Annotated in this window: 36 protein-coding genes and 1 pseudogene; 16 read left to right on the top strand and 21 right to left on the bottom strand. The window is 73.7% G+C overall.

What is annotated here, in order from left to right; all coding sequences use genetic code 11:
• Window positions 1–147: 147 nt before the first annotated feature.
• The 4 genes from ABZ923_RS26555 to ABZ923_RS26540 form a co-directional block, all read right to left on the bottom strand.
• Window positions 148–522 (bottom strand): RNA polymerase-binding protein RbpA, encoded by a 375-nt coding sequence (locus ABZ923_RS26555; RefSeq protein ID WP_003977404.1) that lies wholly within the window; start codon window positions 520–522, stop codon window positions 148–150.
• A gap of 278 nt (window positions 523–800) precedes the next feature.
• Entirely contained in the window at window positions 801–2,144 is a 1,344-nt protein-coding gene (locus ABZ923_RS26550) for an MFS transporter (protein ID WP_361476161.1), read from the bottom strand.
• 56 nt (window positions 2,145–2,200) lie between these two features.
• Complete coding sequence (locus tag ABZ923_RS26545) at window positions 2,201–2,977, bottom strand: glycerophosphodiester phosphodiesterase (RefSeq protein ID WP_361476159.1); 777 nt, start codon at window positions 2,975–2,977, stop codon at window positions 2,201–2,203.
• Window positions 2,974–3,699: a hypothetical protein gene (locus ABZ923_RS26540; protein WP_361476158.1), complete on the bottom strand. Its 726-nt coding sequence runs from the start codon at window positions 3,697–3,699 to the stop codon at window positions 2,974–2,976. Before ABZ923_RS26540 ends, ABZ923_RS26545 begins: the two co-directional genes overlap by 4 nt.
• A gap of 64 nt (window positions 3,700–3,763) precedes the next feature.
• Between ABZ923_RS26540 and ABZ923_RS26535 the strand changes: the two genes are divergently transcribed.
• Window positions 3,764–5,272, top strand: a complete 1,509-nt coding sequence (locus tag ABZ923_RS26535; RefSeq protein ID WP_361476156.1) for a PLP-dependent aminotransferase family protein — start codon at window positions 3,764–3,766, stop codon at window positions 5,270–5,272.
• Between the two features lie 471 nt (window positions 5,273–5,743).
• On the opposite strand, the gene ABZ923_RS26530 is transcribed toward ABZ923_RS26535, so the two are convergent.
• Entirely contained in the window at window positions 5,744–7,342 is a 1,599-nt protein-coding gene (locus ABZ923_RS26530) for a hypothetical protein (protein ID WP_361476154.1), read from the bottom strand.
• Between the two features lie 40 nt (window positions 7,343–7,382).
• Window positions 7,383–7,577: a hypothetical protein gene (locus ABZ923_RS26525; protein ID WP_014671463.1), complete on the bottom strand. Its 195-nt coding sequence runs from the start codon at window positions 7,575–7,577 to the stop codon at window positions 7,383–7,385.
• Between the two features lie 283 nt (window positions 7,578–7,860).
• On the opposite strand from ABZ923_RS26525, the gene ABZ923_RS26520 reads away from it, so the two are divergent.
• The 5 genes and pseudogenes from ABZ923_RS26520 to ABZ923_RS26500 all read left to right on the top strand — a co-directional run.
• Window positions 7,861–8,253, top strand: coding sequence for an ankyrin repeat domain-containing protein (locus tag ABZ923_RS26520; protein WP_361476152.1), 393 nt, complete (start codon window positions 7,861–7,863; stop codon window positions 8,251–8,253).
• Window positions 8,254–8,553: 300 nt separating this feature from the next.
• A complete protein-coding gene (locus tag ABZ923_RS26515; protein ID WP_361476150.1) occupies window positions 8,554–9,972 on the top strand; it encodes a HEAT repeat domain-containing protein in 1,419 nt (472 codons plus the stop codon).
• Window positions 9,973–10,171: 199 nt separating this feature from the next.
• Window positions 10,172–11,305, top strand: coding sequence for a glycosyltransferase family 1 protein (locus ABZ923_RS26510; RefSeq protein ID WP_361476148.1), 1,134 nt, complete (start codon window positions 10,172–10,174; stop codon window positions 11,303–11,305).
• A complete protein-coding gene (locus ABZ923_RS26505; RefSeq protein WP_361476146.1) occupies window positions 11,302–12,477 on the top strand; it encodes a glycosyltransferase in 1,176 nt (391 codons plus the stop codon). Before ABZ923_RS26510 ends, ABZ923_RS26505 begins: the two co-directional genes overlap by 4 nt.
• Window positions 12,474–13,325 (top strand): annotated as a pseudogene (locus ABZ923_RS26500) (SGNH/GDSL hydrolase family protein); the annotation flags it as partial. The gene ABZ923_RS26505 and the pseudogene ABZ923_RS26500, both read left to right, overlap by 4 nt.
• Window positions 13,326–13,420: 95 nt before the next feature.
• On the opposite strand, the gene ABZ923_RS26495 reads toward ABZ923_RS26500, so the two are convergent.
• The 5 genes from ABZ923_RS26495 to ABZ923_RS26475 all read right to left on the bottom strand — a co-directional run bounded on the left by ABZ923_RS26495 (window position 13,421) and on the right by ABZ923_RS26475 (window position 17,897).
• A complete protein-coding gene (locus tag ABZ923_RS26495) occupies window positions 13,421–14,290 on the bottom strand; it encodes a biotin-dependent carboxyltransferase family protein (protein WP_361476144.1) in 870 nt (289 codons plus the stop codon).
• Complete coding sequence (locus tag ABZ923_RS26490) at window positions 14,287–14,904, bottom strand: allophanate hydrolase subunit 1 (RefSeq protein ID WP_361476142.1); 618 nt, start codon at window positions 14,902–14,904, stop codon at window positions 14,287–14,289. The genes ABZ923_RS26495 and ABZ923_RS26490 overlap by 4 nt, the downstream gene beginning before the upstream one ends.
• Window positions 14,901–15,668 (bottom strand): 5-oxoprolinase subunit PxpA, encoded by a 768-nt coding sequence (locus ABZ923_RS26485; RefSeq protein WP_361476140.1) that lies wholly within the window; start codon window positions 15,666–15,668, stop codon window positions 14,901–14,903. The genes ABZ923_RS26490 and ABZ923_RS26485 overlap by 4 nt, the downstream gene beginning before the upstream one ends.
• Before the next feature lie 64 nt (window positions 15,669–15,732).
• Window positions 15,733–16,563, bottom strand: a complete 831-nt coding sequence (locus tag ABZ923_RS26480) for a putative hydro-lyase (protein ID WP_361476163.1) — start codon at window positions 16,561–16,563, stop codon at window positions 15,733–15,735.
• A 5-nt stretch (window positions 16,564–16,568) separates the two neighbouring features.
• The gene (locus tag ABZ923_RS26475; protein WP_361476138.1) at window positions 16,569–17,897 is read right to left on the bottom strand and encodes an MFS transporter; all 1,329 of its coding nucleotides are present in this window, start codon (window positions 17,895–17,897) and stop codon (window positions 16,569–16,571) included.
• A 127-nt stretch (window positions 17,898–18,024) separates the two neighbouring features.
• Between ABZ923_RS26475 and ABZ923_RS26470 the strand changes: the two genes are divergently transcribed.
• The 4 genes from ABZ923_RS26470 to ABZ923_RS26455 all read left to right on the top strand — a co-directional run bounded on the left by ABZ923_RS26470 (window position 18,025) and on the right by ABZ923_RS26455 (window position 25,941).
• Window positions 18,025–18,732 carry a GntR family transcriptional regulator gene (locus ABZ923_RS26470; protein WP_361476136.1) on the top strand — a complete coding sequence of 236 codons (708 nt, stop codon included), beginning with the start codon at window positions 18,025–18,027 and terminating at the stop codon, window positions 18,730–18,732.
• Window positions 18,733–18,801: 69 nt separating this feature from the next.
• Window positions 18,802–20,331: a hypothetical protein gene (locus tag ABZ923_RS26465; protein WP_361476134.1), complete on the top strand. Its 1,530-nt coding sequence runs from the start codon at window positions 18,802–18,804 to the stop codon at window positions 20,329–20,331.
• 31 nt (window positions 20,332–20,362) lie between these two features.
• Complete coding sequence (locus ABZ923_RS26460) at window positions 20,363–21,241, top strand: hypothetical protein (RefSeq protein WP_361476132.1); 879 nt, start codon at window positions 20,363–20,365, stop codon at window positions 21,239–21,241.
• 68 nt (window positions 21,242–21,309) lie between these two features.
• On the top strand, window positions 21,310–25,941 hold the full coding sequence (locus ABZ923_RS26455) for a hypothetical protein (RefSeq protein ID WP_361476130.1): 4,632 nt from the start codon (window positions 21,310–21,312) through the stop codon (window positions 25,939–25,941).
• Window positions 25,942–26,016: 75 nt separating this feature from the next.
• Here the strand turns inward: ABZ923_RS26455 and ABZ923_RS26450 are convergent, their stop codons facing one another.
• The 9 genes from ABZ923_RS26450 to ABZ923_RS26410 form a co-directional block, all read right to left on the bottom strand.
• The gene (locus ABZ923_RS26450) at window positions 26,017–27,567 is read right to left on the bottom strand and encodes a GMC family oxidoreductase N-terminal domain-containing protein (RefSeq protein WP_361476128.1); all 1,551 of its coding nucleotides are present in this window, start codon (window positions 27,565–27,567) and stop codon (window positions 26,017–26,019) included.
• Window positions 27,568–27,599: 32 nt separating this feature from the next.
• Entirely contained in the window at window positions 27,600–29,165 is a 1,566-nt protein-coding gene (locus ABZ923_RS26445; RefSeq protein ID WP_361476126.1) for an amino acid permease, read from the bottom strand.
• A 19-nt stretch (window positions 29,166–29,184) separates the two neighbouring features.
• Window positions 29,185–30,651: an aldehyde dehydrogenase family protein gene (locus ABZ923_RS26440; RefSeq protein ID WP_361476124.1), complete on the bottom strand. Its 1,467-nt coding sequence runs from the start codon at window positions 30,649–30,651 to the stop codon at window positions 29,185–29,187.
• Window positions 30,644–31,789, bottom strand: coding sequence for an aromatic ring-hydroxylating dioxygenase subunit alpha (locus tag ABZ923_RS26435; protein WP_361476122.1), 1,146 nt, complete (start codon window positions 31,787–31,789; stop codon window positions 30,644–30,646). Before ABZ923_RS26435 ends, ABZ923_RS26440 begins: the two co-directional genes overlap by 8 nt.
• Window positions 31,790–31,800: 11 nt before the next feature.
• A complete protein-coding gene (solA, locus tag ABZ923_RS26430; protein ID WP_361476120.1) occupies window positions 31,801–32,961 on the bottom strand; it encodes an N-methyl-L-tryptophan oxidase in 1,161 nt (386 codons plus the stop codon).
• 10 nt (window positions 32,962–32,971) lie between these two features.
• The gene (locus tag ABZ923_RS26425; protein WP_361476118.1) at window positions 32,972–35,434 is read right to left on the bottom strand and encodes an FAD-dependent oxidoreductase; all 2,463 of its coding nucleotides are present in this window, start codon (window positions 35,432–35,434) and stop codon (window positions 32,972–32,974) included.
• Between the two features lie 44 nt (window positions 35,435–35,478).
• The gene (locus ABZ923_RS26420; RefSeq protein WP_361476116.1) at window positions 35,479–36,105 is read right to left on the bottom strand and encodes an MBL fold metallo-hydrolase; all 627 of its coding nucleotides are present in this window, start codon (window positions 36,103–36,105) and stop codon (window positions 35,479–35,481) included.
• The gene (locus tag ABZ923_RS26415; RefSeq protein WP_361476115.1) at window positions 36,102–37,187 is read right to left on the bottom strand and encodes an S-(hydroxymethyl)mycothiol dehydrogenase; all 1,086 of its coding nucleotides are present in this window, start codon (window positions 37,185–37,187) and stop codon (window positions 36,102–36,104) included. Before ABZ923_RS26415 ends, ABZ923_RS26420 begins: the two co-directional genes overlap by 4 nt.
• Before the next feature lie 269 nt (window positions 37,188–37,456).
• A complete protein-coding gene (locus ABZ923_RS26410; RefSeq protein ID WP_361476113.1) occupies window positions 37,457–38,293 on the bottom strand; it encodes an IclR family transcriptional regulator in 837 nt (278 codons plus the stop codon).
• Between the two features lie 301 nt (window positions 38,294–38,594).
• On the opposite strand from ABZ923_RS26410, the gene ABZ923_RS26405 reads away from it, so the two are divergent.
• The gene (locus ABZ923_RS26405) at window positions 38,595–38,918 is read left to right on the top strand and encodes a bifunctional 3-phenylpropionate/cinnamic acid dioxygenase ferredoxin subunit (protein ID WP_361476111.1); all 324 of its coding nucleotides are present in this window, start codon (window positions 38,595–38,597) and stop codon (window positions 38,916–38,918) included.
• A gap of 106 nt (window positions 38,919–39,024) precedes the next feature.
• Window positions 39,025–40,230: an FAD-dependent oxidoreductase gene (locus tag ABZ923_RS26400; RefSeq protein ID WP_361476109.1), complete on the top strand. Its 1,206-nt coding sequence runs from the start codon at window positions 39,025–39,027 to the stop codon at window positions 40,228–40,230.
• A gap of 339 nt (window positions 40,231–40,569) precedes the next feature.
• Here the strand turns inward: ABZ923_RS26400 and ABZ923_RS26395 are convergent, their stop codons facing one another.
• Window positions 40,570–41,103: a hypothetical protein gene (locus ABZ923_RS26395; protein ID WP_361476107.1), complete on the bottom strand. Its 534-nt coding sequence runs from the start codon at window positions 41,101–41,103 to the stop codon at window positions 40,570–40,572.
• A 419-nt stretch (window positions 41,104–41,522) separates the two neighbouring features.
• On the opposite strand from ABZ923_RS26395, the gene ABZ923_RS26390 reads away from it, so the two are divergent.
• The 4 genes from ABZ923_RS26390 to ABZ923_RS26375 form a co-directional block, all read left to right on the top strand.
• Window positions 41,523–44,330, top strand: coding sequence for a nitrate- and nitrite sensing domain-containing protein (locus ABZ923_RS26390; RefSeq protein WP_361476105.1), 2,808 nt, complete (start codon window positions 41,523–41,525; stop codon window positions 44,328–44,330).
• The gene (locus ABZ923_RS26385; RefSeq protein ID WP_358647666.1) at window positions 44,327–44,761 is read left to right on the top strand and encodes a roadblock/LC7 domain-containing protein; all 435 of its coding nucleotides are present in this window, start codon (window positions 44,327–44,329) and stop codon (window positions 44,759–44,761) included. The genes ABZ923_RS26390 and ABZ923_RS26385 overlap by 4 nt, the downstream gene beginning before the upstream one ends.
• 9 nt (window positions 44,762–44,770) lie before the next feature.
• A complete protein-coding gene (locus ABZ923_RS26380; protein WP_361476103.1) occupies window positions 44,771–45,166 on the top strand; it encodes a DUF742 domain-containing protein in 396 nt (131 codons plus the stop codon).
• A 24-nt stretch (window positions 45,167–45,190) separates the two neighbouring features.
• Window positions 45,191–48,687, top strand: a 3,497-nt coding sequence (locus tag ABZ923_RS26375) for a hydantoinase B/oxoprolinase family protein (RefSeq protein ID WP_361476101.1), incomplete at its 3' end; no start/stop codon positions are given.

Here is a 48,687-nt window from a genome sequence, read left to right as displayed (position 1 = left end):
GGCCCCCCCCCCGCCCCCCCCCCGCCCGCGGCCCGCGACCCCCCCCCCCCCCCCACCCCCGCGGGGGCGGGGGTTTGTTGCGCCCGCGCCCGCCCCCCCGCGGTCGGTTGCGTTGCGCTGTTCGAAGCAGCCGAGCCCCGGCAGGGACTAGGCGCTCTTGCGGCTGTCCCTGGGGTGGACCGCGATGTTCATCGCCCCCGAACGCAGAACCGCCAGGCGCTCCTCGAGGACCTCTTCGAGCTCCTCACGGGTGCGCCGCTCCATCAGCATGTCCCAATGGGTACGCGCGGGCTTGGCCTTCTTCTCCTCAGGGCCGTCACCGTCCACCAGGAGTGCCTGGGCACCGCAGACCTTGCACTCCCACTCCGGCGGGATCTCCGCCTCGACCGAGAAGGGCATCTCGAAACGGTGCCCCTTCTCACATGCGTACTCCACGGCCTGGCGCGGGGCCAGGTCGATGCCGCGGTCCGTCTCGTAGCTGGTCACCACGAGGCGCGTACCGCGAAGAGCTCGCTCACTCATGAATCGTGCCTCCCGGGCTTGTCGCCCACAGGACAGGTGTCGCTGTCGTCGTCATCCGGTCAACGTCCGGTCGGCGGTAAAGATTCCCGTTCCGGGTCCCGTTCCGGGTCATGCGTCGCCGTCGTAGCCGCCCCTTGTTCTACCCACAGGCGCCCGGTTTGTCACATCTGCTAGCAGATGTCACCCAGCGTTTCGGCATCTTTGACGCGCAGTAACGGTACGCCTGGCAGGCCAAACGCGTACACTACCGCCCTTTCACGCCGAGTGCTAAATCGACGCTAGATCTTTTCCGGAACCGGGTTGCCCGCCTCGCGGATCGCCCGGGGCACCGGTACCCGCGCGAGCAGGACGAAACCGAGGACGAAGAAGGCCACCAGCGAGAAGATCGCGGACCGGTAGCTTCCGGTCAGCTGGTAGGTCATGCCGAACAGCAGCGGTCCGAGCCAGCTCATCCCGCGGTCGCTCAGCTCGTACGCGGAGAAGTACTCCGCCTCCTTGCCCGGCGGCACGAGATGGGAGAACAGCGACCGGGACAGCGCCTGGCTGCCACCGAGGACCAGGCCGATCCCGGCGGCCAGCAGGAAGAACCACACCGGCGCCCGCGCGGGCAGGAACCAGCCGGCCGCCAGCGTGAGCGTCCACGCCACCAGCGAGCCGAGGATCGTGCGCTGCGCGCCGTACGTCCGGGCCAGCCGGCCCATCGCCAGCGCGCCCGCCACGGCCAGCACCTGCACCAGCAGCACGGCCACGATGAGCGTCGACTGGCCGAGCCCCAGCTCCTCCGAGCCGTACACCGAGGCCTGGGTGATCACCGTCTGGATGCCGTCGTTGTAGACGAGGTACGCCAGCAGGAACGCCAGGGTCAGCGGATGCCGGCGCATGTCCCGGACGGTCGCCGCGAGCTGCCGCAGCCCCGGCGCCGTGGTGTGCGCCACGCGCGCGTGCCGGTCGCGCAGCCTGCGCAGCGGGACGAGCGTGAAGGCCCCCCACCACAGCCCGGCCGAGGCCAGGCAGACGCGGACCGCGGCCGTCTCGGACAGGCCGAAGGAGTCGTGCGCCGAGTACAGCACCAGGTTCCCGACGAGCACCAGGGAGCCCGCCGCGTAGCCGAAGGCCCAGCCCCGGGAGGAGACCGCGTCCCGCTGGTCCGGCGGGGCGATCTGCGGCAGATAGGAGTTGTAGAGCATCATCCCGACGGACTGCGCCGCGTTGGCCACCACCAGCAGCACCCCGCCGAGCAGGTACCGGTCGCCGTCCAGGAGGAACATCCCCGTGGTGGCCGCCGCGCCGGTGTAGGCCGCCGCGGCGAGCAGCGGCTTCTTGCGGCCCGTGCGGTCGGCCGCGCTGCCCACCAGCGGCATCAGGACCACCGCCACGATCACGGACAGGGAGACCGAGTAGGCGAAGAAGGAGCCCGCACGGACCGGGATGCCCAGCGGGTGCACATAGCCGTCGCCGTCCGCGGCACGCTCCGCGACCGAGGTGAGGTACGGGCCCAGGAACACCGTGAGGACGCTCGTCGAATAGACCGAGCACGCCCAGTCGTACACGTACCAGCCGCGCTGCTCGCGCCGGCGGGCGGCGGCCTCGTCCTCTGCCGTCCGCACGGTGTCGGTGCTCACCCGTGCCCTCGCTTCCCCGTGCTCCTGCGAAGGCTCGGGCCGGTGCGGCCGGGCGGTCAGACCCAGACGCCGCGGTCCTCCATGACCTTGCGCAACATGTCGATGTGATCGGTCATGATGCCATCGACCCCGAGGTCCAGGAGCCGGTGCATCCGCTCCGGCTGGTTGACGGTCCACACGTGCACCTGCAACCCGCGCGCGTGGGCGGCGCGGACGAAGCGGTGGTCGACCACGGGGACGCCCGACTGGGCCTCGGGCACCTGCGCGGCCACGGCCGACCGGCGCACCGCGGCCGGCAGCCCCCAGGAGCGCAGCCGCAGGCTCAGCACCCCGCGGGTGCCGAACGAGGTGGCCAGCCGCGGCCCGGCCAGCCGCTGGGCGCGCAGCACGCGCGCCTCGGAGAAGGAGCCCGCGCAGACCCGGTCCCAGGCGTTCGTGCGCTCGATCAGCTCCAGCAGGGGCCGCAGCGCGGGCTCCGCCTTGATGTCGACGTTCCAGCGCACCTCGGGGAACGTCTCCAGCAGCTCCTCGAAGAGCGGCACCGGTTCACGGCCGCCCACGCGCGCCTGCCGTATCTCCGCCCAGGGCAGGTCGGCGATCCGGCCCGCGCCGTCGGTGACCCGGTCCAGGGTGGTGTCGTGGAAGGCGACCAGCCGGCCGTCCGCCGTGGCGTGCACATCGGTCTCGATGTACCGGTAGCCCAGTTCCACCGCGCGCCGGAACTGCGCCACGGTGTTCTCCAGGCCGTCGGCCGCCCCGCCCCGGTGGGCGAAGGGGATCGGCCCCGGGTGGTCCAGGTACGGGTGGCGCAGGGGCGGTGTCGCGAGGGTCACGGTCGCAGTATCGCGCGCCCGGGTGTCGTCCCGGCAACGACCGTGCTGCCCGAGGGTGCCGACGGAAGGGCGAACAGCCGCAGGAACGCCTGCGCCAGGGGGCCGATGGACACGGCGTACAGCACGGTGCCCACCCCGATGGTGCCGCCCAGGAGGAATCCGCTGACCACCACCGCCACCTCGACGGCCGTCCGCATCAGCCGGATCGACCGGCCGGTGCGCTGGTGCAGGCCCGTCATCAGTCCGTCGCGCGGCCCCGGTCCGAACCGCGCCGCGATGTACAGGCCGGTCGCCGCGCCGTTCAGCACGATGCCCGCGAGGAGCAGCGGGACGCGCACGGCGAGCGAACGGGCGTCCGGGAGCAGGGCGAGCGTGCCGTCCATCGCCAGGCCGACCACGAAGACGTTGGAGACCGTGCCGAGCCCGGGCCGCTGGCGCAGCGGGATCCACAGGAGCAGCACGGCCGCGCCCACGATGATCGACACCACCCCGATGCTCAGGCCGGTCAGCTCCGCGAGCCCCTGGTGCAGCACGTTCCACGGCTCCAGGCCCAGCCCCGCCGCGACCAGGAGCGCGGAACTCGCGCCGAAGAGCGCGAGCCCGGAGTACAGCTGGACCAGCCGCCGGCCGAGGTGGCGGCCGGGTGCGGCTGTGCCTGATCTGGTGGAGCCGGCTGTGGACACGGGATTACCCCCCTGGGTGGTGGCGGTGGCCTGACGCATGACACTCTGTGGCTCGGGATGGATCGCCATCCATGGCCAATCCGGGGAAGGTGGACTGATCTTCATGGCGCAGTGGACCTCGGCCGTGGGGGCCGCGCAGCTCGCCCGGCTCCTCAACTCCCAGCAGGACCGCCCGGCCGGCCCCGGCACCCGCCGACCGCCCGCCTACCGCGCCCTCGCCGACGGCATCCGGCTGCTCGTGCTGGAGGGCCGCGTGCCGGTGGCCGCGCGGCTGCCCGCGGAACGCGAACTGGCCATGGCCCTCTCCGTCAGCCGCACCACCGTCGCGGCCGCCTACGAGGCGCTGCGCGGGGAGGGCTTCCTGGAGTCCCGGCGCGGGGCCGGCAGCTGGACCGCGGTACCGGCCGGCAACCCCATCCCGGCCCGCGGCCTCGAACCCCTGCCCCCGGAGGCCCTCGGCTCCGTGATCGACCTGGGCTGCGCCTCGCTCCCGGCGCCCGAACCCTGGCTCACCCGGGCCGTGCGGGGCGCCCTGGAGGAACTGCCGCCGTACGCCCACACCCACGGCGACTACCCGGCCGGGCTGCCCGCCCTGCGCTCGATGATCGCCGAGCGCTACACCGCGCGCGGGATCCCCACCATGCCGGAGCAGATCATGGTGACGACGGGCGCGATGGGCGCCATCGACGCGATCTGCCATCTCTTCGCGGGCCGCGGCGAGCGCATCGCCGTGGAGTCGCCGTCGTACGCCAACATCCTCCAGCTGATGCGCGAGACGGGCGCCCGGCTGGTCCCCGTCGCCATGGCCGAGGGCCTGTCCGGCTGGGACATGGACCGCTGGCGGCAGGTCCTGCGCGAGGCGGCGCCGCGGATCGCCTACGTGGTCGCCGACTTCCACAACCCCACCGGGGCGCTCGCCGACGAGGACCAACGGCGCCGGCTGGTGGACGCCGCCCGCTCGGCCGGCACGGTCCTCGTCGCCGACGAGACGATGTCCGAGCTGTGGCTCGACGAGGAGTTCCGGGACGGCGGCATGCCCCGGCCGGTGTGCGGGTTCGATCCGGCGGGCTCCACGGTGATCACGGTCGGCTCGGCCAGCAAGGCCTTCTGGGCGGGGATGCGTATCGGCTGGGTGCGGGCGGCGCCGGACGTCATCCGCAGCCTGGTCGCCGCGCGGGCGTACGCCGACCTGGGGACGCCGGTGCTGGAGCAGCTGGCCGTGAACTGGCTGTTCAGCACCGGTGGCTGGGCGCAGGCGGTCGAGCTGCGCCGGATCCAGGCCCGGGAGAACCGGGACGCCCTGGTGGCGGCGGTGCGCCGGGAACTGCCCGACTGGGAGTTCGAGGTGCCGCGCGGCGGACTGACCCTCTGGGTGCGCGCTGGCGGCCTCTCCGGTTCCCGTCTCGCCGAGGCGGGCGAGCGGACCGGTGTCCGGGTGCCCTCCGGGCCCCGCTTCGGCGTCGACGGCGCCTTCGAGGGGTACGTCCGGCTTCCGTTCACCGTCGGGGGAGCGGTCGCGGAGGAGGCGGCGGTACGGCTCGCCGCCGCGGCGCGGCTGGTGGAATCGGGGGCGTCGGGCGGTACGGAGGCACCGCGCACGTTCGTGGCCTAGACCGGCGGTTCCGGGGCGGGGGCGGCTCGGACACGTGGTCACCCGCGCGGTTCCGCGTGCCCCCTAGGGGCGCCGGGGGCCTCGCCGAGAGCCGGACCGGCGCCGGCCGGGGCACGGACCGGTCCCTGTGCGTGCCGCTGGACGCGGGTATCGCCGGCGCCACCGGCATCGACGGGCGCGTGCACTCTGGCGCGCACGGCTCCGCGGGCCGGATCTGCGGGGCCCGCAAGCACGGGTGGCGGCGGGCAGTGGTGCGGCGGGGCGGCGCCCGCCCGGCAGTGGCCGTCGCGCCCTCCGGGCCGCGGGCCGTCGAGCGGTCGGCGCGCCTCCGCGTCGGCAGCGGCCGGTCGTACCGCGGGCCGTCGTGGGCCGGGCGCGGTGATGCAGCGGGACGCCTGCCAGGGCACGAGGGTGGCACCCGTCCAGCACGGCCGGCGCAAGTCTCACTCGGCCGCGGCTCAGGGCGCCTGCTCAGTTCTCGGCCGCCACGGCCTCCGCGGCCACCGGTGCGTGCTTCGTGAGGTCCGTCGGCTCGGCCTCCCCGGCGGTGTCGCGGGGCGGCAGCAGGTCCAGCACCGCCTGCCGGTCGGCATCACTCGTGGCGTCGTCGTAGGGGTCGGGCGTACGCGGCACCTGGAGCCGGTGCACCGGACCGGACCCCAGCCGGGCGTACCCCCGCCCGGGCGGCACCTGCGTCATCGGCGTGGTGTGCGGCGCTGCCCCGAGCACCGCCTCCACCTGCTCCGGCGCGGCCGGCCCGAGCACGACACGCGCGCGCGTGTGCTGCCGTACCGCGTCGGTCAGCGCCTCCGCGCTGTCGAACTGCTCCGCCACGACCACGGTGACGTTCGCCGCGCGCCCGTGCCGCAGGGGCACGGTGAGCAGCGCCTGCGGGTCCTTGCGGCCGTCCGCCGCGGCGAGGTGTGCGAAGACGCTCGGCCGGTCCAGCACGATCCACAGCGGCCGCCGGGTGTCCGCGGGCGGCGGGTCGCCCGCCTGCCGCGCCAGGTTGATCGCGATCAGCCGCCGCTCGGTCTCCTGCGCGGCCCACTCCAGGCTGGCCAGTGCCCCGGGCAGGGCGCACTCCACGGCCAGCACCCCGGCCCGCCCGGTCAGGCAGGCGTACTCGCCGGTGCCGCCGCCGTCGACGATCAGCACGTCGCCGTACTGCAGGGTCTGCAGGACGATGGACCGCAGCAGGGTGGACGTACCGCTGCCGGGGTGGCCGAGGGCCAGCAGGTGCGGCTCGGTGGAGCGGATGCCGGTGCGCCAGACGACCGGCGGGATGTCGATCTGTTCCTCTCCGTAGGAGAGGGGGAGCGTGCGCGGGACCTCGCTGGGGTCGGTGAAGCCGAGGACGGTCTCACCGGGCGCGGTGACGAACCGCTGGGCGGGGACGTCGGCGGGCAGCGGGGCGAGGGCGGTGACGGTGAGCTGGTTGCCCGCCTCGTCCCACCCGAAGTGGTACTCGCGGCTGCGCCCGGCCTTCGCGGTGAGCAGCTGCTCGATCCGCGCGCGGGCCTCGGCCTCGCCGTCCGGGAAGTAGGCGGGGTAGCGGATCACGAGGTGGGCGACGCGCCCGGCGTCGTCGAACTCGTGCACGGCGAAGACCTTCTCCCACTCGCCGCCGTGCGCGTACAGCGGCGCCGGGTCGTCCGCGCCGGAGAAGTACGGCACCAGGGCCTCGTACAGCGACTGGAGCCGTTGGGTCTGGGACTCGTCGGGCCCCTCGGGCGCCGGCGGGGTGCGGTCCCGGCCGTGCCAGGCCGCGGCCGCCATCACGGCGATGACGGCGAGCAGCGGCCCGTACGGCATCAGGGCCACGAGCAGGATCACGGACGCCACGAAGAACAGCAGTGGCCCGCGCTTGTCCTTGGGCGTGTCCGCCCACCTGCGCCCGCCGGCCGAGGCCAGCAGGCGCAGCCCGCGTGTGACGGTGATCAGCGGGTGGAGGACGTCGGTGGCGCTGTCGGCCGCCGTCCGGGCCAGTTCCCTGCTCCGGGCGATCTGCGTCCGGGCGATCTGGGCGCTGTCCTTGCTCAGGATGCGGGGGAGGGGGCGCCGGGCCACTGCTGTCTCCTGTGGGTGCGTACGGGCGGGACGGGCAGGGTCAGAACTTGATGCCGCCCAGGAGGCTGGCCAGGCTCTCTCCTCCGGCTTTGATGCTCGGGGCGATGCCTGTGGTCGACAGGTAGAAGCCGAAGAGGGCCGACACCGTGGCGTGCGAGCCCTTCAGGCCGTCCTTGCGGAAGAACAGGAAGACGACGACGCCGAGCAGCAGCACGCCTGAGAGGGAGAGGATCATTTGGGGCCTCCTGGTGTCGAAGGTGGGGGACAGTCACCATGAGTTCTTCCAGGATCACAGGATGTATCCATACTATTAAAGGTGCAACTGGATGAAAATCGGTTGATTTCCCCCACTCGGAGGAGCCCGTCGGTGCCCGGTTGACCAGGTGGGTTGCCTGGGAGGGGAGCTGCAGCTGATCTTTACCTCGGGCACATCGGGTCATGTGCCGCGCGAGCCAGTACGCTGGCGATTCACTCGTACGAAGCAGTCCCCGCATCAGCAAGGAGAGGTGGTCCGGCCGATGAGCGAAGCCCCCGACCCCGAGGTCGTGGAGCTGGCGACCAAGATCTTCGATCTGGCCCGGCAGGGGCAGACCGAGGCGCTCGTGGCGTACGTCGACGCGGGCGTTCCGGCCAACCTCACCAACGACCGCGGCGACTCCCTCGTGATGCTCGCCGCCTACCACGGCCACGCCGACGCGGTGCGCGCGCTGCTCGCCCGCGGCGCGGCGGCGGACCAGATCAACGACCGGGGCCAGACCCCGCTCGCGGGTGCCGTCTTCAAGGGGGAGACGGACGTGATCAAGGCCCTCCTGGAGGGCGGAGCCGACCCTTCCGCAGGCACGCCGTCGGCCGTCGACACGGCCCGGATGTTCGCCAAGACGGAGCTGCTGGAACTGTTCGGCGTCCACTGACGCCGACGCACTGACCAGGTAGGACACGGAAAACGGGGGAGGCGGTACAGGGCCGCCGGAAATACGGTCGCGGCAGCACACACCGCGGGTCATCATGACGTCGTGATTCACGGACGCGATGGCTGGGCAGGTGTTGCCGCACCGCGCGGGCCGTGATGCGGTCCGCATGGGCCACCGACGAGAGGCAGAGAGAAATGGTCTACAGCAAGCAAGAGACGGCGGGCGCTCCGACGTTGTGTCACGCGGCCAGGTAATGCGTGTTCCCCGGTTGCGTCGACGCTTGATGTGAGGCTGTTTCCCATGTTCGATCCGGTCATAGCGCCCAGCGGTACGCTGCTCGGGCTGCTCCAGCGCGGCCGCGGCGACGGCACGCTGCACGCGCTCACGGCCCCGCGCCCCGAAGCGCTCGCGGCCCTGAACCACTGTGTCCTGCGCGATCCCCGCCACGACTGGCAGCTGGAGAACCGCTCCCTGTACTACGCCCGGCTCTTCCTCGACCTGAACGGCGAGCTGGACGCCGTGGAGGCGCACCTCTTCGACGCCGAGGACGTGCTCGACACCGACGAGTCCCGCACCGGCCTTGCCCTGGCCGTCCTCGGCCACCTCGCCTCCTACGGCCGGCGGGACGCCCTGGAACTGCTGCGCCGGTACGCCGCGCACGGCTCCAACTGGGCCTGGGCCCTGGACGAGCTGGCCCTCCGGGACGACGACGCGGGCCTGCGCGCCCTCGCCGCCCCCGTCCTGGCCCGCTTCGGCACCGACCCCGAGGGCGAAGCCGAGCTGGCCGCCGCCGTACGCGACGCCTTCGAACCACGGCCCTGGCGGCTGTGGGCCGAGGATCCGCGCGCATCGATCGCCACGCGCGTGCGTGCCGCTCAGGAGGCCGGCTGCTTCGACCGCTGGCAGCGGCAGATGCGCCCCACCGGGCCCCGCCCGGGCTGGAGCGTGCGCGCCGTCTTCGAGTGGGCCCAGCAGGGCATGGACCGCGGCGCCGCCCTCCACGTGCCCGCCGCCCGCTGCCTGGTCGCCGTGGCCGGCCCCGAGGACCGGCCCGAGATCGTCCAGGCCGCCCGGACCGGCACCGACGGAGCGCGCTGCACGGCACTGCGCTACCTCGCCGACGGCAACGACCGGGACGCGCTCGACCTGATCGAGGCCGCGGTCACCGACGGGACGGCGCTCGTCGTGGAGGCCGCCGTCGACGCCTTCGAACGGATGCGCAGCGTCGCCGCCGTCGACCGCGCGCGCCGCTGGGCCCAGCGCCCCGACGCGCTCGGCGCCGCCGCCGGCCGGATGCTCGCCGCCCGCGGCGGCACCCGGGACCGCGACCTCGTCCTCGGCGCCCTCCGCGAGGCCGTGCGCGGCGAGGGGCCGGACGCGCCCACCCTGGGGACGCTCGTCGACGGCGCCGGACGCCTCGGCATCGCCTGCGCGGCCCCCGTGCTGCGCCACCTCTACCGCGAGACGGCCTCCTCGCACCTCCGCGGCCGCGCCGCCCGCGCGCTGGCCGCCACCGACCCCTCCTTCGCCACCGGCTTCGCCGTCGAATGCCTGTGGGACTGCGAGGAGACCACCCGCGAACTCGCCGCCCGGCACGCCGAGACCGGCGACACCCGGGTCGTGGAGCGCCTGCGCCGCCTGGCCGCCGATCCGGCCGAGGAGGCCGAGGTACAGACCGCGGTGCGCAGCCGCTTCGGACCGGACGCGGCTCTCGGCTGAGCCCCCTCGGCCCACCCCCACTCACGCCCCTGCCCCGGCGGACGACCGCCCGCCGGGTGAACACCGGATGGCCCACGGGTCAGGCGGCCATGACGGCCGTCTGACCTGCTCGGGTGCCCAGCCCAACGCTCATGGGACGTTCCCCGCGCCGAAAGATCGAAGTTGACGCGGGCACGTCCAGCACGGCGACAACACCCGTATGCGTGTCGTCATCGTGACCGAATCCTTTCCCCCCGATGTGAACGGCGTGGCCCACTGCGCATTCCAGACCGCACGGCACCTCGTGGATCGCGGTCACCACCCGCTCGTCGTCGCCCCCGCCCCCGCCCCCGCGCCCGGCAGCGGCCCGGACCCGGACGCCCCGTGCCCGGTCGTCCGGATCCCCTCGCTGCCGCTCCCCGGCTACCCCCAGGTCCGCGTCGCCCTGCCCAGCCGGCGTCTGGCCGCCGCCCTGGTAGCCCACCGCCCCGACGTGGTGCACCTGGCCGGCCCGTTCGTCCTCGGCGTCCGCGGCATGGCGGCCGCCGCCCGGCTCGGTCTGCCCGCCGTCGCCGTCTACCAGACCGATCTCGCCGGCTACGCCCGTACCTACCTGGGCGCCGGAGGGAGCGCCGCCTGGCGGCGGATCCGCTCCGTGCACGCCGCCGCCGACCGCACCCTGGCTCCGTCCAGCGCCGCACAGGCCGACCTGGAGGAGCACGGCGTACCGCGGGTCCGGCTGTGGCCGCGCGGCGTGGACACCATACGTTTCCGGCCACAGCACCGTGACGAGGCGCTGCGCCGCGCCCTCGCCCCGAACGGCGAACCGATCGTCGGCTACGTCGGCCGGCTCGCCCCCGAGAAGCACGTCGAACTCCTCTCCGCCCTCTGCGGGCGGGCCGGCGTGCGGGTCGTGGTCGTCGGCGACGGGCCCAGCCAGGCGCACCTGACCGAGGCCCTGCCCGGCGCCGTCTTCCTGGGCCGCCGCACCGGCGACGACCTGGCCCGGATCTTCGCCTCGCTGGACCTGTTCGTGCACACCGGTCCCTACGAGACGTTCTGCCAGACCGTCCAGGAGGCCATGGCCAGCGGTGTCCCGGTCGTCGCCCCCGCCGCCGGCGGCCCGCTCGACCTGGTCGACCACGGCCGTACCGGCCTGCTGGTCCCGCCCCGCGACGCCGCAGCCGTACAGGAGGCCGTGCGCGCCCTGGCCGCCGACCCCGTGCGCCGGGCCGCGTACGGCGCCGCCGCCCGGGCGGCCGTCGAGGGCCGTACCTGGGCCGCCGTCGGCGACCGGCTGCTCGCGCACTACGAGGACGTCCTCGCGGCCCGGAGGACGGCGGTGGCGGCATGACCGGGCAGTCCCTGCGCATCGTCCGGCTCGCCAACTTCGTCGCGCCCGCCTCCGGCGGCCTGCGCACCGCCCTGCGGGAACTCGGCAAGGGCTTCCGGGCCGCGGGTCACGAACCGGTCCTGATCGTGCCGGGCGAACGGCACACCGACCGCGACACCGAGCAGGGCCGCGTCATCACCCTGCCCGGCCCGCTGCTGCCCGGCACCGGCGGCTACCGCGTCCTCACCGACAGGCGGCGGGTGGCCGCCCTGCTGGCGGAGCTGGCCCCGGACCGCCTGGAGGTCTCCGACCGGACCACCCTGCGCTGGACCGGCCGCTGGGCCCGCCGCGCGCGCGTGCCCGCCGTGATGGTCTCCCACGAGACCGCCGACGGCGTGCTGCGCACCTGGGGCCTGCCCGAGCACCTCGCCCGGCGTGCCGCCGACTCCCTGAACACCCGGACCGCGCACGTCTACGCGCGGGTGGTGTGCACCACCGCGTTCGCCGAGCGCGAGTTCGTACGCATCGGCGCGCGCAACGTCGTACGCGCCCCGCTGGGCGTCGACCTGCGGGAACGCCACCCCGCGCTGCACGACCCCGCGCTGCGTGACCGCTACGCGCGCGGGGACGAGGCGCTGCTCGTGATGGCCTCCCGGCTGTCCGTCGAGAAGCGCCCCGGCACGGCCCTGGACGCCCTCGACGCGCTGCTGCGGCGCGGGCGGCGGGCGGTGCTCGTGGTGGCCGGGGACGGTCCGCTGCGGGCCCGGCTGGAGCAGCGCGCGCGGAACGGCGGGCTCCCGGTGACCTTCCTGGGGCACGTCCGCGACCGGGCCGCCCTCGGCGCGCTCCAGGCCTCCGCCGACGTGTGCCTCGCGCCCGGGCCCGCCGAGACCTTCGGCCTCGCCGCGCTGGAGGCCATGGCGTGCGGCACCCCCGTGGTGGCGAGCGCGGCGTCCGCGCTGCCCGAGGTCATCGGGTCCGCCGGGGCCACCGCCGCCGGCGGCGCGGAGTCCTTCGCGGACGCGGTGGAACTCCTCCTGGAGCGCGGCGAGAGCGAGCGGCGCGAAGCGGCACGCGCGCGTGCGGAGTGCTTCGGCTGGGGAACGGCCGTGGAGGCCTTCCTGGCGGCCCACGACGCGAAGGTGCCGCGTCGCCCCGACTCCCGTCCCGCCGTGCGGGAGGGCGTGGCATGAGAGCCGGTGCGGCACGACGGCGGAGCCGACCCGTCCGGTTCGTCGCCCTCGGCGACTCGCTGACCGAGGGCGTGGGCGACCCGGTCGGTTCCGGGTGGCGGGGCTGGGCCGCGCTGTTGGCGGCCTCCCTCGCCGAGGACAGCGAGCACGTGCGGTTCACCAACCTCGCGGTCAGCGGGGCGCAGACCCGGGACGTGCGGGAGAAACAGACACCGGCCGCCCTGGAGCTGCGGCCCGACCTGGTGTCCGTCGTCATCGGCGTCAACGACACGCTGCGCCACACCTTCGACATCCACGCCGTGGCCGCCCACCTCGACCACGTCTACGCGTCCCTCACCCGGCAGGGCGCCACCCTGCTCACCGCCTGCCTGCCCGACCCCGGCGCGATGTTCCGGCTCCCGGACGCCCTCGCCCGCCCGCTGGCCCGCCGGCAACGGGCGGTCAACGCGGTCGTCCACGCGCTGTCCGAGCGCTACGGCGCCCTCCACCTGCACGCCGCGGACGACGGCTGGACCGCCGACCGGAGCCTGTGGAGCGCGGACCGGCTGCATCCGGGCGAGCGCGGCCACCGGCAGCTCGCCGTCCGCTGCCACGCCCTGCTCGCCGAGACCGGCCACGCCTCCGGCCGGCCGCCCTCGCCCGAGCCGGAGTTCCCCGCGCCGACCCGCACAGCGAGCCTCTGGTGGCTGGCCACGGCCGGCACCGGCTGGGTGCTCCGGCGCTGCAACGACCTGCTGCCGCAGCTGCTGCGCCTCGCCGCCGACGAACTCCGCCACCGCGCGCGGGGCACCAGCGCCCGCCTGGACCTGCGCGCGTCGGCGGCGCTCTCGTCGGCCCTGGCGTCCTTGGAACACGGGGGCGGCGGGGCGGAGGCGGCTCCCGAGGCGGTGGCTGCCAGGGTGGTCGGTGAGGCCGTGGGCTCCGCTGGGGTAGCCGGTGAGGGTCAGCGGCGCCGTACCGGTACGAACCGGACGGGGGTGCCCGGCAGTGCCTGTGCGGCGGCCGGCAGGTCGGCGGCGCGGACCACCGCGATCACCGGGTAGCCGCCGGTGGTCGGATGGTCCGCGAGGAAGACCACCGGGCGCCCGTCCGGCGGGACCTGCACCGCGCCGAGGACCATGCCCTCGCTGGGCAGCTCACCGGTCCGGGCCCGCTCCAGCGCGGGCCCCTCGGTGCGCAGGCCGATGCGGTTGCTCGCCGCGGACACCCGGTACGCGCGCGTGGCCAGGTCCCGTACCGCCCGTGCCGTGAACCAGTCGTCGCGCGGGCCCGGGGTCACCCGGAGCACGAGCTCGGCCGGTGGGGCCGGTTGCGGCGCGCCGTCCACGCGCGCGGGAGGGCCGGCCGGGGCGCCCAGCGGCAGCACCGTGCCGTCCGCCAGCGGGGCCGGACCCAGTCCGGACAGCAGGTCCGTGGCCCGGCTGCCGAGGACCGGCTCCACGGTGATCCCGCCGCCGACCGCGAGGTAGCCGCGGACACCGGCGGTGGCCGCGCCCACCTCCAGCACCTCGCCCGCCGGCACCACGAGCGGCGCGCCCCACGCGGCCGGGCGACCGCCCACCCTCACCGGGCACGGCGCGCCCCCGACCGCCACGGTGACGGTCGAACGGGGGCGCACCGCACAGCCGTCGAGGGTGGTCTCCAGGACGGCGGCGTCCGGCGGGTTGCCGACGAGCCGGTTCACCAGCGCCGCCGCGGCCGGGTCGAGCGCGCCGGAACGGGGCACGCCGAGATGCGCGTACCCCGGCCGCCCGCGGTCCTGCACGGTGGTCAGCGCCCCGGCGCGGACCACGACGAGCGCACGATCGGTCATGCCCCCTCCACCGGTACGAACCGCACGCGCGTGCCCGGGGTCAGCAGCGCGGCCGGTACCCGCGTGTGGTCCCACAGCACCGCGTCCGTCGTGCCGATCAGCTGCCAGCCGCCCGGTGAGGAACGCGGGTACACGCCCGTGTACGGCCCGGCCAGCGCCACGGCACCGGCCGGGACGGACGTGCGCGGGGTCGCGTGGCGCGGGACGTGGTAGCGGTCCGGGAGCCCGGTGAGGTAGCCGAAGCCGGGGGCGAAACCGCAGAAGGCTACCGTGAACTCGGTGCCGGCATGGACGCGGGCCGCCTCGCGCGCGCTCACTCCCCAGCGCTCGGCGACCGCCGCCAGGTCCGGGCCGTCGTACCGCACGGGCAGCTCGACCGGCTCGCGCGCGTGGACGGGCACGGCCGGGAGCCGCACGGTGGTCAGCTCCGCCGCCCAGCGGGCCGGGTCGGCCAGCCCGTCGAGCAGCACCGTACGGGCCGCCGGGACGATCTCGCGGACGCGCAGGGTGCCCGCCGCGCGGCGCCGCAGCAGCTCCGCGTGCAGGGCCTGCGCCTCCTGTCCGGAGGACACCTCGACGAGCAGCGCGTCGTCGCCGACGGGAAGCGCCCTCACGCGAACGCCTCCAGCCGCACGCCCGCGGCCACCAGCCGCTCACGCACCCGCCGGGCCAGGCCGACCGCCCCGGGCGTGTCGCCGTGCAGGCACAGCGAACGGGCGCGCACCCGGATCCGGGCGCCGGAGTGCGCGGTCACCGCGCCGGAGCGGGCGAGACTCACCGAACGCTCCACGACGGCGTCCGGGTCGGTCACCACGGCGCCGTCCCGGCCCCGCGGCACCAGCGTGCCCTCGTCGGTGTACGCGCGGTCCGCGAAGGCCTCCGTGACCGCCGGCAGCCCCGCCTCGGCGGCCAGCGCCAGCAGCCGCGAGCCGGGCAGGCCCAGCACCGGCAGCGAGGCGTCCGCCAGCCGCACGCCGTCGATCACCGCCCGGGCCTGCTCCTCGTCGTGCACGACCCGGTTGTAGAGCGCGCCGTGCGGCTTGACGTACGCCACACGCGACCCCGCCGCCCGCGCGAACACCTCCAGCGCGCCGATCTGGTAGGCCACCTCGGCCGCCAGCTCGGCGGGCGGCACCTCCATCGCGCGCCGCCCGAAACCGGCCAGGTCCCGGTAGGAGACCTGCGCGCCGATCGTCACCCCGCGCTCGGCCGCCTGTGCGCACACCCGGCGCATGGTGGCCGCGTCCCCGGCGTGGAACCCGCAGGCCACGTTGGCGCTGGTGACGACGGACAGCAGCTGTTCGTCATCGGTCAGCCGCCAGCGGCCGAAGCCCTCGCCGAGGTCGGCGTTCAGATCGATCGCGGTGCTCGCGGTCATGGTGTTCTCGTGTCTCCGGTCGTCGTGGAGTCTTCTCGGTACGCGGGTTACGGTCCGGCCGGGCTCAGTCGACGCCGACCAGCCGGTACTGCTCGTCGCGGGCGTCGGTCAGGAACATCCGGCCCGGCGCGTGCGTGATCGCGAACGGCGGCCGGGACGCCGTCACGGCCGCCTGCGGGGTCACCCCGCAGGCCCAGAACACCGGGATGTCGCCGTCGGCAAGGGTCACCGGGTCGCCGAAGTCCGGCCGGCCGAGGTCCTCGATGCCGAGGGCCGCGGGATCCCCGCAGTGCACCGGGCCGCCGTGCACGGCCGGCAGCAGGCTGCTCTCCCTGATCGCCGCGCCCAGCCGCTCGGGCGGCACCGGCCGCATGGACACCACCATCGGCCCGCGCAGCCGGCCCGCCGGCCGGCACGTCCGGCCGGTCACGTACATCGGCACGTTGCGGCCCTGCTCAATATGCCGGATCGGCACGCCCGCCCGGGCCAGCGCCCACTCGAAGGTGAAGCTGCACCCGATCAGGAACGACACCAGGTCGTCGCGCCAGTACGCGCGGACGTCCGTGGGTTCGTCCACCAGCCCGCCGTCCTCCCACACCCGGTAGCGCGGCAGGTCGGTGCGCAGATCGGCGCCCTCGGCGAGGACGGTCGCCGGGGAGCCGGCGTCGGTGACGTCGAGCACCGGGCAGGGCTTGGGGTTGCGCTGGCAGAACAGCAGCATGTCGTAGGCCCAGTCGGCGGGCACCGCGATCAGGTTGGCCTGCGTGTGGCCGGCGGCGACCCCCGCGGTGGGCCCGGCCAGGCCCTCGCGGAAACGGGCCCGCGCCGTTGCGGGGCTCCACGCGCGCGCGTGCGCGTCGACCGTGACGACGGGACGGTCCTCGGTACGGTTCACCCGCGTCACGCCAGCTCCCTCCCGCGCGTCTCCGGCAGCCCGAGCAGCGCCAGCGCGGCCAGGCCGTAGCCGATCGCGCCGAAGACCAGCGCGCCGCCCACGCCCCAGCTGTCCGCGAGGAAGCCCACCAGGGTCGGGAACACCGCGCCCACCGCGCGGCCCGTGTTGTACGTGAAGCCCTGCCCGGTGCCGCGCACCGCCGTCGGGTACAGCTCGCTCAGGTAGGAGCCGAAGCCGCTGAAGATGGCCGACATGCAGAAGCCGAGCGGGAAACCGAGCACCAGCAGCAGGGTGTCGGCGCCGTGCGGGATGTTGGCGTACGCCACGATGCACAGCGCCGACAGCAGCGCGAACAGCCAGATGTTGTTCCGCCGGCCGAGCCGGTCGGTCAGCAGGCCGCCGGTCAGGTAGCCGAGGAAGGCGCCGGAGATCAGGAACGTCAGGTAGCCGCCGGTGCCGACGACCGACAGACCGCGCTCGGACTTCAGGTACGTCGGCACCCAGGTCGCCAGCGTGTAGTAGCCGCCCTGCACGCCGGTGGACAGCAGGCACGCGAAGACCGTGGTGCGCAGCAGGCCCGGGGCGCCGTCCCGGCCGGGCCGGAAGATGGCCGCGAACGAGCCCCGACGCGGGTCCTGTTCGCGGGTCGCCGTCGCCGTGGGCGCGTCGTGCACCCCGCGGCGCAGCCACACCACGAGCAGCGCGGGCAGCGCGCCGGTCCAGAACATCACCCGCCAGGCCAGGTCGTCGCCGGCGACGGAGAAGACCAGCGTGTAGACCGCCGCCGCCAGTCCCCAGCCGACCGCCCAGGAGCTCTGGACCGCGCCGAGCGTACGGCCCCGGTGGCGCGCGCCCGCGTACTCGGCGACCAGGATCGCGCCGACCGCCCACTCGCCGCCGAAGCCGAGGCCCTGGAGGGCGCGGAAGACCAGCAGCGTCTCGTAGGTGGGCGCGAAGCCGCAGGCGACCGTGAAGACGGCGTAGGTGATCACCGTGATCATCAGGGCCCGGACCCGGCCCACCCGGTCCGCGAGCACGCCCGCCACGGCGCCGCCGACCGCCGAGACCACCAGCGTGACCGTCGTGAACAGGCCGGTCTGGCCGCTGTCGAGACCGAAGTACGCCGCGAGCGCCACCATGCTGAGCGGCAGGGTGAAGTAGTCGTAGGAATCCAGGGCATAGCCGCCGAAAGCACCGGCGAAGGCGCGCCGACCGCGCGGGCCGAGGGCGCGCAGCCAGCCGAACGCACCGTCCTCGTCGGTGCGTCCGGCTCGCGCCGGGTGGGTGGCGGGGGACGGCGCGGAGGGTGAGCGGGGCGGTGGAGTCGTGCTCATGGGCACCTCGCAGATGAGGGACGGAGGGTGCGGGGAAGCGAGCCGTGCCGAGCACCGTAGGGGATCGTTCAACGATCCTTCAATACCCGCGTTGTTTCGTCCTGGTGTCTGCGATTGAATTCCGGGCATGGCAGAGCAGCTGACGGGACTGGCCGGCGACCGTGTCCTCCTGGGCCGTACGAGCACCGCGGAGCGGGTTTCCGACATCCTCAGGAGCCGCATCTCCGAGGGCTACTTCCCGCCCGGCACCCGCCTGTCGGAGGACAGCATCGGCGGGGCGCTCGGCGTCTCCCGCAACACCCTGCGCGAGGCGTTCCGGCTGCTCACCCACGAGCGCCTGCTGGTCCACGAGCTGAACCGCGGGGTGTTCGTGCGGGTCCTGACCGTCGAGGACGTCGAGGACATCTACCGCACGCGCTCCCTGGTCGAGTGCGCCGTCGTACGCGGGCTGGGCGCACCGCCGTACCGGCTCGGCGGGCTGGTCGCGGCGGTCGAGGAGGGACGGACGGCGGCCGCGGAGAACGACTGGAAAGAGCTGGGTACGGCCAACATCCACTTCCATCGGGAACTGGTCGCCCTCGCCGGCAGCGAGCGCACCGACGAGCTGATGCGCAGCGTCTTCGCCGAGCTGCGCCTCGCCTTCCACGTCGTGGACGACGAGCGCCGCCTGCACGAGCCCTACCTCGCCCGCAACGCCGGGATCCTCCAGGCCCTGCAGGCGGGCGACCGGCGGGGCGCGGAACGGCAGCTGGAGACGTACCTCGCGGACTCCCTGGAGCGGGTGGTCGAGGTGTACCGGCGCCGGGTCGGCGAGGATCCGGCAGGTGCCTCTTGAGCTTCTGTGACGGCCGTCGCTTCTGAGCCGTTTGGGCCGATGTCAGACCCAGGACCTAGTCTGTGCACCGTGACTTCGCCTGCATCGACGGACCGTGTTCCGCCCCAGCTCAGCGCGGGGCCGCGCCCGGCTCCGGGTCCGGCCGCCGACGAGGGGCTGGCGCGTCGGCTGCGCGCGCTCGCCTGCACCGCGCCCCTGCACGACCTGGACGCGCGCAAGGCCAACCTGGCCGGTGAGTACTCGGTGTACGGGATGGCCGAGGTGGCCCTGGCCGCCATCGACCTGGTCACGCTGAACATGGACTTCGACACCGGCGCCGACCACGAGCAGATCGTGGCCCGGCTGATCCCGCGCATCGCCGCCCAGGCCCCGCACCGGCCCACCGCCGAACACGAGCGCGTGGCCCGCTGGGTCCTGGAGAACCTCATCAACGTCGGCAGCGTGGACCGCGGCTTCCGCGCGGTCTACGGCACCTTCGCGCCGGACGGCACGTACGTCCGCCGTGACTACGACTTCAAGCTGATCGAGGAGGTCCCCGGCCCCGGCGGCACGGTGTACCTGCGCACGACCGACGAGGCGGTCAACGTCCTGGTCGGCGCCCTCGACACCGACGTCACCAGCGCCCAGATCGCCGCCGAGGTCAAGCTGGAGGTGCTGATCAACCGCGGTCGGCTCGCCGACGCCCAGCTCGCCGCCGAGCAGGCCCGCTACCGCACGGTGCAGTACTCCGAGACGCTCCGCCGCGCCCTGGACGCCACCCGGCGCAACGTCCGCGCGGTCGACTGGCTCAACGCCGTCCCCGACATGATCGCCGAGGCCCTGGACCACGTCGCCGAGCGGTACCGCCACGAGAACGCCATCCTCACCAACATCCGCAAGGCCCGCGACGAGACCGAGGAGCCCGAGCACAAGCGCCGCGCCGCCGAACTCGTCGACATCGTCAAGGACTGCATCCGGCGCCACACCCAGCTCCAGTCCCGCCTGCTGGAGGCCGGCCCGCTGTTCCGCGCGGAACAGGACCGGCAGGCCTTCGCCACCCCGGCGTCCACGTCCGGGATCGACCTGTACGGCCACCTCGTCGCCCCCGTCCTGCCGCTGCCCCTGGAGCAGGCGATCCGGGTCACGGACGCCTTCTTCGCGCGCGGCACGGGACTGCGCACACCGGTGTCCGTCCGGATCGGGGACCTCGTCGACATACTGCTGACCCCGCCCGTCGAACGGGAGCACCTGGGCGCCGAGATGCCCGAACCCGACCTGATCGCCACGCCGGACGACAGCCGGTTCAGCGAGGAGCAGCTGGCCGCCGCGACGGAGCTGCTGGACCTGCCGGCGGACGCCCCGCGCAGACTGTCCGGGCTGCTCGCCGAGGCCCGGCGGACCGGCGACCCGGACCTGGCGTACCTGGTGGCGCTGCTGGCCGTCCACGCGGCCAGTCCGGCCGTCGGCACCGCCTACCGGCAGGGCGAGGAGAAGCTGCTGTTCGCCGTGGACGACGGCACCGAACTGGACGATCCCGAGTTCGGCGGGGCGGACCTCATCGTGGGGACCGCCCTGCTCGACGCGGCCGGCATGGCCGCGGACCGGACGGAAGCAGCATGAGCGGACCACAGCACGACAAGGAGCCCCACCCGTGACCGAGCACGTCGACCGGAGTGAACCCGAGCCTGCCGCCGCACCGGCGGGCTCAGCCGTCACCCCCGCCGACGCCGCCGACGCGGCGCGGCTCGTCGCCTTCGGACTCCAGCCCAAGCTGGCGCCCGCGCGCGACCAGGAGTACACCGAACTGCTGCGCCGCTACCGCGAGAACCCGGCGTTCGCCCGGCTCGCGGACGCCGTCGCCGCCGGCCTCGGGCTCGTCGTGCTGGAGGTGTCCCCGCGCGCGGGCATGGCCGTGACCGCCGCCGAGGACTCCGTCTTCGCCGTCCGCATGGGTGACTACGCGCGTCGCACCGCCGCCGACTCCGCCGACCGCTTCCTGCACGGACTCGCCCATCTCGCGGTCGCCGCGCTGGCGTTCCCGCGCCCCGAGGACCTCGCCGACGACTCCTACATCGGCCGGGTCACCGTCAACGGCGTCGACGCCTTCGTCCGGCAGGCCTGCCGCCGCCTGGAGGAGCGCGCCGAGGAACAGGGCGAGAACACCGACCCGGCGACCGACGCGCCCGGCCTGGAGGCCGCCTGGCGGATCTGGGCCAGACGCAGCGCCACCGGCGCCACCAAGGACGCCCGCCGGCCGGCCGCCTCCACCACCGGCATCGTGGCGAAGGCCCTCGCCTTCCTCACCGACTCCGGCTTCCTGCAGCGCACCGGCGACGACAACGGCGGCACGTACCGCACCACCGCCCGCTACCAGCTCCAGGTCCGCGACATGGCCGGCAGCGCCGCCCTGGCCGAGCTGCTGGAGCTGGGCGTCGTCCCGGTCACCGACGGCACGGCCACCCTGCTGCCCGCCGAGGACACCGACGACCTCGACCTGGTGGCCGACGCCGGACTGCCGTTCCACTCCTGACGCCTGGAGCCGCAGCTCCGGGAACTCCCGAACCACCGTACCTTTCACCAGACTTACGAGAGTCCGCCATGTACGAGCTGTCCCGGGTCCGCCTCTACTCCATCGGTCCCGCCGGTGCGCGCTACGCCGACACCGTGCTGGACCTGCGGGGAGTCGGCGAGCCCGTGCCCGACCCGGCGCCCACCCAGGCGGAGTTCTTCGCGCAGGAGCCGTCCGGCCCGCCGCGCCGGCCCGCGCCCGCGGGCGTGCTGTTCCTGGAGAACGGCGGCGGCAAGTCCGTCCTGCTCAAGCTGATCTTCTCGGTGATGCTGCCGGGCCACCGCAACACCCTCGGCGGCGCCAGCTCCGGCGTGCTGCGCAAGTTCCTGCTCGCCGACGACTGCGGCCACGTGGCCCTGGAGTGGCAGCACGTGCTGACCGGCGAGTGCGTCGTCGTCGGCAAGGTCAGCGAGTGGCGCGGGCGGCAGGTCTCCAACGACCCGCGCAAGTTCGCCGAGGCCTGGTACTCCTTCCGGCCCGGCCCCGGCCTCAGCCTGGACAACCTGCCCGTCGCCGAGTCCACCGCCGTACGGCCGGCCGCCGAGGGCACCTCCGGCGCGCACGGCCGCCGCCGCACCATGAAGGGCTTCCGCGACGCCCTCATGGAGGCCGGCAAGGCCTACCCGCACCTGGAGGTGCACTGGGAAGAGACCCACGAGCGCTGGACCGAGCACCTCGGCGACCTCGGCCTCGACCCCGAACTCTTCCGCTACCAGCGCGAGATGAACGCCGACGAAGGCGAGGCGGCCGGCCTCTTCGCGGTCAAGAAGGACTCCGACTTCACCGACCTGCTGCTGCGCGCGGTCACCGACACCCGCGACACCGACGGCCTCGCCGACCTCGTCAGCGGCTTCGGCAGCAAGCTCGGCCGGCGCGCCGAGCTGATCGCCGAACGGGACTTCACCGCCGGATCCGTCGACCTGCTCGGCCGCATCGTGGAGGCCGCCGGGGCGCGGGCACGCGCGCGTGACGTCCACACGGGCGCCGAGCGCCGCACCCGCACGCTGGCCCGGCGGCTGTCCGCGCGGGCCGTGCAGGAGCGGATCCGGGCCGCCGACCTCGCCCAGCGCGTGACGGCCGCCGCGTACGCCGTCACGCACTCCGAGGGCGCCCGCGAGCGCAGCTCCCTCATCGCCGCCGAACTCGCCTACCGGCACGCCTCGCTGGCGCTGGCCGCCGCCGAGAAGTCCGCCGCCGCGCAGAAGCGCGAGCTGGCCGACGCCCGCACCCTGCACTCCGCCTGGCAGGCCGCCGAGGCCGTGCTGCGCCACCGTGCCGCCGCCGACCGCGTCGCGCGCGTGTCCGCCGCCATCCAGGAGGCCGAACGGGACGCGGCGCCCGCGCTCGCCGCCCGCGCCAAGGCCGCCGTGGACCTCGTACGGGCCCTGCACGCCGCCGCGGAGAGCGCCGAGTCGCTCGCCAACGAGGAGGAGGAGCGCTCCGCAGCCCTCCAGGAGGTCAGCGACTCCGCCTACCGGGACTCCACCGCCGCCGCCACCGAGGCGCAGCGGGCCCGCAGCGAGGCCGGGCACCTGCGCCAGCGGCTGGCCGAGGTCGAGCAGGAGACCGCCGAGGCCGTCCGCGCGGGCTGGCTGGACGACAGCGCCCCCGACGCCGACCCGGCGCGGGCCGCGCTCGCCGCCAGCGACGCCGAGAAGACCGCCGTCGCCGCCTGGGACGCGGCCCGTGAGGCCGCCCGCAAGGCCACCGAGCACGCGCGCGAGGCGGCCTCCGCCGAGTCCCGCGCGGAACTGACCGCGGCCCGCGCGGCCGACGCGGCGACCGCCGCCGAGCGCGCCCACGAGGCCGAGCGGCGCCTCGCCGAGTCCCTGGCCGCCGAGGAGCGGCTCGCGGAGCTGCTGAGCCTGCCGGGCGCGCCCGGCACGGCACGGGTGCCCGCGCCCCGGACGGAAGAGTCCGACGGCACGCGCGCACCGGCCGCCGGCACCGCCCAGGGCGTCCTCACCCCCGAGGAACTCGACCGCTTCGCCGACGAGTTGCGCGAACTCCTCGACGAGGCCGTGTCGCGCGCCGAACGGCACTTGTTCGACCTGCGGACGGCCGCCGCCGACGACGCCCGCATCCTCGGCGCCCTCGGTGACGGCGGACTGCTGCCGCCCGGCCCGGACGTGCTGGCCACCGTCGAGTTCCTCGGCGAGCACGGCATCCCGGCCCTGCCCGGCTGGCGCTACCTCGCGCAGGCCGTCGACCCCGCCGACCACGCGCGCGTGCTCGCCGCCCGCCCCGAGCTGGTCGACGGTGTGATCATCACCGACCCGGACACGCACGCGCGGGCCCGCGAGGCCCTCGGCGACGCCGCCCTGCTGCCCCGTTCCGCCGTCGCCGTCGGCACCGCCGCCGCGCTGCTCGCCCCGCCCCCGGCCGCGGGCACCGCCGCCGGCGACGTGTTCCTGGTGCCGCCGAACCCGGCCATGCACGACGAGCACGCCGCCGACGAGGAACGCCAGGCGCTGCGCGCGCGGGCCACCGAGCGCGACGAGGAGATCCGCGCCCTCGCCGCCCGCCTGGGCAAGGACCGCGAACTCGCCGCGCGGCTCGCCTCCTGGCGCACCGGCTGCCCCGCCGGGCGCCTCACCGAGCTGGCCCGGGCCGCCGAGGAGGCCCGCGCCTTCGCCCAGGAGGCCGAGGCGGAACTCGCCGAGGCCCGCACCGCGCGCGTGGAGACCGACGAGGCCGCCGCCGAGGCCGCGCAGATCCGCGACGAACGGCAGGAGGCCGCGCAGAAGGCCAGGCGTGCCGCCGACGCCCTCGCCGGCCTCGCCTTCCGGCTGCGCGAGCGCGCCGGCTGGCAGGTGAAGCTCCGCGAACTCGCCGACGAGGCCGCCGAGTCCGAGGCGCGCGCGCAGACCTGCCTGGAACGCGCCCGCGCCGCCGACGAGGACCGCCGCGCCGCCCAGCGCGCCGCCGACGACGCCCGCCGCACCGCCCGGGCCCTGCGCGCCGAACGCGCCGAGATCGCCGGTGCCCCCGACGACGTACCCGCCGCCGACGACGACGCCCCGAAGGCGTCCCTGCCCGCCCTCCGCGAGGCCTACCGGGCCGCCTCCCAGGTGTACGAGAAGGTCGGCGTCGGCGCCGACCTGCGCGCCGAGCAGGCCCGCGCGGAGAGCGACGAGAGCGCCGCCCGCGCCGAACTGGACCGGCTCAGCAACAAGGTCCGCACCCGCGCCGAGCAGCTGCTCCAGTCGCCCGACGGCTCCGACGGGCCCTCCCGGCAGGCCGCCGCCGCGCGCGCGGAGGAGCTGGTGCAGCTCCTGGAGACCCGGATGTCGACCGCGAGCGAGCAGCTCGGCCGGCTGCGCGGCGAGGCCGAGCGGCACGCGCCGGAGGACGGCGAGGCGCACACCGAGCTGCCCGAGGAACTCGTCCCGCGCGACGCCGAGCACGCCCAGGCGTTGCTGCGCACCGCCACGGCCGAACTCGCCGCCCGCACCGAGGCGCTGGCCGGGGCCCGCGAGGCGCACGCCGAGCTGCTGGACGCCCACCGCGCCGCCGAGGACGCGGCCGGCGGCTTCGACGAGATCGCCGCGATGCTGCGCGACCTGCTGCGCGAACACCCGGCCGAGGAGGAGCAGGAGGAGACGGAGCCGTACCCGGGCACCCTGGAGGAGGCCCGGCACTCCGCCGCCGAGGCCCGCCGCTCGCTGCGCGGCTGTGCCGCCGACCTGTCCGCCGCCGAGGCGGCCGTGCGCGAGGCCAGCGATGTTCTGGTCCGGCACGCCAACTCCACGCGCTACGAGCAGGTGCGCACTCCGGCCCGGCAGCAGATCCGCGAACTGCCCGCCTCCGCGCTGCCCGAGCACGCCCAGAAGTGGGCGGACGCGTTCGCGCCCCGGCTGCGGGTCCTGACCGACGAGCTGGCCCAGCTGGAGCGCAACCGCGACTCGATCGTGGACCGGCTGCGCGGACTCGTGGAGTCGGCGCTCGCCACGCTGCGCTCCGCCCAGCGGCTCTCCCGGCTGCCCGAGGGGCTCGGTGAGTGGTCCGGGCAGGAGTTCCTGCGCATCCGCTTCGAGGGACCCGACCAGGCCACGCTCACCGAACGGCTCGGCGAGGTCATCGACGAGGCCACGCGCGCGGCCGTCAAGAAGAACTCCGACCTGCGCCGCGACGGCATGTCCCTGCTGCTGCGGGGCGTCGCGGCGGCCCTGCAGCCGAAGGGCGTGGCCGTCGAGATCCTCAAGCCGGACGCCGTGCTGCGCGCCGAGCGCGTGCCCGTCGGACAGATGGGCGACGTGTTCTCGGGCGGTCAGCTGCTCACCGCCGCCATCGCCCTGTACTGCACGATGGCCGCGCTGCGCTCGAACGACCGGGGGCGGGACAAGCACCGGCACGCCGGCACGCTGTTCCTGGACAACCCGATCGGCCGTGCCAACGCCACCTACCTGCTGGAGCTCCAGCGGGCCGTCTCCGACGCGCTGGGCGTCCAGCTGCTGTACACCACCGGCCTGTTCGACACGACCGCCCTCGCCGAGTTCCCGCTGGTCATCCGCCTGCGCAACGACGCCGACCTGCGGGCGGGCCTGAAGTACATCAGTGTGGAGGAACACCTCCGGCCCGGACTGCCCCAGCAGCCGCAGGCCGGAGAGACGGTGCACAGCGAGATCACGGCGACGAGGATGTACAAGAAGCCGGCTTGATCAATGGGTTGACCGACCCCTTGATCAAGCGTCCTCCTCGATCAAGCGACCTCTGTGATCAAGCGACCTCTGTGATCAAGCGACCTCCTTGATCAGGTCGGCGCACTTCTCGCCGATCATCATCGTCGTGATGCACGGGTTGACCGCGATCAGATCCGGCATCACCGACCCGTCGGCGACCCGCAGCCCCTCGACCCCCTTGACCCGCAGCCGCGCGTCGAGCGGGGCCGAGGGGTCGTCGTCGGCGCCCATCTTCACGGTGCACGACGGGTGGTAGACGGTGTTGTGCGTCTTGCGGATGTAGTCCAGCAGCTCGTCGTCCGTGCGGACCTCCGGCCCCGGCGCCAGCTCGGCGCCCGCCCAGCCGCTCAGCGCCGGCTGCGCGGCGATGCGCCGGGCCAGCCTCAGCCCGTACGTCATCACCCGCACGTCGTGCTCGTGCGTGAAGTACCGCGGGTCCACCTTCGGCTTGTCCCGGTAGTCCCGCGTCCGCAGCCGTACCGTGCCGCGTGACCTGGCCTTCGTGACGTTGGGGGTGAGGCAGAACGCGTTCTCCGAGGTCGGGTAGCCCCAGCGCGCGGTGTTCATGTCGAAGGGCACCGAGCCGTAGTGGAACATCAGGTCGGGCCGGTCCAGGCCGGGCTCGGTGTCGTAGAAGACGCCCGCCTCCCACCACTGGCTGGACGTGGTGGTCATCGGCTGCTTCGCCTCCCACATGATCACGCCCTCGGGGTGGTCCTGCAGGTTCTCGCCGACGCCGGGGGAGTCCACCGCGACCTCGACGCCGACCTCGCGCAGGTGCCCGGCCGGGCCGATGCCGGACAGCATCAGCAGCTTCGGGGAGTCGATCGAGCCGCAGGAGACGATCACCTCGCGGCGGGCCCGGACCGTGCGGGTGTGCACCAGATCCGGGTCCAGGTACTCGGCGCCCACGCACCGCCGGCCCTCCAGCACCAGCTTCCTGGCCCGCACCCCGGTGCGGACGTCCAGGTTCGGGCGTTTGCCCAGGACCGGGTGCAGGTAGGCCACGGACGAGGACTGGCGGATGTTGTTCTCGTCGGAGTTGATCTGGAACCAGTTGGCCCCGCGCACCACCGTCCGCCCGGTGTTGAACGGGACCGTCGGTATGCCGGCCTGCGCACACGCCTCCAGCAGGGCGGCGCCGCACGGGTCCCCGCCCTTCAGCGTGCGCAGCCGCACCGGGCCGGTGCGGCCGTGGTGGTCGCCGGGCGCGTCGTTGTTCTCCAGCCGCCGGTAGAGAGGGAACAGGTCGGCCGCGCTCCAGCCCGTACAGCCCTGGGCCGCCCAGTCGTCCAGGTCCTCCGCGGGCGCCCAGAAGGCGATACAGGAGTTGTGCGACGAACACCCGCCCAGCACCTTCGCACGCGCGTGCCGCATAAAACTGTTGCCGCTGCTCTGCGGTTCGACCGGGTAGTCCCAGTCGTACCCGGACTCCAGCAGGCCCATCCAGCGCTCCAGCTTCAGGACGTCGTCGTCGCCGACGTCGCTGGGGCCCGCCTCCAGCACGCACACCGTCACCGAGGGGTCCTCGGAGAGCCGGGCGGCCACGACGTTGCCCGCGGTGCCGCCACCGACCACGACGTAGTCGAACTCATCGTTGCTCATACGACCTCCAGGTCAGCGGGATCGGGGCGGAGTCACTCGGCCGCCGGGGCGGCGAGGGGAGCGGTCGCGGCGGCGGCGTCCGGGCGGTGCTCGGCGAGCACGCCGGTGCGGTGCCGCTGGACGCACCAGTAGTAGGCGAAGCCGCCGCCCGCGATGACCGCGACGAAGAGGACGGCGCCCCAGCGCAGGTACCAGTGGTACGGCGCGGAGGCGTTGTAGACCGAGGCGCGCGGCCAGATCAGGTTCACCGTCATGGCCGCGCCCCACACCACCGCGACGATGTTGACCAGCAGTCCCCAGCGGCCCAGCGAGAACCTGCCCTCGCCCGCGGGCTGCCACCTCCCGCGCAGCCGGGCCACCAGCATCGGCCCGGTGACGCCCAGATAGGCGAGGTAGATCATGACGATGCCGATGCTGGTGACGACGGTGAAGATCTGCGGCTGGCGGATGTTGACCACCAGAATCGCCAGCGCCAGCACACCGATGATCACGGCCGGCAGGACCGGGGTCTGGAAGCGGGGGCTGACCCGGGCCATCAGCGAGGACGCCGGCAGGTTGTTGTCCCGGGCCATCGCGAACGCCAGCCGGATCGCCGCCGTGTGCACGGCCAGCGCGCAGACCGTGACCGCGATCAGCACGCACCACAGCATCGCCTTGCCGGCCGTCGGGCCGAGCACGTCGAGCACGACGTACTGCAGGCCGTCGGTGGAGAGCTTGTCGCCCTTGAGACTGGAGACGCTCATGAGCGCCAGCAGCAGGACCAGACCGCCCAGGACGAACGAGGCGACGATCGCCCGGATGATCGCGCGGGGGGCGTTCCGGGACGGGTCCAGGGACTCCTCGCCCAGCGAGGCGGCGGTGTCGAAGCCGTACATGACGTACGCGGAGGCCAGCGAGGCCACCAGGAAGGCGCCGAGGTAACCCGTCGAGTATCCCGATCCCGTGTGGTTCGTCTGCATGACGACTTGAGGACCACGGGTGATGTGGACGGCGAACAGGATGATCAATACAACGGTCGCGATCAACTCGATGAACACACCCGCTGTGTTGATCGTGGCCATCAGCTTGACGCCGAACGCATTGACCAGCGTCGTGAACAGGATCAACACGGCGGCGAGGACGACCGCGTTGGTCGCCACGTCGTACGTGCCCGTGCCGTCCCCCACGAACTGGAACACCGACGAGATCTGCGGCAGCGTCAGCTGGTAGGCCAGCGCCACCGCCGAGATGGACACGATGGACGCGATCAGCATCATCCACCCGGCGAGCCAGCCGAGATGCGGATTGCCGATCTTCTTGGACCAGTTGTAGACCGAGCCGGCCACCGGATAGCGGGCGGCCAGTTCGGCGAAGCACAGGGCCACCGTGAACTGGCCGGCGAACACCATCGGCCACGACCACCAGTAGGCCGGACCGCCGCTGCCGTAGCCGAAGTAGAACAGCTGGAAGGTGCCGGTCAGGATCGAGATGTAGCTGATCCCGGCGGCGAAGGTGTGGAAGGTGCCCAGGGTGCGCTTGAGTTCGGGTCGGTAGCCGAACTCGGCGAGTTCGGCGTCGTCCTGGTGGTGGGGATCTGGTGATTGCTCGGTGGTCGTCATGAGCGGACTCCTCTGGCTGTCAGTCGAACCAGCCCTGCGGTGCCGGCGCCGTGTTGCGCCAGATGTGTTTCGTCTCGCGGTACTCGGCGAGCCCCGCCGGTCCGAGTTCGCGTCCGAACCCGGACTGCTTGTAACCACCCCACTCGGCCTGCGGCACGTACGGGTGGTAGTCGTTGATCCAGACCGTGCCGAGCCGCAGCCGCCCCGCGACCCGCGAGGCCCGCGCCTCGTCGGCGGTCCACACGGCGCCCGCGAGGCCGTAGACGGTGTCGTTGGCGAGCCGGACGGCCTCCTCCTCGGAGCTGAACCGCTCGACGGTCAGCACCGGTCCGAAGGACTCCTCCCGGACGACCGACATGCCGCTCGCGCACTCGTCCAGGACGGTCGGCAGGTAGTAGAAGCCGTCGTCGTATCCGGGACCGGAGGGCCGGGCCCCGCCGCAGCGCAGCACCGCGCCCTCCGCGAGCCCCCGCGCCACGTACGCCTCGACCTTGGCCCGGTGCGCCGCCGAGATCAACGGCCCGGTCTGCGCCCGCTCGTCGAACGGCCCGCCCAGCCGGATTTCCCCGGCCCGCCGTACGACCTCGTCCACGAACCGGTCGTGCAGCGCGTCCTCGACCAGCAGCCGGGCCCCGGCGGAGCACACCTGCCCCGAGTGCAGGAAGACGGCGGTCAGCGCCATGTCGACCGCCGCCTCGAAGCCGGCGTCCGCGAAGACGATGTTGGGGTTCTTCCCGCCGAGTTCCAGCGCCACCTTCTTCACCGTGCCGGCCGCCGCCGCCATCAGCCGGCGGCCGGTCTGCAGGCCGCCGGTGAAGGAGACCAGGTCGACGTCCGGGTGGTCGGCGAGCGGGGCGCCCGCCTCCGGACCGGCGCCCAGCACCAGATTGGCCACGCCCGGCGGCAGCCCCGCCTCGGCCAGCAGCCGGACCAGGTGGATCGCGGTGTGCGGGGTCAGCTCGCTCGGTTTCAGCACGAAGGTGTTGCCGGCCGCGAGTGCGGGCACGACCTTCCACGCGGTCTGCAGCAGCGGGTAGTTCCAGGGCGTGATCAGGGCGCAGACGCCGACCGGCTCGTACACCACCCGGCTGTCCACGTCCGGCCGCCCGGTGTCGATCACCCGACCTGTCTCGCTCGCCACCAGCCGCCCGAAGTAGCGGAAACAGTCGGCGACATCGTCGATGTCGTACGCGCTCTCCACCAGCCGCTTGCCCGTGTCCAGGGACTCGGCGCGGGCCAGGGCGTCCTTGTCCCGGGCGAGGAGGCCGGCGACCCGCAGCAGCAGGTCGGCGCGCTCCCCGGCGGGCGTACGCGGCCACGGGCCGGTGTCGAACGCCCGCCGGGCCGCAGCGACGGCCGCCACGGTGTCCTTGCCGCCGGCCTCGTCCACGACGCCGACCAGGGAGCCGTCGGCGGGACAGCGGATCTCCCGGGTGCGCTCGTCCAGGGCGCCCCGCCACTCACCGCCGATGAACAGGTCAGGCATGGGCTTCCCCCAGCCGGTCCAGCAGCCAGGCGTGGAAGATGCCGAGGTGGTGCTCGTTGGGGACCAGCACCCCGCCCCGGCGGTACGCGCGCGAGGACATCGCCGGCTGGGTGCGCTCGCACGCCTCGAAGTCCTGCACGTTGACGCGGTGGAACAGTTCCACGGACTTCGACACGTCCGCGCCCGAGTCCACCACCTCCGGCGCGTACAGCCAGTCGCACTCCACCACCGTGCGGTCCTCGGCCAGCGGGAACATGCGGTGCAGGATCACGTGGTCCGGGACGAGGTTGACGAACACGGTCGGCTTGACCGTGATGGCGTAGTAGCGGCGGTCCTGCTCGGCGCTCACCTCCGGCAGTTTGGCGAAGCCCTCGCTGCCGTCCACCGTGAAGCCCCTGATCTCCGTGCCGAACTCCGCGCCGTGGCCGACGTAGTACTGGGCCGCGTAGCCGTCGGCGAACTCCGGGAGCACCTCGGTGAGTTCCGGGTGGATCGTCGCGCAGTGGTAGCACTCCATGAAGTTCTCGACGATCAGCTTCCAGTTGGCGCGCACGTCGTAGGTGATGCGCTTGCCGAGGGCCAGCCGCTCGGTGCCGTAGTGCTCGATGGCGGCGGCGTCGCCGAGCCGTTCCACGGCCGCGTCCATCACGGTCTCCTCGAAGGAGGGCGGTTCGGCGGCCAGGCACACCCAGGCGTAGCCGAGCCACTCGCGCAGCGCCACCTTGATCAACCCGTACGCGACCCGGTCCACATCGGGCATCTTGATCAAGTTGGGTGCGGCGATCAACGTGCCGTCAAGGTCGTACGTCCACGCGTGGTACGGGCACTGGAGGCTGCGCCGCACCTCGCCGGACTCCTCGGTGCACAGCCGCGCCCCGCGGTGCCGGCACACGTTGAGGAAGGCGCGCAGCTCTCCGGTGCGGGTCCGGGTGACGATGACGTTCTCGCGGCCCACCTGGGCCGTGCGGAAGGCGCCCGGCCTGTCCAGGTCGGCGCTGCGGACGGCGCAGAACCACATCGACTCGAACAGCTTCTCCTGCTCGCGCCGGAAGACCTCCGGATCGGTGTAGTAGCGGCCCGGGAGGGTCGCGATGAGGCTCGGGGACGCGGGGCTCGGGGTGATCGGGGTCGTCGTCACGGGCGGGCTCCTCAGGCGGGCGCGGCGGCGGTGGCGGGCCGGGCGGGGTCGAACAGGCCGATCGGATGCGCGGTGGAACCGGTCAGCGCCAGGTCGGCGAGGATCTCGCCGACGACCGGCACGAACTTGAACCCGTGTCCGGAGAAACCGCAGGCCACGGTCACCGAGTCGGCATGCGCGGGGTGCCGGGCGATCACGAAGTGCTCGTCCGGGGTGTTGGAGTACATGCAGGTGGCGGCCTTGAGGAAGGTGCCGGGCAGGTCCGGGATGCAGCGGGACATGTGGTCGGCCATCGCCCGGATCTCGTCCTCGTGCACCGTCCGGTCGATGGTCTCCGGGGTCGTCTCCTGCCCCTTGCGGAAGAAGGCGACCTTGGCACCCAGTCCGGGGCCGTCGATGGCCGGGAAGCCGTAGACCTGGACGCCGGCCGCGTCCTCCCAGATGTAGACCGGGTGGTTCTCCGGCCGGAACGGCTCGGTGCCGCCCTTCGGCTGGAACCAGTACATGACCTGGCGCTCGATGGTGAACGGCACCCCGAGGTCGGCGAGCAGCTGCGGCGCCCACGCACCGGGGCAGATCACCAGCCGGCCGGCCGTGTAGGTGTTCTCGGCCGTGTGCACGCGCACCCCGTCCCGGTACGGCTCCCAGCGCCGCACCGGCTCCTCGAAGTGCAGGTCGGCGCCTTGCCGGGTGGCCAGCTGGAGGTGCGCGGCGACCATGTTCTCGGGCCGGACCAGGCCCGCCTTCGCCTCGTACAGGGCGACTTCGTCGTCGTACGGGGCGAGCGTGGGGAAGCGGCGGCGGATCTCCCCGGCGTCCAGCATCTCGTGGGGCAGGTCCCACTCGGTGGCCGAGCGCAGCGCGCCGGAGACGGTCCGCGATCCGGGCGGGCCGACCATCAGGCCGCCCGACAGGATCGCGATGTCCCGGCCGGTGGCCCGTTCCAGTTCGTCGTACAGCTCGTAGGCGCGCAGCAGCAGCGGCACGTAGGCCGGGTCCTCGAAGTACGACTGCCGGGTGACGCGTGAACCGCCGTGGCTGGAGCCGCGGTTGTGGACCGGGCCGAACTTCTCCAGGCCGAGGACGCGGGCGCCGCGCGCGGACAGGTGGTGGGCGGCGGCGCTGCCCATGCCGCCGAGTCCGATGACGATGACGTCGTAAGACGGTGACACTGGGCGCCTCCTAGCGACGGATGCGGGTCATCTCCGGGTCGAACAGCGGCTCGTCGGCGACGGTCGCCGGGACCTTCTGGCCGAAGTACTCGATGTGCACGCCGGTACCGCTGGTCAGGCCGGCCGGCAGCCAGGCGTAGGCGACGCAGCGGCCCAGCGTGTAGCCGTACGACGCGCTGGTCACGTAACCGGCCGGGGCGCCGTCGACATGGACCGGTTCCTTGCCCAGGACCACCGCGGCGGGGTCGTCCAGCAGGAGCGGGGTGAGCCGGCGGGAGGGTTCTCCGGCCCGCTGGAGCGCCGCCTTGCCGACGAAGTCCTCCTTGTCCATGCGGACGGCGAAGCCGAGGCCGGCCTCGAAGGGGGTGTGCTCGTCGGTCATGTCGGTGCCCCAGGCCCGGTAGCCCTTCTCCAGCCGCAGCGAGTTGAAGGCGGAGCGGCCCGCGGCGACCACGCCCAGCTCCTGCCCGGCCTCCCACAGCGTGTCCCAGAGCCTCAGGCCCAGGTCGGCGGTGGTGTACAGCTCCCAGCCCAGCTCGCCGACGTAGCTCAGCCGCATCGCCGTCACCGGCACGTGCCCGACGTGGGTCTGCTTCGCCCGGAAGTAACCGAAGCCCTCGTGGGAGAAGTCGTCGCCGGTCAGGGGCTGGACGAGGGCGCGGGCGAGGGGCCCCCACACGCCGATGCAGCAGGTGCCGGAGGTGATGTCGCGGACCTGCACGCCGTCGGGCGCGTGGCGGAGAAGCCGGTCCAGGTCGGCGGGGGAGTTGGCGCCGATCTGGAAGCGGTCGGGGGCGAGCCGGGCGACGGTGAGGTCGGAGCGGATGCCTCCGGTCTCGTCGAGGAGCAGGGTGTAGGTGACCGCGCCGGGCTTCCTGCGGAGGTTGTTGGTGGTCATGCGGTCGAGGAAGGCGAGGGCGCCGGGGCCGGTGACCTCCAGGCGGCGCAGCGGGGTCATGTCGTAGAGGGCGACCTTCTCGCGGGTGGCCTTCGCCTCGGCGGCGGCCGTGGGCGACCAGTAGCGGGCCGACCAGGCGTCGCGCTCGGGGAGGCCGTCGAGGGCGTCCACGAGCGGGGCGTTCGCCTCGTACCAGTGCGGGCGCTCCCAGCCGGCGCCCTCCAGGAAGAAGGCGCCGAGCTGCTGCTGGCGGGCGTGGAAGGGGCTGACGCGGAGGGGCCGGGGCTGTGCCATCGGCTGGAGCGGGTGCAGGACGTCGTACACCTCGACGAACTGCTGTGAACCGCGCTCACGGACGTACGCCGGTGAACGCTGCGCTTCCTCGAATCGCGTGAGGTCGCACTCGTGCACGTCGACGGCCGGTCTGCCGTTCACCATCCACTCGGCCACCGCCTTCGCCACCCCGGCCGAGTGGGTCACCCAGACCGCCTCGGCCAGCCAGAAGCCCCGCAGCCGCCGGGTCTCCCCGAGCAGCGGCATACCGTCCGGCGTGAAGGAGAAGACCCCGTTGAACCCGGTCTCGACCTCGGTCTCCCGCAGTGCGGGCAGCAGCCGCCGGCAGTCCTCCCAGCTCGGCGCCCAGTCCTCGGCGGTGAAGGGGTACGAGGACGGCATCTCCATGTCCCGGGCGCGTGCCTCGTCGTACGCCGGGACCGCGAACGGATCCACCGGCATCGGCCGGTGCGCGTACGAGCCGATCCCGATGCGGTCGGTGTGCTCGCGGAAGTACAGGTCGCGGTCCTGGAAGCGGAGGATGGGCCGCGTGGCCTCGGCCGTGGCGCCGCTCAGCCCGGGCAGCGGACCGGTCTTCGCGTACTGGTGGGCGAGGGGTTGCAGCGGTACGTCGATGCCCGCCATGCGGCCGATCACCGGGCCCCAGAAACCGGCCGCCGAGACGACGTGGTCGGCCGGGAAGGTACCCCGGTCGGTGACGACGGCGCTCACCCGGCCGTCCTGCTGCTCGATGCCGGTGACCGTGTGCCGCTCCCAGAAGCGGGCGCCGCGCGCGGAGGCGCGATCCATCTGGGCGCGGGCGGCGAGCAGGGCCCGGGCCAGGCCGTCGTCCGGGGTGTGGAAGCCGCCGAGGACCACCGACTCGTCCAGCAGCGGCCAGAGTTCCTTGCACCGGGCCGTGCTCACGACCTCGCCGCGGATGCCCCAGGAGGCCGCGTAGCCGGCCCTGCGGTGCAGCTCGGCCAGGCGTTCCGGGGTGGTCGCGAGTTCCAGGCCGCCGACCTGCTGGAAGCAGGAGACGCCGTCGGCTTCGAGGGAGCGGAACTTTTCCACGGTGTACCGGGCGAACTCCGAGAGGGTCTTCGACGGGCTGGTCTGGAAGACGAGGCCGGGGGCGTGCGACGTGGATCCGCCCGGGGCGGGCAGGGGGCCCTGTTCGAGGACGGTGACGTCCGTCCAGCCGCGGGCGGTCAGTTCGTCGGCCAGGGAGCAGCCGACGATGCCGGCGCCGATGACGACGACACGAGGTCCCTGGGACCCTGCTTCGGGGGTGCTGGACATGCCCCTCCTTGTGGTGGCGGGGAAGGCGGGTGCGGGGGAGCCGCTCAGGCGGTGGGGACGTGCGGCCGCTCGGCGGCGATCGTCGTGTCCGGGCCGTGGCCGGTGTGGACGACGGTGGCGCCGGGCAGCGTCAGCAGCCGTGCGCGCAGGGACGCCTCGATGGCCGGGCGGTCGGAGTAGGAGCGGCCGGTGGCGCCGGGGCCGCCGTGGAAGAGGGTGTCGCCGGTGAAGACGGCGTTCAGGAAGGGGGCGTGGAGCGAGCAGCTGCCCCAGGTGTGACCCGGGGTGTGGATCACCTGGAGTTCGATGCCGGCCACCGTGAGGATCCGGCCGTCGCGCAGCTCGCCGTCCGGCTTGCGGCCGGGGTGGGTGAGCGACCACAGCTCGGTGTCGTCGCGGTGCAGGAGTACGGGCGCGCCGGTCAGGACGGAGAGCGCGGGCGCCGCGTCGATGTGGTCGTCGTGCGCGTGGGTGCAGACGATGGCGGTGACCCGGCGGCCGGCGGTGGCCCGGTGGATCGCCTCGGCGTCGTGGGCGGGGTCGATGACCAGCACCTCCGCGTCGTCGCCGACCAGCCAGACGTTGTTGTCGACGTCGAAGGTCTCGCCGTCGAGGGTGAACGTGCCCGACGTCACGACGCGTTCGACGCGCACGGCCCCGTGGACGCTCACAGGACCACCACCGAACGCAGCACCTCACCGCGGTGCATCTTGCCGAACGCCTCCTCCACCTGGTCCAGGGCGATCGTCTCGGACACGAACGCGTTGAGGTCGAGCAGGCCGTAGAGGTACTGGTCGATGAGGAAGGGGAAGTCCCGGCTCGGCAGACAGTCGCCGTACCAGGAGGACTTGACGGCACCGCCGCGCGAGAAGACGTCGATCAGCGGGAGTTCGACCTTCATCTCGGGGGCGGGGACGCCGACCTGGACCAGCACACCCGCGTGGTCGCGCATGTAGAAGGCCTGCAGGAAGGTTTCGGGGCGGCCGACCGCGTCGATCGCGATGTCCACGCCGTGACCGTCGGTCAGCTCGCGGACCGCCTCCACGGGGTCGGTGCCCCGCGAGTTGACGGTGTGGGTGGCGCCGAACTTCTCCGCCTGGTCCAGCTTCCTGTCGTCGATGTCGACGGCGATCACCTTCATGGCGCCGTTCAGACAGGCGCCGGCGATGGCGGCGTTGCCGACGCCGCCGCAGCCGATGACGGCGACCGAGTCGCCCCGGCCGACGTTGCCGGTGTTGACCGCCGCGCCGTAGCCGGCCATCACCCCGCAGCCGATGAGTCCGGCCGCCTCGGGCCGTGCGGCGGGGTCGATCCTGACCGCCTGCCCCGCCGCGACCAGCGTCTTCTCGGCGAACGCGCCGATGCCGAGGGCGTTGCCGAGCGGGGTGCCGTCCAGCAGCGTCATGGGCTGTGCGGCGTTGCGGGAGTCGAAGCAGTACCAGGGCCGGCCGCGGCGGCAGGAACGGCAGCTGCCGCACGGTGCCCGCCAGGCGAGCACCACGTAGTCGCCGGGCTTCAGGTCGGTGACGCCCGGGCCGACCGCCGCGATGGTGCCGGCCGCCTCGTGGCCGAGCAGGAAGGGGAAGTCGTCGGTGATCGCGCCCTCCCGGTAGTGGAGGTCCGTGTGGCACACCCCGCAGGCCTGCACGTCGACGAGCACCTCACCGGGCCCCGGGTCGGGGACGACGATCGTCCGCACCTCCACGGGTGCGCCCTTCTCCACAGCGACTACGGCACGGACCTCGTGTGGCACGACAAGCTCCTCTGCTGTTGCGCATTGCACGATGGGTTGCGCGATGGGGAACATATTGAGAACGGCGTCACGGGGTCGTCAAGGGGTGCGCGTTAACCCTTGGCAAAAGGAACCTGTGGGGCGAAACCCGTCGGACACACGACGGCGCGGGACCGGGACGGTCCCGGTCCCGCGCCGTGGTCGCGGTGTGCGGTTGCCGGATCTCCTCCTGCGGCGGAGGCAGTGACGAAGCCGGCCTGTTCCGCCCGGTCGGGGCCCTCTGTTTCCGGTCAGAAGCCGTACCCCATCCGCCGGGACAGCTCGGCGCCCGCCGCGACCGTGCGCTTGGCCACCTCGGGCAGGCGGTCCGCGTTGAGCCGGTACACCGGCCCGGAGACGCTGATCGCCGCGATCACCTTGCCGTCGTGCGCGCGCACCGGTGCCGCGACGGCCGCGAGCCCCAGCTCCAGCTCCTCGATCGTGACGCCGTAGCCCTGCCCGACCACGGCCTCCAGCTCCGCGCGCAACATCGCCGCGCCGGTGATCGTACGGTCCGTGAACCGCGGCAACGGCCGTGCCAGCAGGCCCTCGCGGAGGGTCGGCGGCATGTGCGCGAGCAGCACCTTGCCGCTGGAGGTGGCGTGCAGCGGGGTACGTCTGCCCAGCCAGTTCTGCGCGGTCACGGACGCGGTGCCGCGGGCCTGCATGATGTTGACCGCCGCGTCGTCGTCGAGCACGGCGATGTTGACCGTCTCGCCCAGCTCGTCGGCGACCTCCCGGCAGACGGGGACGCCCTCCTGGGAGATGTCGAGACGCACTGCCGCCGCCCCCGCCAGGCGCAGTACGCCGGCCCCCAGGTAGTACTTCCCGCGGTCCTTGGCCTGGGCCACCAGGCCGCGGTTCTCCAGGACGCCGAGCAGCCGGAACGCCGTGGACTTGTGGACATCCAGTTCCTCGGCGATCTCGGTGACGCCCGCCTCGCCGTGCCGGGCGAGGATCTCCAGCACGCTCACGGCGCGGTCCACCGACTGCACCGCGCTGGCCGCGCCGCGGCCGCTCTGCCTCTCCGGGGCCCCTGGGTTCTCCGTGGTCTCGCTGCGGTCAGACTGCTTCTGCGTGCGGGTCATGGCTCAACTCTCACCACCTGTGGGCCCGGTTCGGGCCGCATCTGCGGGAAGCCCTTGACGTGACGGTCGTCCCGCCCGGATTCTGTTGCGCATAGCGCTAGATCGTGCGCCATGCGAAACATCATGTTACCGAAGTGTCCGGATCCCGGAAGGGCGCCGGACCCCCCGGACCGACGACGGTCCACCACTCCCTTGCCGCTTCGCCGGGCCGGACCGACGTGGTTCCGGGCTCCCGGCGGCATCCCTGACGCCTGCATCCAGCAGGTCCCGGACCGAGGGTCCCGGACCGAGAGGGGGGCTAGTGATTCCCGTCTGCCGCCTCGAAGACCTCCCCGAGGGAGAATCCGTCCGCGTCGCGGCCACGCCGCCGATCGCCGTGTTCCGCACCGAGGACGGCGAGTTGTACGCCGTCGACGACACGTGCACCCACCAGGACGCCTCCCTCTCCGAGGGCTGGCTGGAGGGCTGCCTCGTCGAGTGCCCGCTGCACGCGGCCTCCTTCGACCTGCGCACCGGCGAACCGACCTGCCTGCCGGCCCGGCGCCCCGTGCGTACCCACCGGGTCACCGTGGAGGACGGCGTCGTGTACGTCCACCTCGGCGCCGAGGAGGGTACGGCCGCATGACCACCGCCAGGCAGCCTCACCCCGCGGCCGCGGGCCGCAGCCGCCCGCCCGCCGCGGCACCGGCCCGCCCCCACCGCCCCGCGACCGACGCCAGGAGCACTGCCGTATGAGGACCGTGACCATCGTCGGCGCCTCCCTCGCCGGGCTGTACGCCGCCCGAGAGCTGCGCACCCAGGGCTTCGACGGCCGACTGGTGATCGTCGGCGAGGAACCCCATCACCCCTATGACCGCCCTCCTCTCTCCAAGGACTTCCTCACCGGCCGCGCCGACGAGAGCGGGCTGGCCCTCACCGACGCCGACGAGACCGCCGGACTCGACGCCGAGTGGCTGCTCGGGGTCCGCGCCCGTGGGCTCGACACCCGTGGCCGCACGGTCCTCCTGGACGACGGCCGTACGGTCTCCACCGACGGCGTCGTCATCGCCACCGGAGCCGCCGCCCGCCGGCTGCCCGGCGACAGCCTCACCGGCGTCCACACCCTGCGCACCCTGGACGACGCCCGCGCCCTGCGCGCCGACCTCACCCGGGGGACCCGCCGGGTCGTCGTCATCGGCGGCGGCTTCATCGGCGCCGAGACCGCCTCCTCCTGTGCCCGGCTCGGCCACGAGGTCACGGTGGTCGAGGCCGCTCCGCTGCCGCTCGTGCCCCAACTCGGCGCCCGGATGGCCTCCGTGTGCGCCGCGCTGCACCGCCGCGGCGGCGTCGCACTGGTCACCGGAACCGGCGTGGCCGCGCTCCGGGGCACCGCCGCGGTCACCGGGGTCGACCTCGCCGACGGCCGCACCCTGCCCGCCGACGTCGTGATCGTCGGTATCGGCGCCGCCCCGAACACCGCCTGGCTCGCCGGATCGACGCTCGCTCTGCACGACGGCGTGCTGTGCGACGACGGCTGCGTGACCGCCCTGCCCCAGGTGGTCGCGGTCGGCGACGTCGCCCGGGTCGGCGGCGCCCGGGCCGAGCACTGGACCTCCGCCACCGAGCAGCCCCGCGTCGCGGTGACCAACCTGCTCGCCGGCCACACCCGCGCGACCGCCCGACCGCTGCCGTACTTCTGGTCCGACCAGTACGACTCGCGGATCCAGTTCGCGGGCCGGTACCGCGAGGGCGACACCGTCCATGTCACCGAGGGCGAGATCACCGACGAGGGCACGCCCGGTACGTCCGGCTTCCTGGCCCGCTACGAACGCGACGGCCGTACCGTCGCCGTGCTCGGAGTGGACCGGCCCCGCGCCTTCCTGCGGGCCCGGCGCGAACTCCAGCGGGCGGAGGGAGAGCGGGACCGACGGGCGAGCGTGGCGTCGGCGGTGCTGTGACGCGCCGGGGCGACCGTGACCAACGGGATCGCCGGAGTCGCCGGGATCGCCGGCGTCACCGGGGTCGCGCCCGGTCGGGTCCCGGCTGGGCCGGCCCCGGCGGACCTGAGGCCCTGTGCAGCCGCGCGTCGCGGGAACCTGCGGCGCCCACGCACCGGACTCCGGCCGCCCGGTGGCGCGGCGGCGCCGTCAATCGGCGGTGGCGCCGGGCGCCTGGCCGTCTGTGATCCCGATGGCCCGGGTTTTGGCGGTCCGGGTCCTCGCAACCGGGGTTCCGGCGGCCCTGGCGGTCCGAGCCAAGGTCCGCCTGGGCCGTAGTGCGACAGTGGCCCGGCGGGGTCAGGAGTGCGACAGCTGACCGGCGCCGCCCCTGCGGCGTATCCGCTCCTGCTCCCGCAGGCTCGCCCGCTCCTGGCGCCGGCGGGCCCGCCGCTCCCGGCGCAGCGCCCGGGCCGTGCTGCTCGGCTCGGAGACGACGCCGTACCGCTGGCTCCACACCTGGCGGGTCACCCACACGTCGACCACGGCCCAGGTGGCCGCCACCGTGCTCACCACACTGCTGATCACCATGGGGAACGCCAGCCAGGACCCGGCCAGCGTGCACAGGAACGCCACCATCGCCTGAATCAGCGTCACCGCTATGACCAGGACGGCCCGCACCGCCGCCGTACGCACCGGATCGGGCATCGGGTGCCGCCGCGCGGGCTCCTCCACCCACAACGGCTGGTAGCTCTCCCGCTGTTCGTCACCGACGGACACCCCCGTGTGCCCACGCACCGATATGTCGTGATCCGGCGCCCTCCCGCCACGCCCCGCCTGCGAGCGTTCCGCCACGCTCTCCTCGGGCGCCCTGCGCCGCTCCGCCGTGCCCATCACCGTGTCACTCCCCACCGCCAGCAGACCGTTCGCCCCGGCGTCCGAAGACCCCGACTCCCCAGTGGCTGCCCGGCTTGCGCTGTTTTACGCCGCCGGGGTGCGGGATACGGCTCCTGTGGCCCATTCCGCCCCCATTTCCCATAGAGAAGGACGCACCAGAGCCGGCAAAGATTCCCAACTGGCGAAAATTTCCAGCCAACCGATGTCCGTGAGGTAACCGCCGGGCCGGGTACGGGTGTCCGTATCGCGGTGGCAATCTCACGCAATGCCCGGACAACTCGCCATGTCTCGCCGCCAGAGCGGAAGTTCGCCCTCCGGACATGCCTTCGAGTTAACTGTGGGGCGGTAGTAGGCTCGCGCCGTTTGCAGACGGACCTGAACACCCCCGACCGGCGGGGGTCGAGCTGGGGGAGGCCATGCGCTTTCGCGGGAAGTCGATCCGCCGGAAGATCGTGGCGCTGCTTCTCGTGCCGCTGGTGTCCCTGACCGCTGTCTGGGGTTTCACCACGGTGCTCACGGGGCGCGAGGTCGCCCGGCTGTTCCGCGTGACCGACGTGGTCGAGGACATCGGCTACCCGGCCGAGGATACCGCCCGCGTCCTGCAGCAGGAGCGCCGGCAGACCCTCGTCTACCTCGCCGACCCACGGGCCTCGGAGGCCCTGTCGGCACTGCACCGCACCCGCACCGCCACCGACCGGGCGCTCACCACCTTCCGCGCGAACGCCAAGGACGACGACATCCGGTCCGCCATGGACGGGGACGACGGCGAGCGCCTGACCGCCGTGCTGGACGCCCTCGGCGGTCTCGACTCGCTGCGCCGAGGCGTCGAGCAGGGCACCGTCACCCGGACCCAGGCGTTCTACCAGTACAACCGCCTCGTCGACCCCTGCTACGCGCTCCTCGCGTCCCTCGACGGCATCGACGACGTCGAGATCGACAAGCAGGCCCGCGCCCTGGTGAACATCACCCGTGCCCGCGAGCTGCTCTCCCGCGAGGACGCCCTGCTCGGCTCCTCCCTCGTCGTCGGCCGGCTCACCCGCGACGAGACCCGTGAGATCTCCGACCTCGTCGCCCAGCGCACCCTGCTGTACGACATCAGCCTGCCGCTGCTGCCCGCGGGGGAGCGCGAACGCTACGACCGCTTCTGGAAGAACGCCACCACGGCGCCGCTGCGGGCGGCCGAACGCTCCGTCACCTCGTGGGAGTCCGGCACCCCCCGCGGTGTCACCGCGCAGAGCTGGGACTCCGCCGCGGCGTCCGTCCTGAAGGAACTCGGCACCCTGGACGACCAGGTGGGCGACCGCTTCCAGGACCACGTGCGCCCCGTCGCCGTGGAGGTCATCGCGGAGGCGGCCGTCGCGGGCGTCCTCGGACTGGTCGCACTGCTGCTGTCCGTCGTGCTTTCCATCCGGGTCGGCCGCACCCTCATCCGCGACCTGCGCCAGCTGCGGCTGGAGGCGCACGAGGCGTCCGGCGTCCGGCTGCCCAGCGTGATGCGCCGGCTGTCCGCGGGAGAACAGGTCGACATCGAGACCGAGGTGCCGCGCCTGGAGTACGACAAGAACGAGATCGGCGAGGTCGGGCAGGCCCTCAACACCCTTCAGCGCGCGGCGGTCGAGGCCGCCGTCAAACAGGCCGAGCTGCGGGCCGGTGTCTCCGAGGTCTTCGTCAACCTCGCCCGCCGCAGCCAGGTGCTGCTGCACAAGCAGCTGACGCTGCTGGACAGCATGGAGCGCCGGACCGAGGACACCGACGAACTCGCCGACCTGTTCCGCCTGGACCACCTCACCACCCGTATGCGTCGGCACGCTGAAGGCCTGGTGATCCTCTCCGGTGCCGCGCCCTCCCGGCAGTGGCGCCGGCCCGTGCAGCTGATGGACGTCGTCCGCGCCGCCGTCGCCGAGGTCGAGGACTACGAGCGCATCGAGGTCCGGCGTCTGCCGCGGGTCGCCGTCACCGGGCCCGCCGTCGCCGACCTCACCCACCTCGTGGCCGAACTCCTGGAGAACGCCACCGTCTTCTCGCCGCCGCACACCGCCGTCCAGGTCCTCGGCGAGCGCGTCGCCAACGGCTTCACCCTGGAGATCCACGACCGGGGTCTGGGCATGACGGCCGAAGCGCTCCTGGACGCCAATCTGCGCCTCGCCGAGACCCCCGAGTTCGAACTCTCCGACACCGACCGGCTGGGCCTGTTCGTGGTCAGCCGCCTCGCCCAGCGCCAGAACGTGCGGGTGTCCCTCCAGCCGTCGCCGTACGGCGGCACCACCGCGGTGGTGTTCATCCCCGACGCGCTGCTGACCGACGACGTCCCGGACACGAACGGCATCGGCTTCCGGCTCGACCGGGATCGCTCGGCGACGGGCACCGAGGTCGTGGGCCGCGCCGGTGGGCGGTCCCCGGCACCGCTGCAGCTGCCCGGCCTGCCGACCTCCCTGCTGGACGGCCCGGTCGAGCTGGAGGCGCCCGTCGATCTCGATGCGCTGGACGACTTCCCCGGCGCTCTCCCGGACGAGGACAGCGAGCGGGGCGGCCTGTTCCGCCCCCGCCGACCCCAGCCGGAGGACGACGAGCAGGAAGCCGGCGGACCGGCCGACCGGCTGTCGCGCGAGGAGGCCGGAGACCGCGGGGCCGTACCCCCGCCACGGCGGCAGACCCCCAAACTGGTCAGCTCGCACGGCAAGCCCGTCAGCGACCAACGGCCCCGCCGCGGCGAACCGGACCCCGGCCCCTCCGCCGGACCACGCCGCTCCGACACGGGCGGACTGGCCCCGCTGCCCGCGCGCCGCCGCGGAAGCGCCTCCCGGCGCCCCAGCGACCTCACCGGCCGGGCCGAGGACCGTGCCGCCACCCCGGCCGCGAGCGCCGACCCGGCACCCGGGGCCCCGCCACTGCCCAGGCGCACCCGGCCCGGGGCACCCGGCGCCGCCGCTCCGGCGGACACGTCACGCGGCGGCACCACCGCACCCGCCGGGGACACCCCCGAACCGGCCGTCGGCGCGCTGCCCCGGCGGGTACGCCAGGCAAACCTGGCCCCCCAGCTCAAGCAGGACACCGACCGGCGCGCCGGGCGGGCGGAGGCTCCCGCCGACCGCGATGCCGAAGAGGTCCGCAGCCGGATGGCCTCGCTCCAGCGCGGCTGGCAGCGCGGCCGGGAGGAGAACGCCGAGGGCGACGGGGCCCGGAACGGCACAGCACGAGGAACGACTAAGGGGGACGGTCGATGACCGCACCGAAGGCGACCGGCCACACGGCGACGAACAAGGGCGAGCTGAACTGGCTCCTGGACGACCTGGTCGACCGGGTCGCCAGCATCCGCAAGGCCGTCATCCTGTCCGGCGACGGACTGCCGACGGGGGTGTCCAAGGACCTGACCAGGGAGGACAGCGAGCATCTGGCCGCCGTGGCGTCCGGCTTCCACAGCCTCGCCAAGGGCGTGGGCCGCCATTTCGAGGCAGGCAGCGTCCGGCAGACGGTGGTCGAGCTGGACGACGCCTTCCTCTTCGTCACCGCCGCCGGGGACGGCAGCTGCCTCGCCGTCCTCTCGGACGCCGACTCCGACGTCGGACAGGTCGCCTACGAGATGACGCTGCTGGTCAAGCGGGTCGGCGTGCATCTGGGCACCGCCCCGCGCACCGATCTGCCCGCAGGCGGGTAGTGGGATGGCATGAGCGCAGACGGTCAGACAAGAAAGCACTGGTTCGACGACGAAGCCGGGCCGGTCGTCCGTCCGTACGCCATGACGCGCGGCCGCACCACGAGTGCGGGTCAGCACCGCCTCGACCTGATCGCGGTGGTGGTCGCGGAGCCCGGCACCGGCGATCCGGAATCGGACCCGACACTGTCCCCCGAACACGTGGAGATCGTCGGTCTCTGCCGGGACGCACCGCAGTCGGTCGCCGAACTCGCCGCGGAACTCGACCTGCCGATCGGTGTGGTCCGCGTCCTCATCGGCGACCTGGTGCACGCGGAACTCGTCCATGTGACCCGGCCGGTCCCCCCGGCCGAGCTCCCGGACGAGAGTATTCTGCGCGACGTGATCAACGGCCTCCGGGCGCTGTGACCGGCGCGGAAGCGGGGTAGTGACGTGACTGGCTGGCAGTTCTGGGTCGACCGAGGCGGCACCTTCACCGACATCGTCGCGCGTCGCCCGGACGGCCGGCTGCTCATGCACAAGGTCCTGTCCGACAGTGCCACTCGCTCCGGCTCCCGGCCTCGCCCGAGCGGGGGGACCGCCGTCGCGGACGCCGCCGTCGCGGGCGTACGCGAACTCCTCGGCGCCTCCCAGGAGCCCGTCGAGGCGGTCCGCATGGGCACCACGGTCGCCACCAACGCCCTGCTGGAACGCAAGGGCGAGCGCACCCTCCTCGTCGTCACCCGCGGCTTCCGCGACGCCCTGCGCATCGCCTACCAGAACCGCCCTCGCATCTTCGCCCGCCGTATCGTGCTGCCCGAGCTGCTCCACGAACGGGTCGTGGAGGTGGACGAACGCGTCGCCGCCGACGGCACCGTCCTGCGCGCCCCCGACCTGGAGGCCCTGGCCGGCCCGCTCCAGGAGGCCTACGACGACGGCATCCGCGCCATCGCCGTCGTCTGCCTGCACAGCCACCTCCACCCCGGCCACGAACGCGCCGTCGGCGAGCTCGCCGCCCGCATCGGCTTCCCGCAGATCTCGCTGTCCAGCGAGGTCAGCCCGCTGATGAGGCTCGTCCCGCGCGGGGACACCGCCGTCGTGGACGCCTACCTCTCGCCCGTGCTGCGCCGGTACGTGCGGCACATCGCCGACGAACTGCGGGGCGTGCGGCTGATGTTCATGCAGTCGAACGGCGGGCTGACGGAAGCCGGGCAGTTCCGTGGGAAGGACGCCGTCCTCTCCGGGCCGGCCGGCGGCATCGTCGGCATGGCCCGCATGTCCCAGCGCGCCGGCTTCGACCGCGTCATCGGCTTCGACATGGGCGGCACCTCCACCGACGTCTCGCACTTCGCCGGCGAGTACGAGCGGGTCTTCACCACACAGATCGCGGGCGTCCGGCTGCGCGCCCCCATGCTGGACATCCACACCGTCGCCGCCGGCGGCGGCTCCGTCCTGCACTTCGACGGCTCCCGCTACCGTGTCGGCCCCGACTCGGCAGGTGCCGCCCCCGGCCCCGCCTGCTACCGCGCCGGCGGCCCGCTGACCGTCACCGACGCCAACGTGATGCTCGGCCGTATCCCACCCGCCCACTTCCCCGCCGTGTTCGGGCCCGACGGCGACCAGCCGCTGGACGCCGGCCTCGTCCGCCACCGGTTCACCGCCCTGGCGCGCGAGATCCACGAACGCACCGGCGACGACCGCACCCCCGAGCAGGTGGCCGAGGGCTACCTGCAGATCGCCGTCGCCAACATCGCCAACGCCGTGAAGCGGATCTCGGTCCAGAAGGGCCACGACGTCACCCGCTACGCCCTGACCACCTTCGGCGGCGCGGGCGGCCAGCACGCGTGCGGGGTCGCCGACTCGCTGGGGATCCGCACCGTCCTCGTACCCCCCATGGCCGGCGTGCTCTCCGCGCTCGGCATCGGCCTCGCCGACACCACGGCCATGCGCGAGCAGTCCGTGGAGGCGCCCCTGGAAGCCGCCGCCATGCCCGGCGTCCGCACGACGGCCGACGACCTGGAGACCGCCGCCCGCGCCGAACTCGTCGCCGAGGACGTCCCGGAGGACCGCATCCAGGTCACCCGCCGCGCCCAGCTCCGCTACGACGGCACCGACACCACTCTCACCGTCGCGCTGGGCGAGCCCGACGCCATGAGGCACGCCTTCGAAGAACGTCATCGCGCCACGTACTCCTTCACACTCGACCGGCCCGTCGTCGTGGAAGCCCTCTCCGTCGAAGCCACCGGCATCACCGCACCCCCCGATCTCTCCGCCCTCGCCCCGTACGAGGGCCGTTCCGATGCGCCCGGCACCGTCCGTCTCCACACCGGCGGCGCCTGGCGCGACGTACCCCTCCACCGCCGGGAGGCCCTCCCTCCCGGCGAGACCGTCACCGGCCCGGCGATCATCACCGAGGCCGGCGCGACGACCGTCGTCGACGACGGCTGGCGGGCCGCCGCGACCGATGACGGGCATCTGCTCATGGAACGCGCGGCGATTACGCAGAGTTCCGATCTCGACACAGAAGTCGATCCGGTTGTCCTTGAGGTCTTCAACAACCTCTTCATGTCCATCGCCGAACAAATGGGGGCGCGGCTGGAGTCCACGGCCCAGTCCGTCAACATCAAGGAGCGGCTGGACTTCTCCTGCGCCCTGTTCGACCCGGACGGAAACCTGGTGGCCAACGCCCCCCACATCCCCGTCCACCTGGGCTCCATGGGCACCAGCGTGAAGGAGATCGTCCGCCGCCGCGGCTCCGCCATGCGACCGGGCGACACCTACGCCGTCAACGACCCGTACCACGGCGGCACGCACCTCCCGGACGTCACCGTGATCACCCCCGTCTTCGACACCGACCGGGGCACGGACACGCGGAGTGAGCCACGGATCCTCTTCCACGTCGCCTCACGCGGTCACCACGCCGAGATCGGCGGCATCGCCCCCGGTTCCATGCCCGCCCACAGCAGCACCATCGAAGAGGAGGGCGTCCTCTTCGACAACTGGCTCCTCACCGAGAACGGCCGCTTCCGCGAGGAGGAGACCCGCAGGCTGCTCACCGAGGCGTCGTACCCGTCCCGCAATCCGCGCACCAACCTCGCCGACCTGCGCGCCCAGATCGCCGCCAACCAGAAGGGCGTCGACGAGGTCCGCCGCATGATCGAGGAGTTCGGCCTCGACGTCGTCCAGGCCTACATGCGGCACGTCCAGGACAACGCCGAGGAGGCCGTGCGCCGCGTCATCGACGCCCTGGACGACGGTGAGTACGCCTACGAGACCGACTCCGGTGCCGTCATCCGGGTGCGGGTGCGCGTCGACCGCACCGAGCGCCGGGCGACCATCGACTTCACCGGCACCTCCGCGCAGCTCGCCACCAACTTCAACGCGCCCCTGGCGGTGGTCGACGCGGCCGTCCTCTACGTCTTCCGCACGCTGGTCGCCGACGACATCCCGCTCAACGACGGGTGCCTGCGCCCCCTGGACATCATCGTGCCGGCCGGCTCGATGCTCGCGCCCGAGCCGCCCGCCGCCGTCGTCGCCGGCAACGTCGAGACCTCCCAGGCCATCACCGGCGCGCTCTACGCGGCGCTCGGCGTCCAGGCCGAGGGGTCGGGCACCATGAACAACGTCACCTTCGGCAACGACCGGCACCAGTACTACGAAACCGTCGCCTCCGGGTCCGGGGCCGGTGACGGTTTCCCCGGTGCCGACGTGGTCCAGACCCACATGACCAACTCCCGGCTCACCGACCCGGAAGTCCTGGAGTGGCGGCTTCCGGTCCGGCTGGAGGAGTTCGCCGTACGGCGGGGCAGCGGCGGCGCCGGGCGGTGGCCCGGCGGCGACGGAGCCGTCCGCCGCATCCGGTTCCTCGAACCGATGACCGTCTCCACGCTCTCCCAGCACCGCCGCGTGCCCCCGTACGGCATGGCCGGCGGTGCCCCCGGCGCGCTCGG

The sequence above is a fragment of the Streptomyces sp. NPDC046881 genome (assembly GCF_040645015.1).
Lineage (GTDB): Bacteria > Actinomycetota > Actinomycetes > Streptomycetales > Streptomycetaceae > Streptomyces.
Note: the sequence above shows the minus strand (reverse complement) of the source record. Positions and strands in the feature narration are given on the sequence as shown.

Coding starts and splice junctions, on each gene's coding strand:
- ABZ923_RS26540 (WP_361476158.1), bottom strand. CDS start 3,699: ATGCGTCAGGCCACCGCCACCACCCAGGGGGGTAATCCCGTGTCCACA.
- ABZ923_RS26445 (WP_361476126.1), bottom strand. CDS start 29,165: ATGACGACCACCGAGCAATCACCAGATCCCCACCACCAGGACGACGCC.
- ABZ923_RS26425 (WP_361476118.1), bottom strand. CDS start 35,434: ATGTCCAGCACCCCCGAAGCAGGGTCCCAGGGACCTCGTGTCGTCGTC.
- ABZ923_RS26485 (WP_361476140.1), bottom strand. CDS start 15,668: ATGACCGCGAGCACCGCGATCGATCTGAACGCCGACCTCGGCGAGGGC.
- ABZ923_RS26475 (WP_361476138.1), bottom strand. CDS start 17,897: ATGAGCACGACTCCACCGCCCCGCTCACCCTCCGCGCCGTCCCCCGCC.
- ABZ923_RS26515 (WP_361476150.1), top strand. CDS start 8,554: ATGTTCGATCCGGTCATAGCGCCCAGCGGTACGCTGCTCGGGCTGCTC.
- ABZ923_RS26520 (WP_361476152.1), top strand. CDS start 7,861: ATGAGCGAAGCCCCCGACCCCGAGGTCGTGGAGCTGGCGACCAAGATC.
- ABZ923_RS26525 (WP_014671463.1), bottom strand. CDS start 7,577: ATGATCCTCTCCCTCTCAGGCGTGCTGCTGCTCGGCGTCGTCGTCTTC.
- ABZ923_RS26395 (WP_361476107.1), bottom strand. CDS start 41,103: ATGGGCACGGCGGAGCGGCGCAGGGCGCCCGAGGAGAGCGTGGCGGAA.
- ABZ923_RS26455 (WP_361476130.1), top strand. CDS start 21,310: ATGTACGAGCTGTCCCGGGTCCGCCTCTACTCCATCGGTCCCGCCGGT.
- ABZ923_RS26385 (WP_358647666.1), top strand. CDS start 44,327: ATGACCGCACCGAAGGCGACCGGCCACACGGCGACGAACAAGGGCGAG.
- ABZ923_RS26380 (WP_361476103.1), top strand. CDS start 44,771: ATGAGCGCAGACGGTCAGACAAGAAAGCACTGGTTCGACGACGAAGCC.
- ABZ923_RS26555 (WP_003977404.1), bottom strand. CDS start 522: ATGAGTGAGCGAGCTCTTCGCGGTACGCGCCTCGTGGTGACCAGCTAC.
- ABZ923_RS26505 (WP_361476146.1), top strand. CDS start 11,302: ATGACCGGGCAGTCCCTGCGCATCGTCCGGCTCGCCAACTTCGTCGCG.
- ABZ923_RS26440 (WP_361476124.1), bottom strand. CDS start 30,651: ATGCCTGACCTGTTCATCGGCGGTGAGTGGCGGGGCGCCCTGGACGAG.
- ABZ923_RS26450 (WP_361476128.1), bottom strand. CDS start 27,567: ATGAGCAACGATGAGTTCGACTACGTCGTGGTCGGTGGCGGCACCGCG.
- ABZ923_RS26470 (WP_361476136.1), top strand. CDS start 18,025: ATGGCAGAGCAGCTGACGGGACTGGCCGGCGACCGTGTCCTCCTGGGC.
- ABZ923_RS26535 (WP_361476156.1), top strand. CDS start 3,764: ATGGCGCAGTGGACCTCGGCCGTGGGGGCCGCGCAGCTCGCCCGGCTC.
- ABZ923_RS26400 (WP_361476109.1), top strand. CDS start 39,025: ATGAGGACCGTGACCATCGTCGGCGCCTCCCTCGCCGGGCTGTACGCC.
- ABZ923_RS26510 (WP_361476148.1), top strand. CDS start 10,172: ATGCGTGTCGTCATCGTGACCGAATCCTTTCCCCCCGATGTGAACGGC.
- ABZ923_RS26410 (WP_361476113.1), bottom strand. CDS start 38,293: ATGACCCGCACGCAGAAGCAGTCTGACCGCAGCGAGACCACGGAGAAC.
- ABZ923_RS26390 (WP_361476105.1), top strand. CDS start 41,523: ATGCGCTTTCGCGGGAAGTCGATCCGCCGGAAGATCGTGGCGCTGCTT.
- ABZ923_RS26495 (WP_361476144.1), bottom strand. CDS start 14,290: ATGACCGATCGTGCGCTCGTCGTGGTCCGCGCCGGGGCGCTGACCACC.